This window comes from Paenibacillus rhizolycopersici (assembly GCF_014947195.2).
GTDB classification, from domain to species: Bacteria; Bacillota; Bacilli; order Paenibacillales; family Paenibacillaceae; genus Fontibacillus; species Fontibacillus rhizolycopersici.
This window is the reverse complement of sequence record NZ_JADCNN020000020.1, coordinates 1-57,671: the sequence shown is the minus strand read 5'-3', so window position 1 is coordinate 57,671 and position 57,671 is coordinate 1. Positions and strand designations below refer to the sequence as shown.

54 protein-coding genes and 2 pseudogenes (1 of these 56 running past the window's edge) are annotated in these 57,671 nt (G+C 54.8%); 45 read left to right on the top strand and 11 right to left on the bottom strand.

All coding sequences use genetic code 11. From position 1 onward, the window contains the following. Positions 1-226: the end of a phosphodiester glycosidase family protein gene (locus IM700_RS18235; RefSeq protein WP_193416629.1), read on the top strand. 917 nt of this gene lie to the left of the window's left edge; the window shows 226 of its 1,143 coding nt (coding positions 918-1,143); the start codon falls outside the window, past its left edge; the stop codon is at positions 224-226. Between the two features lie 164 nt (positions 227-390). On the opposite strand, the gene IM700_RS18230 is transcribed toward IM700_RS18235, so the two are convergent. Both IM700_RS18230 and IM700_RS18225 read right to left on the bottom strand, forming a co-directional pair. Further along, positions 391-1,254 carry a DegV family protein gene (locus tag IM700_RS18230; RefSeq protein WP_193416628.1) on the bottom strand — a complete coding sequence of 288 codons (864 nt, stop codon included), beginning with the start codon at positions 1,252-1,254 and terminating at the stop codon, positions 391-393. A gap of 107 nt (positions 1,255-1,361) precedes the next feature. Further along, positions 1,362-2,267, bottom strand: a complete 906-nt coding sequence (locus IM700_RS18225; protein WP_193416627.1) for a helix-turn-helix domain-containing protein — start codon at positions 2,265-2,267, stop codon at positions 1,362-1,364. A 148-nt stretch (positions 2,268-2,415) separates the two neighbouring features. Between IM700_RS18225 and IM700_RS18220 the strand changes: the two genes are divergently transcribed. Then, on the top strand, positions 2,416-3,852 hold the full coding sequence (locus IM700_RS18220) for an MATE family efflux transporter (RefSeq protein ID WP_193416626.1): 1,437 nt from the start codon (positions 2,416-2,418) through the stop codon (positions 3,850-3,852). Positions 3,853-3,927: 75 nt separating this feature from the next. Here IM700_RS18220 and IM700_RS18215 read toward each other — a convergent pair whose 3' ends face one another. Beyond that, on the bottom strand, positions 3,928-5,808 hold the full coding sequence (locus IM700_RS18215) for a sulfatase-like hydrolase/transferase (RefSeq protein WP_193416625.1): 1,881 nt from the start codon (positions 5,806-5,808) through the stop codon (positions 3,928-3,930). Positions 5,809-6,788: 980 nt separating this feature from the next. Here IM700_RS18215 and IM700_RS18210 point away from each other — a divergent pair. After that, a complete protein-coding gene (locus IM700_RS18210; protein WP_193416624.1) occupies positions 6,789-8,774 on the top strand; it encodes an endonuclease MutS2 in 1,986 nt (661 codons plus the stop codon). 459 nt (positions 8,775-9,233) lie between these two features. Here the strand turns inward: IM700_RS18210 and IM700_RS18205 are convergent, their stop codons facing one another. Then, positions 9,234-9,713 carry a GAF domain-containing protein gene (locus tag IM700_RS18205; RefSeq protein ID WP_155607259.1) on the bottom strand — a complete coding sequence of 160 codons (480 nt, stop codon included), beginning with the start codon at positions 9,711-9,713 and terminating at the stop codon, positions 9,234-9,236. Between the two features lie 220 nt (positions 9,714-9,933). Between IM700_RS18205 and IM700_RS18200 the strand changes: the two genes are divergently transcribed. After that, positions 9,934-10,134, top strand: coding sequence for an aspartyl-phosphate phosphatase Spo0E family protein (locus IM700_RS18200; protein WP_155607258.1), 201 nt, complete (start codon positions 9,934-9,936; stop codon positions 10,132-10,134). On the opposite strand, the gene IM700_RS18195 is transcribed toward IM700_RS18200, so the two are convergent. Continuing rightward, a complete protein-coding gene (locus tag IM700_RS18195) occupies positions 10,116-11,069 on the bottom strand; it encodes an alpha/beta hydrolase (RefSeq protein ID WP_193416623.1) in 954 nt (317 codons plus the stop codon). The two genes, IM700_RS18200 and IM700_RS18195, sit on opposite strands and share 19 nt — an antisense overlap. 228 nt (positions 11,070-11,297) lie before the next feature. Here IM700_RS18195 and IM700_RS18190 point away from each other — a divergent pair, with 228 nt between their 5' ends. The 8 genes and pseudogenes from IM700_RS18190 to IM700_RS18160 all read left to right on the top strand — a co-directional run bounded on the left by IM700_RS18190 (position 11,298) and on the right by IM700_RS18160 (position 17,310). After that, positions 11,298-11,870, top strand: a complete 573-nt coding sequence (locus tag IM700_RS18190; RefSeq protein ID WP_193416622.1) for a GNAT family N-acetyltransferase — start codon at positions 11,298-11,300, stop codon at positions 11,868-11,870. A 2-nt stretch (positions 11,871-11,872) separates the two neighbouring features. Next, positions 11,873-12,625 carry an energy-coupling factor transporter transmembrane component T family protein gene (locus tag IM700_RS18185; RefSeq protein WP_193416621.1) on the top strand — a complete coding sequence of 251 codons (753 nt, stop codon included), beginning with the start codon at positions 11,873-11,875 and terminating at the stop codon, positions 12,623-12,625. Positions 12,626-12,787: 162 nt separating this feature from the next. After that, on the top strand, positions 12,788-13,393 hold the full coding sequence (locus IM700_RS18180) for an ECF transporter S component (protein WP_155607254.1): 606 nt from the start codon (positions 12,788-12,790) through the stop codon (positions 13,391-13,393). A 1-nt stretch (position 13,394) separates the two neighbouring features. Then, positions 13,395-13,901 (top strand): annotated as a pseudogene (locus tag IM700_RS23515) (energy-coupling factor ABC transporter ATP-binding protein); the annotation flags it as partial. A 93-nt stretch (positions 13,902-13,994) separates the two neighbouring features. Further along, complete coding sequence (locus IM700_RS23290; RefSeq protein WP_239484037.1) at positions 13,995-14,942, top strand: ABC transporter ATP-binding protein; 948 nt, start codon at positions 13,995-13,997, stop codon at positions 14,940-14,942. Between the two features lie 145 nt (positions 14,943-15,087). Beyond that, positions 15,088-16,614 carry an MDR family MFS transporter gene (locus IM700_RS18170; RefSeq protein ID WP_193416619.1) on the top strand — a complete coding sequence of 509 codons (1,527 nt, stop codon included), beginning with the start codon at positions 15,088-15,090 and terminating at the stop codon, positions 16,612-16,614. A 156-nt stretch (positions 16,615-16,770) separates the two neighbouring features. After that, entirely contained in the window at positions 16,771-17,112 is a 342-nt protein-coding gene (locus tag IM700_RS18165; protein WP_155607252.1) for a hypothetical protein, read from the top strand. Between the two features lie 24 nt (positions 17,113-17,136). Continuing rightward, positions 17,137-17,310, top strand: a complete 174-nt coding sequence (locus tag IM700_RS18160) for a hypothetical protein (protein WP_167521246.1) — start codon at positions 17,137-17,139, stop codon at positions 17,308-17,310. Between the two features lie 296 nt (positions 17,311-17,606). Here IM700_RS18160 and IM700_RS18155 read toward each other — a convergent pair whose 3' ends face one another. Further along, positions 17,607-18,074 carry a MarR family winged helix-turn-helix transcriptional regulator gene (locus IM700_RS18155; protein ID WP_155607251.1) on the bottom strand — a complete coding sequence of 156 codons (468 nt, stop codon included), beginning with the start codon at positions 18,072-18,074 and terminating at the stop codon, positions 17,607-17,609. 269 nt (positions 18,075-18,343) lie between these two features. Here IM700_RS18155 and IM700_RS18150 point away from each other — a divergent pair, with 269 nt between their 5' ends. The 3 genes from IM700_RS18150 (at position 18,344) to IM700_RS18140 (ending at position 21,811) form a co-directional block, all read left to right on the top strand. Beyond that, on the top strand, positions 18,344-19,660 hold the full coding sequence (locus tag IM700_RS18150; RefSeq protein ID WP_239484034.1) for an MFS transporter: 1,317 nt from the start codon (positions 18,344-18,346) through the stop codon (positions 19,658-19,660). A 95-nt stretch (positions 19,661-19,755) separates the two neighbouring features. Then, positions 19,756-20,466, top strand: a complete 711-nt coding sequence (locus IM700_RS18145; protein WP_272491480.1) for an ABC transporter ATP-binding protein — start codon at positions 19,756-19,758, stop codon at positions 20,464-20,466. A gap of 55 nt (positions 20,467-20,521) precedes the next feature. Continuing rightward, positions 20,522-21,811 carry an ABC transporter permease gene (locus IM700_RS18140; RefSeq protein ID WP_193416617.1) on the top strand — a complete coding sequence of 430 codons (1,290 nt, stop codon included), beginning with the start codon at positions 20,522-20,524 and terminating at the stop codon, positions 21,809-21,811. Between the two features lie 162 nt (positions 21,812-21,973). Here the strand turns inward: IM700_RS18140 and IM700_RS18135 are convergent, their stop codons facing one another. Continuing rightward, the gene (locus IM700_RS18135; RefSeq protein WP_239484033.1) at positions 21,974-22,651 is read right to left on the bottom strand and encodes a hypothetical protein; all 678 of its coding nucleotides are present in this window, start codon (positions 22,649-22,651) and stop codon (positions 21,974-21,976) included. Positions 22,652-22,804: 153 nt separating this feature from the next. On the opposite strand from IM700_RS18135, the gene iolD reads away from it, so the two are divergent. The 14 genes from iolD to IM700_RS18065 all read left to right on the top strand — a co-directional run bounded on the left by iolD (position 22,805) and on the right by IM700_RS18065 (position 39,057). Next, a complete protein-coding gene (gene iolD / locus IM700_RS18130; RefSeq protein WP_193416615.1) occupies positions 22,805-24,667 on the top strand; it encodes a 3D-(3,5/4)-trihydroxycyclohexane-1,2-dione acylhydrolase (decyclizing) in 1,863 nt (620 codons plus the stop codon). 25 nt (positions 24,668-24,692) lie between these two features. Beyond that, positions 24,693-25,610: a myo-inosose-2 dehydratase gene (gene iolE, locus IM700_RS18125; protein WP_193416614.1), complete on the top strand. Its 918-nt coding sequence runs from the start codon at positions 24,693-24,695 to the stop codon at positions 25,608-25,610. Further along, positions 25,607-26,623: a 5-dehydro-2-deoxygluconokinase gene (iolC, locus tag IM700_RS18120; protein ID WP_193416613.1), complete on the top strand. Its 1,017-nt coding sequence runs from the start codon at positions 25,607-25,609 to the stop codon at positions 26,621-26,623. Before iolE ends, iolC begins: the two co-directional genes overlap by 4 nt. 42 nt (positions 26,624-26,665) lie before the next feature. Further along, a complete protein-coding gene (locus IM700_RS18115; protein ID WP_193416612.1) occupies positions 26,666-28,114 on the top strand; it encodes a CoA-acylating methylmalonate-semialdehyde dehydrogenase in 1,449 nt (482 codons plus the stop codon). Between the two features lie 27 nt (positions 28,115-28,141). Continuing rightward, complete coding sequence (gene iolG / locus IM700_RS18110) at positions 28,142-29,191, top strand: inositol 2-dehydrogenase (RefSeq protein WP_193416611.1); 1,050 nt, start codon at positions 28,142-28,144, stop codon at positions 29,189-29,191. 4 nt (positions 29,192-29,195) lie between these two features. Then, positions 29,196-30,032 carry a 5-deoxy-glucuronate isomerase gene (gene iolB, locus IM700_RS18105; RefSeq protein WP_193416610.1) on the top strand — a complete coding sequence of 279 codons (837 nt, stop codon included), beginning with the start codon at positions 29,196-29,198 and terminating at the stop codon, positions 30,030-30,032. 90 nt (positions 30,033-30,122) lie between these two features. After that, positions 30,123-31,151, top strand: coding sequence for a LacI family DNA-binding transcriptional regulator (locus IM700_RS18100; protein ID WP_193416609.1), 1,029 nt, complete (start codon positions 30,123-30,125; stop codon positions 31,149-31,151). A 389-nt stretch (positions 31,152-31,540) separates the two neighbouring features. Further along, positions 31,541-33,511, top strand: a complete 1,971-nt coding sequence (locus IM700_RS18095) for an ABC transporter substrate-binding protein (RefSeq protein ID WP_193416608.1) — start codon at positions 31,541-31,543, stop codon at positions 33,509-33,511. Positions 33,512-33,612: 101 nt separating this feature from the next. After that, the gene (locus IM700_RS18090) at positions 33,613-34,611 is read left to right on the top strand and encodes an ABC transporter permease (protein ID WP_193416607.1); all 999 of its coding nucleotides are present in this window, start codon (positions 33,613-33,615) and stop codon (positions 34,609-34,611) included. A 2-nt stretch (positions 34,612-34,613) separates the two neighbouring features. Then, entirely contained in the window at positions 34,614-35,777 is a 1,164-nt protein-coding gene (locus IM700_RS18085) for an ABC transporter permease (protein ID WP_193416606.1), read from the top strand. A gap of 34 nt (positions 35,778-35,811) precedes the next feature. Next, positions 35,812-36,861 (top strand): ABC transporter ATP-binding protein, encoded by a 1,050-nt coding sequence (locus IM700_RS18080; protein ID WP_193416605.1) that lies wholly within the window; start codon positions 35,812-35,814, stop codon positions 36,859-36,861. After that, positions 36,858-37,877: an ABC transporter ATP-binding protein gene (locus IM700_RS18075; RefSeq protein WP_193416604.1), complete on the top strand. Its 1,020-nt coding sequence runs from the start codon at positions 36,858-36,860 to the stop codon at positions 37,875-37,877. The genes IM700_RS18080 and IM700_RS18075 overlap by 4 nt, the downstream gene beginning before the upstream one ends. Further along, a complete protein-coding gene (locus tag IM700_RS18070) occupies positions 37,870-38,454 on the top strand; it encodes an HAD family hydrolase (protein WP_193416603.1) in 585 nt (194 codons plus the stop codon). The genes IM700_RS18075 and IM700_RS18070 overlap by 8 nt, the downstream gene beginning before the upstream one ends. Before the next feature lie 81 nt (positions 38,455-38,535). Continuing rightward, on the top strand, positions 38,536-39,057 hold the full coding sequence (locus IM700_RS18065; RefSeq protein WP_339819900.1) for an MgtC/SapB family protein: 522 nt from the start codon (positions 38,536-38,538) through the stop codon (positions 39,055-39,057). Positions 39,058-39,167: 110 nt separating this feature from the next. Here the strand turns inward: IM700_RS18065 and IM700_RS18060 are convergent, their stop codons facing one another. After that, entirely contained in the window at positions 39,168-40,433 is a 1,266-nt protein-coding gene (locus IM700_RS18060) for a BaiN/RdsA family NAD(P)/FAD-dependent oxidoreductase (RefSeq protein WP_193416602.1), read from the bottom strand. 129 nt (positions 40,434-40,562) lie between these two features. On the opposite strand from IM700_RS18060, the gene IM700_RS18055 reads away from it, so the two are divergent. The 7 genes from IM700_RS18055 to IM700_RS18025 all read left to right on the top strand — a co-directional run bounded on the left by IM700_RS18055 (position 40,563) and on the right by IM700_RS18025 (position 47,737). Further along, positions 40,563-42,260, top strand: coding sequence for an ATP-binding protein (locus tag IM700_RS18055; RefSeq protein WP_193416601.1), 1,698 nt, complete (start codon positions 40,563-40,565; stop codon positions 42,258-42,260). A gap of 144 nt (positions 42,261-42,404) precedes the next feature. Beyond that, positions 42,405-42,839, top strand: coding sequence for a BrxA/BrxB family bacilliredoxin (locus tag IM700_RS18050; RefSeq protein WP_155607246.1), 435 nt, complete (start codon positions 42,405-42,407; stop codon positions 42,837-42,839). A gap of 138 nt (positions 42,840-42,977) precedes the next feature. Continuing rightward, positions 42,978-43,787 carry an ammonia-dependent NAD(+) synthetase gene (gene nadE / locus IM700_RS18045; protein WP_193416600.1) on the top strand — a complete coding sequence of 270 codons (810 nt, stop codon included), beginning with the start codon at positions 42,978-42,980 and terminating at the stop codon, positions 43,785-43,787. A 334-nt stretch (positions 43,788-44,121) separates the two neighbouring features. Further along, the gene (locus IM700_RS18040; protein ID WP_193416599.1) at positions 44,122-44,757 is read left to right on the top strand and encodes a Yip1 family protein; all 636 of its coding nucleotides are present in this window, start codon (positions 44,122-44,124) and stop codon (positions 44,755-44,757) included. Positions 44,758-44,787: 30 nt separating this feature from the next. Beyond that, a complete protein-coding gene (locus IM700_RS18035) occupies positions 44,788-45,855 on the top strand; it encodes an efflux RND transporter periplasmic adaptor subunit (RefSeq protein WP_239484031.1) in 1,068 nt (355 codons plus the stop codon). Continuing rightward, positions 45,852-46,541: an ABC transporter ATP-binding protein gene (locus tag IM700_RS18030; protein WP_193416597.1), complete on the top strand. Its 690-nt coding sequence runs from the start codon at positions 45,852-45,854 to the stop codon at positions 46,539-46,541. The genes IM700_RS18035 and IM700_RS18030 overlap by 4 nt, the downstream gene beginning before the upstream one ends. After that, positions 46,538-47,737 (top strand): ABC transporter permease, encoded by a 1,200-nt coding sequence (locus IM700_RS18025; RefSeq protein WP_155607241.1) that lies wholly within the window; start codon positions 46,538-46,540, stop codon positions 47,735-47,737. The genes IM700_RS18030 and IM700_RS18025 overlap by 4 nt, the downstream gene beginning before the upstream one ends. A 92-nt stretch (positions 47,738-47,829) precedes the next feature. Here IM700_RS18025 and IM700_RS18020 read toward each other — a convergent pair whose 3' ends face one another. Further along, on the bottom strand, positions 47,830-48,735 hold the full coding sequence (locus IM700_RS18020) for an AraC family transcriptional regulator (RefSeq protein WP_155607240.1): 906 nt from the start codon (positions 48,733-48,735) through the stop codon (positions 47,830-47,832). 219 nt (positions 48,736-48,954) lie between these two features. Here IM700_RS18020 and acpS point away from each other — a divergent pair, with 219 nt between their 5' ends. Together acpS and mutY are read left to right on the top strand one after the other, a co-directional pair. After that, positions 48,955-49,362, top strand: coding sequence for a holo-ACP synthase (gene acpS / locus IM700_RS18015; protein ID WP_155607238.1), 408 nt, complete (start codon positions 48,955-48,957; stop codon positions 49,360-49,362). Between the two features lie 12 nt (positions 49,363-49,374). Continuing rightward, positions 49,375-50,559: an A/G-specific adenine glycosylase gene (mutY, locus tag IM700_RS18010; protein WP_193416596.1), complete on the top strand. Its 1,185-nt coding sequence runs from the start codon at positions 49,375-49,377 to the stop codon at positions 50,557-50,559. A gap of 954 nt (positions 50,560-51,513) precedes the next feature. On the opposite strand, the gene IM700_RS18005 is transcribed toward mutY, so the two are convergent. Both IM700_RS18005 and IM700_RS18000 read right to left on the bottom strand, forming a co-directional pair. Next, positions 51,514-51,726 (bottom strand): hypothetical protein, encoded by a 213-nt coding sequence (locus tag IM700_RS18005; RefSeq protein WP_193416595.1) that lies wholly within the window; start codon positions 51,724-51,726, stop codon positions 51,514-51,516. A gap of 35 nt (positions 51,727-51,761) precedes the next feature. Then, on the bottom strand, positions 51,762-52,376 hold the full coding sequence (locus tag IM700_RS18000; protein WP_155607235.1) for a superoxide dismutase: 615 nt from the start codon (positions 52,374-52,376) through the stop codon (positions 51,762-51,764). A 360-nt stretch (positions 52,377-52,736) separates the two neighbouring features. On the opposite strand from IM700_RS18000, the gene IM700_RS17995 reads away from it, so the two are divergent. From IM700_RS17995 to folE, 7 genes and pseudogenes are all read left to right on the top strand, one after another. Further along, the gene (locus tag IM700_RS17995; RefSeq protein WP_155607234.1) at positions 52,737-53,180 is read left to right on the top strand and encodes a GNAT family N-acetyltransferase; all 444 of its coding nucleotides are present in this window, start codon (positions 52,737-52,739) and stop codon (positions 53,178-53,180) included. A 117-nt stretch (positions 53,181-53,297) separates the two neighbouring features. After that, positions 53,298-53,894 (top strand): signal peptidase I, encoded by a 597-nt coding sequence (gene lepB / locus IM700_RS17990; RefSeq protein ID WP_155607233.1) that lies wholly within the window; start codon positions 53,298-53,300, stop codon positions 53,892-53,894. A gap of 24 nt (positions 53,895-53,918) precedes the next feature. Beyond that, positions 53,919-54,359, top strand: coding sequence for a ribonuclease HI (gene rnhA / locus IM700_RS17985; RefSeq protein ID WP_193416594.1), 441 nt, complete (start codon positions 53,919-53,921; stop codon positions 54,357-54,359). A gap of 60 nt (positions 54,360-54,419) precedes the next feature. Beyond that, a pseudogene (gene queG / locus IM700_RS17980) lies at positions 54,420-55,583 on the top strand (tRNA epoxyqueuosine(34) reductase QueG); the annotation flags it as partial. 45 nt (positions 55,584-55,628) lie between these two features. Next, positions 55,629-56,663: an HD-GYP domain-containing protein gene (locus IM700_RS17975; protein ID WP_155607231.1), complete on the top strand. Its 1,035-nt coding sequence runs from the start codon at positions 55,629-55,631 to the stop codon at positions 56,661-56,663. A gap of 96 nt (positions 56,664-56,759) precedes the next feature. After that, positions 56,760-57,002, top strand: a complete 243-nt coding sequence (locus IM700_RS17970) for a YneF family protein (protein WP_155607230.1) — start codon at positions 56,760-56,762, stop codon at positions 57,000-57,002. Positions 57,003-57,046: 44 nt separating this feature from the next. Then, a complete protein-coding gene (gene folE, locus IM700_RS17965) occupies positions 57,047-57,640 on the top strand; it encodes a GTP cyclohydrolase I FolE (RefSeq protein WP_155607229.1) in 594 nt (197 codons plus the stop codon). The last annotated feature ends 31 nt before the right edge of the window (positions 57,641-57,671 follow it).

Genomic DNA, 57,671 nt, shown 5'->3' with positions numbered 1-57,671 from the left:
GCAGATCATGCTCGATCATGGCGCAGTGATCGCCGCCAACCTAGATGGTGGTTCGTCTACCGTATTGGTGAAAGAAGGCGGCAAAATCGCCAACAAGCCTTCGTCCGAATACGGTGAGCGTTATTTGCCGACGGCTTTTCTCGTGTTTGATGATCCATCCAAGGTGAATATCCCGAACATTTGGGAAGGGCTTCGCCCGCAGGATATCGATCCGGGGAAGAAGTGATACAGGTCATATTCTCTTGACTAAGGGATTGGGAATTCGGAAAATATTGAGTACCGCATGATGAAGGAAAGGCCGAGCAGAGGGATACCTATCCCTTCGCCCGGCCTCTTTGATATGAGATACTCCTCCACGGGTTGTATATCTGCTGGCTGTCCAAATTTAGCTTATATGGCGGAATTCGGTTGCCGAAGGTACATGATGGCGACCGTTCGTGGGCCGCAGTGGCAGGAGATGGCACATCCACCTTCAATAATAGATACTTCCTTGACATCCGTCTTTTCAAGGAGGGTATTCCTGATGAAGCCGGCGGCTTTTTCGGCTAGCGTCTGTGCGACGATGATGAGCTCCCGATCAACCTTGTGGACGTTGTCGATGAAGTTATGAAGCATTCGTTCGATTGCTTTCTCGGTTTTGCCGCGGTATTTATCGGCGGAGATGACCAGCCCTTCCTTCACTTTCAACACGGGCCGGATTTTAAGCAAGCTTCCGATCATATACTGAACGCTGGAAGCGCGCCCCCCCTTATGCAAGTAGTCAAGACTGTCCACTAACACCTCAATTTCGACCCGTTCCCGCATTTCCTCCAGCATGCTGACCAATTCGGAAGGGCCGGTCCCCTGCTTGGCGGCGATGGCAGCCTTCAGAACCAACAATGCAATACCGCCGGAAACGTTCAGGGAATCCACGACGTGTATGCGTCCTTCGGGAAATTCAGCTGCGGCGATCAATGCGTTTTGGTAAGAGGAAGAGAGCTTGGATGACATGCTGATATACACGATCGTATGCCCTTGCTCAATCCAAGGTGAGAAAGCGGCGATGAAATCGGCCGGAGCCGGCGCTGCCGTTCTGGGCAAGACTCCATCCTCATCGACCCGTCGATAGATGTCGGCGGTGGTAATCTCTAGTTTATCTTTGTAGGCGGTCTCGCCGAAAACGACATAAAGCGGAACAATGCCGATATCATATGCACGGGCCCAGGTCTCCGGCAGATCCGAGATGCTGTCGGCAAATATTTTCACAAGTGTCAATCCATTTCCCCCATTTGGCTTAAGTAAAAAAGCGGTTTCTTTGAATTATAGAGGAGTCCTGAGCGATAATCAAAAAACCAATCCCCGGGATCACGGAAAAAGGTAGCCTATTCATTGTTCCAAGTGAATCGCTGGCGATATTTCCGCGGGGACATCCCTTCGGTCTTACTGAAGCAGGCGGTGAAATATGCGGCTTGGTTAAAGCCGACTTGTTCGGCAATTCGCTCGATCGTCAGATCCGTTTGAAGGAGCAACAACTTGGCTTGCTCGATGCGAAGGCGCTGCAGATAAACGGCAGGCGAACAGCCGAACACCTTCTGCATGCAACGGGCGATGTACACCGGGTGGAAATTGATGCTCTCTCCAAGCTTTTGCGCGGAAAAGGACTCACAGGAATGCTCGCGTAGATAGGAGGCCGCCTTCTCGGCGCAGGCCGACTGCGGAGGAAGTCCGGCAGGGGCGGACGAGGCGGATAACTCCACGATCACGTCTTGAAAAAGGGCCTGCTGGCGCAGTCGGACGCTGTCCAAATGAAGGTTTCGGTTCAATTCGACCAGTTCGTTCAGCAGGGTGATGATCTTTTGCGGCTGGGCCAGCTTCGTATATTGGGGCAGGGGGACGATATACGACGTAGCGGTAAACGGAGGCAGGGAGATCGAACCGGGGACGTCTTTATCCGTCATGCTGCATCCGCAATGCCGATAGGCTTCGTCCTCAACAACCCTCCAATCGCCCATTAATTGAAAATGCAGCCAATGGTGCAGGGTATCCTCCCGGCAGCCTTCCAGCGCATAGTGATAGCAGTCGGGACGGAGAATCAAGGCGTGTCCGGCCGTCACCTCGTAATCGCGTCCTTCCTCCCCGATGAATAAACGCCCGTGTTCGACGACTAATAGGTCGAAGGCGCCGATATTTTGCCGGCTCGGATGCTTGCCGCCCACCGGAATAACCGCCGAACCGCTGACGATATAGTGAGGGAGTGGGGGCGCGGTAAATTCAATAATAGGAGGCAAAAGGTACCAGCTCCTCTTAAGTTGGAATATTGAAAGATTGAGTTGATTCAATGATACATCAAGATGAGGTTAACATCTATAATGTGTTTCATGTTAACACGATGACAGGGAGTCCATTGGATTCTCCGATATCCAGGAGGTTGTAATAATGAAGAAAATCAAGGGCGGCGAGAAGGATAAATTTTCCCTCTGGCTGCTCGCTTGGCCTATATTTATCGAATTGTTCCTGCAAATCCTGCTGGGCACCGTCGACACGTTGATGGTCAGCCGCATATCCGATAATGCGGTGGCGGTCGTCGGGTTTTCCAACCAGCTGTTTAATGCGCTGACTACGCTGTTTGCTACGGTAGCGAGCGGCGCGGGGATCGTCATCGCCCAGAAGATCGGCTCGGGCCGCGAGGAGGATGCCCGGACCGTCGCTATTATTGCCTTTAAAGTAACGGCTGCGATCGGGATCTTCCTCAGTATCTTGCTGATCGCCGTACCGGGGCCGATCGCCACGATGCTGCAGCTTCCGGATGAACTGCTGCCGCTGGCCAAAGTCTACATTTCCATCGTTGGCGGCGGGATGATATTGACCGCGATGATCTCCATGCTAGGGACGGCGATCCGCAACACCGGGAATACGAAGGGCCCGATGTTTACGGCGATCGGCATGAACGTCATCCATATCTTCATGAACTATTGCTTTATATTCGGAGCCTTCGGATTTCCGCAATGGGGGTTAACCGGGGTAGCCATTTCGACAGTGATTAGCCGTTTGATCGCTACGGTTGTGTTGCTGTTTATTTTCCTGGGTACGTTCCAGCGGCGGATCGGGATAAAGGATATTCCGGTGTTTGACCGCAAGCTATTCAAGGAAGTGCTCGTGATCGGCTGGCCGCTTGGGGTCAACTCGGCGAGTTGGGTGTTCTCGCAGTTGGCGATCTTCTCGTTCCTCGCGGTGCTTGGCTCCACCGAACTGGCCGCCAGGACGTATATGAATACGCTGGAGTCGTTTTGCTTCATGTTAGGTTTCTCGTTGGCAATGGCGGCGCAAATTCAGATTGCCCATCTTTACGGAGCAGGCAAAACGAAGGAAGCGTATCGTGCGGTATACCGGGTGTTGGCCTTCGGACTGCCGCTGGTTATCGTCAACGCGTTTATTCTCGTGTTGTTAGGTCCCAAGCTACTGGGGCTGTTTACGCAAGATACCGATATCTTGGCCTTATGCGCTGCGTTGCTATGGCTGAATCTGCTGCTGCAGCCTGGTAAAATGATTAACATGGCACTTGGCAACTCCTTGAATGCAGTAGGGGACACCCGTTACACAATGGTGATCTCCTTGATTTTCATGTCGGTGGTGGCAACCGGTTGTTCGTATTTATTTGGGGTATCGCTGGGTTGGGGAATCATTGCGATTTATGCCAGCATGATCAGCGACGAATATATCCGCGGCGTGTTTTCATTCTTCCGCTGGAGAGGGCGTAAGCATCTACGCATGAAAGAGCAGGAGTTGCTTCATGAACGCGGATTAAGCCAGGAAGACCAAAGGCAAGCGCTAGAGAAAACAGCAATGGAGGGAGTTGCCACTCCGGCGTTGTAAGGGTGAAGAAAAGAGAGCCGCAGGACATCCCGATTCGGGATGCCTGCGGCTCTGATTTTTTTGCAAATCCTCGTGTCATTCTTTGTTTTCTTTCACCCGGTCGGGCAGCTGTTGCACGTAACTGTCGCTGAGGCGGAGCAGTTCAAGCGCACGATTATATTCGCTTTCCGTCGTCAATGCTTGCTTCACGCCATCTTTCGCCAGCGGGTACTTCGTACCATCGTTGTACCAAACCCCTGGGATAAATAACGCCTGATCGTTCAGGAACGAGCCGGACGGAAGATAATAACGCTGCGGTAATAAGTTGTAAGACGTCTGGTTCAAAATATCCTCACCGAAGTGGATGTGGTTATCGAGATTCACGCCGAGCAGGTTAGCCACCGTTGGCAGGATATCAACCTGGCCGCCGACATTGTTCATAACCGCAGGCGTGTTGACGCCAGGGGCATGAATGAGCAGCGGAATGTTAATCATATCAATATAGCTGTAATCTCGGCCGTAGATCTCTTTCATCAGCTCAAGTCCATGTTTGTCCAGCGAATACATCGGCAAGCCAAGATGATCTCCATAGATCATAACGACGCTGTTGTCCCAAATGCCTCTTTGCTTCAAGTCCTGAATAAATTGGCCCAACGCGTAGTCTGCATAGCTTTGCGCCCGCAGATAATCGCCAACCATATTGTCCTGATAACGCTCCGGCAGCTGGATTTTATCCTTCTCATGCGGCGTCGTGAACGGATGATGCGCCGTCATCGAGATGACTTGGGTATAGAAAGGCTGTCCGGTTTGCTGCATGCGATCCAGCTCTTCGGCTGTTTTCTTGTACAGCACTTCATCTGAAGGTCCAAAGAATACGGTGTCCTCTGTACCAAACCATTTCTGGTCATAATAACGGTTAAAGCCAATAGCTTTGTACAGTTCGCCGCGATTCCAGAAATCAACGACGTTGGTATGGAACGTCGCGGTATCATAACCTTGATCCCGCATGAGTTTCGGCAAGCTCGGCAATTCCTTGTCCGGGTAGTTTTGCGTCGCCGCCTCATTATATGGAATATAGAATGAGGTATTGACGACAAATTCAGCATCGGAGGTGTTACCTTGACCAACCATTTGATAGAAATGGTTGAAGTACGTGTTTTCCTTGACCAGCTTGTTCATGTTCGGCGTCACTTCCTGGCCGTCGATCTTCAGGTCGATTAGGAAGTTCTGGAACGATTCCATCTGGATGATGATCAGGTTCTTGCCTTTGGCAGCACCGAAATACTTCGGTTCGGACGGGGCGGTAATGCCCTTCAACTTATCGATTTTCGCTTGCGAGATCTGGTTTTTATCGACCAGCTCTTCCTTCTTGGTGCTGGAGAAAATCGTGTACGTCTCATAGTTCAGGATGCCCATTTGCTCGGCTTGCTTAATTTCGTTCATGCTGGCCCGGTTCGGCCAAATGTTGAAGATGCACAGCAGCAGAGAGAAGCCGAAGATGCCGGCGATTACGCCAGTGCTGGCTTTTTTTAGATTAAAGAAAGCTTTAAGCTTCTCGGCACGTTTCTTCCGGAACAGCCAGAAGCCGATTACAACGATGTCCAGAAAGATCAACAAATAATAAGGCGCCAGCAGGGAGAACACGCTGTTCTTCACGGCGGTGACCTGATTGACCTGCTGCAGGGCAGTATAATTTACGATTACCCCATAATATTTATGATACATAACGGCTGCGAAGAATATCGCGGTAACGATCAAGTTTACAGTTAGATAAAGGCCAATCTTACGTTTGGAGGAGAACCATTCAATCAGGCAGAACAAAACCCAGATAAACGGGATTTCCTTCAGCAATGGCCCCCAAGCAGGAACTCCATCAAAAATGGCCGTCCAGACGAGATAAATCTTCAAGATCATAATGACGGAGAAAAAGACAAACGGCTTGATGTTGGCGAGCCGGATGCGATTGAATTGTGACACTTCGTTTCCTTCCTTTCCGCAAAAGCTCCTTTAGTTGAATTTAATGCCGAGTTAACAATTTTAACGCCCCATATATAATACATGAAATGATCGTAAGAATAAAATTAATCAATTCACTCAATTAGCAAGATATTCCACTCAAAAAGGGATGAAGTGCGCATAAACTCGGATTCTTGACGAATAGCGCCTCTTTTTGGTAAATTAAAGGTATTCCTTCTTTTTGAATCACTTCGTGATCGAAAGATGACTTTTTGAATTACCTATTTAATGAAAATCAAAAAGTCAGGTTTGGAGCACCGAGAAGGTTGAATGAAGCTAGGGACTGAGTAGCGGAGCGTAGCCGGAGGCTACGAGAGCAACGGAAGGCCCGGGTGAATTCAAGATTCGAAGTCGAAATTACTTCTTGGCCCACTTCGTGATCGAAAGATGACTTTTTGAATTACCTATTTAATGAAAATCAAAAAGTCAGGTTTGGAGCACCGAGAAGGTTGGATGAAGCTAGGGACTGAGTAGCGGAGCGTAGCCGGAGGCTACGGGAGCAACGGAAGGCCCGGGTGAATTCAAGATTCGATGTCGAAATTACTTCTTGGCCCACTTCGTGATCGAAAGATGACTTTTTGAATTATCTCTAAAGAGGAGAGATATTGATGTCGGTGAAGGTTCTTAACTAGTTAACTTCATAGAGACGGTTACACAGGGTACAGGAACGTGCCGCTTAAAGTTGGAGCGCGCCCGTATTTTTCCGTACGCTTGTTACGGTCTATGAATGAGTTAAGAACACACGCGGGACATCTTGCAGCTTCTCCCTAGCTGCCGTCATCATGATTATGATGAAGCCGTGCTGTTTTCAGCACGGCTTTTTTGATTTTCTGATCGGCATCAGCGGGAGAGGTCTAGGCAAAGGATGGCATACGTGCCGTCCTTTGCCTTTTTTGATTTCAAAAAGAAGGAATGACAACCCATTTGAAGGAGGTTCTACCTTGAATACATTTTCGAGTAGTACGTTGGAATATGAGAGCATTAAGCAGGAGTTGCTGGGATACGCGGTATCTTATGCCGGTCGGCATCGAATCGAGGAGCTTACGCCGATGGTGGAAAAACGGGCGATCGAACGGGCGATCGCGGAAACCGCGGAAGCGCTCGCTTTATACGGGAAAGGGGCCAGTGTACCGCTGCCCTCTCTGGAAGGGATTGAGTGGGTCGTCTCTTTGCTAGGCACGGGTTATTTGTTCACCGAACAAGATCTGATGGCGGTGCAGACGTTCCTGCACAGCTGCGGGCAATTGAAGAAATATATGGCCTCTAAAGGCGAAATGGCCTGGCGAATTGGCATTTATGCGACCGACCTACAAGATTTACCCTCGCTGCAGCAGGAGATCCTTCGTTGTATCCGGTTCGGGGTGATCACAGATGAAGCGAGCCGGGAGCTGGAGAAGACGCGCAAGAAAATCGCGGTCGTCAAGGAGCGGATTCAGAAGCGTATTCAGTCCGTCATGGCTCGCCATGCTTCCATTTTGCAAGAGAACATTGTGAGCGTCCGCGGTGGCAGATATGTGATTCCGGTTAAAAAGGATTATTACAAGCAAGTCAACGGGCGTATGCTGGACCAGTCGACCAGCGGGCAGACGGTGTTCATAGAACCGCAGGAGGTTGCGGCGCTGCAGGGAGAGCTGGAGCTGCTTCAAGGAGAGGAAGCCCGGGAGGAGGCCAAAATCTTAGGTTACCTCGCCGGATTGGTCGAACGAGAAGCCGCTGTCCTTGTTCGGAACATCGAGATCACGGGGACGTACGACTTCATATTTGCCAAAGCGAAATATGCGGCAGCGATTGGTGGTGCCCCGGTACAGCTGAGCGAGAGCGGTGACACGGTGATTCGAGGGGCAAAGCATCCGAAGTTGCTGCAAACGATGGTTCCTCTGGATGTAGCGATTGGCGCCGATTACCGGACGCTGATCATCACCGGCCCTAACACCGGCGGGAAGACGGTTGTCCTAAAGACGGTGGGCCTGCTGTCCTTGATGGTGCAATCGGGCCTGCTGGTGCCGGTCTCGTCGGACAGCCGGTTTGCGGTATACCAAGGCATCCGCGCGGTCATCGGGGACGGACAGAACCTGGAGCAGTCGCTCAGCACTTTCTCTGCTCAGATCGGTGCCCTGGTGGAAATCTTACAGGAGGCAAGGCCGTCTACCTTGGTGCTGATCGACGAGTTGGCCGCAGGTACCGACCCGGGGGAAGGGATCGCGTTATCGATCGCGGTATTGGAGGAGTTCGCACGCAAAGGTTCTACAGTGATGGTTACGACGCATTTTAACGAACTTAAGACGTTTGCCTCTCGAGCGGAGGGCTTCGAGAACGCCCGTATGGAATTTGACGCCGAGACGCTGCGCCCGTTGTATCGCTTGACCATCGGGCAATCCGGCCGCAGCTATGCGATCGAAATTGCCCGTAAGCTAGGGATGTCCGGCGGAATCATCGAACGCTCGCAGCATATCGTCAGCCGACAGCAATTCACTGATGGCTCTGGAAGCGGGGGCATGCGGTGGGACGAAATCGTGCCGCCGAAGCGATCCTCAGCGCCAGCCGTGTCAATGCCCCGGGGTCGCCGAGAGACAGGCGGTGATGGGAAGGAGGCGGAAGGAGCCCCCGAAGAAGCTGCCGAAGCGGTGATCCAACCCTCCCGCAAGTTTGAGGTTGGCGACGCTGTCCTGGTGACGTCCATTGGAAAAATCGGCATCGTCGTTGAACCCCCGGATTCTCGAGGAATGGCATGGGTTCAGGTTCAGAAACAGAAAATCATAATCAACCATAAACGGTTGAAGCCATATCTCAAGAGCGAGTCGCTATATCCGGAGGACTACGATCTTGATATCGTCTTTGATTCGAAGGAGAACCGGAAAAAGCGCAAGCTGATGAGCAAACGGCATGTGGAGGGCATGGTTATCGTCACAAAGCCGGGAGAAGATTAATCTCTGGCGGTATTAAGCCGCGGCGCTTGGGATGGCAGGATAAAATAGCGCGAGCATAAAGGGCAGTCTAGCCCCTTATGCTCGCGCTTCTTTTTTATCGAACGTGGGTAAACCTGGTATAAGGAATGTATATGAAAAATCGCGTATAAATGGGGAGAGCTTGCTATCGAACGGAGGATTTGTATGAAAAATCGTATAAAACGGAGAGAGTAAGGCCCTGAAACCGGAATTTTGTATGAAAAATCGAACAGAATAGGAGCAAACGAGGCGAAGGCAGCGGGATATGAATGAAATATCGCATAAAATTGATAGAATGGGAACCCAAAGCGGGAGAGCGACGGCGGGCACTAAGGTAACAGTCAAAAAAAGACCCCTGCGCGGAAAACGCGCAAAGGCCTATAGAACTCGTGGAACGAGCAAATCCCGCAACATACTCCCCACGTTATGTGGGTCTGTCAACTACAACTGCTTGGCGAGCGTCGCCACAAATTGCTCCAGGAATGCCTGATCTTCGGCGTCAAACCGCCCCTTCAGCGGACTGTCGATGTCCAGTACCCCAATGAGTTGGTCTCCCACGACGATCGGTACGACAATCTCGCTATTGGACGCCGCGTCGCAGGCGATGTGTCCCGGAAAGGCGTAGACATCTTCGATCCGCAGCGTTTCTCGGCGTTCCGCACTGGTCCCGCACACGCCTTTGCCGAGCGGGATCCGAATACAGGCCGGTAGGCCTTGGAACGGCCCAAGTACTAACTCCTGGCCGTCGAACAAATAGAAGCCGACCCAGTTGATATCATCTAAGAAAAAGTTCAGCAGCGCGGCGGCGTTGGCTAAATTGGCTACTTGGCTGCTTTCCTCGTAAATGAGCGCTTGAAGCTGTGACAAGACGGCATTCTGCCGCTCTTCGCGGGAGCCGCTGTATTCGCTGGCATGAAACATACGTTATTCCCTCCTTGAAGCTGCAGGCTGACCTAGGCCGCCGGCAGTAATAAAATCTATTATAAATAAGTTTTTTGTCGAGGGATAGCATTCCTGCGGAGGGGGGACTATTTTTTCTTACAAAGTCCGACACCGAGTGCTAATTTTTATCAAATTTGCAAAATATGTTTTTTGGCATCATGAGGTAAAATAGGGACAAGATTAATGAAAAGGTGATTTTATGGTACCTCAAACTCTCCGAGGCGTAAGCCGTACCAATAACAAAATCAGCAATGATCTGAAGGCGACCATTGAGCACCTGCGTCTGGAATTAATGAATGCCGCTACCCAAGACAACTTTAGCAGCGGCACGATTCTGGAATTAAGCCAACGCCTGGATCAGTATATCGTCATGGCTCAAAGTCAGATGCTTGGTAAATAAGCGGTGGATTGTTCATCCGCGCCTAGTGCCTTCTCGATGAAGGTCTGAACCTGATCGGTATACCGTTTCGGATTGATGCCGTAGGCATTGGCGTGGACCGCGCCCTCCACGAGCAGCAGTTCTTTGGGTTCGGGTTTTTGACTGTACATCTCTCGGCTCATATAGGTCGGTACGTAGTTGTCTTCCATGCCATGGATGAACAACACCGGTAACTTGCTGTGTTCGACGGCCTTAATTGGACTAACCTGATGCAGTCGGAAGCCGGCTTTGCGCTGCAGCAGCTTGTCAACCAGCGGCAAGAGCGGCTTGGCCGGCAGCTTGTTCAGCTTGGAAATTTGATGGCGCATGAGCTCCGTCAGGTCCGAATATGGGCAGTCGGCGATGACGAATTTCACATTGGGATGGGCAATGGAGAGATACTCCAGAACCGTTCCGCCCCCTAAGGATTGGCCATGAAGGCCGATCACGCTACTTTCTCCGTAATTCTCAAGGATCCAATGTACCCACGTTTGGACATCGTACTTCTCTTGATAACCATAGGTTGTGTAGCTTCCTTCACTGCCGCCATGCCGGCGTTGATCCACGAGCAGAATGTTAAAGCCCGCCTTTTGAAACATTTCGATATATTGCGTTGAGGCGAGCAACGAGACCGTATAACCGTGAACGATGATCATCCAGCGGTGGCTCTCGGGGAACAACTCCAGCACGTACCCGTTTAACTTCAATCCGTCGCGGGACATTACCTGTACCGCTTGTTTGGGTAACCGCTCGAATTGTTCGCGGGTATATACACCCGTTCGTTCTAAATATTCGTAAATACTCTCATTCGTTTGCAGCCGCATCTGGGTGATCTGGCGAACCGCAAAGCGCGGCACCCCGCTCACAAATGCCAATACGGCAAGCAGCAAAACCAAGATAACGATCGTAAATACCATCTGCGTGGGTTCCTCCTTGCGAGCCTATCCGTAAAGCTCTCTATGTCTATAATAGTATCACCGAAAAGTTGGAAGGAAAATCGCCCCCCTGTAAAATTTGCCCTTCCCCTTTGACGAGTTTATTCCGATATGATTATCTATAAAAGGGTGTTGTAATGGAGAAAGAACAAATCCCTGAACATCACTCAAACATGCAGAAGCGGAAACGGCGAGGGGGAACTGGAAATCGTGTTTAGATGCGGCGGGGACATTCCCGTGCTGGAAAGCGAAAGGCTGCGGCTGCGGCGGATGGAGCGGAACGATGCAGGGGTTTTGTTTCATTATTGGAGTGATTCTGAGGTAATAAAGTACATGAATCTTCCGCCGTTCACCTCGGTAGAGGACACTTGGGAGATGATTAACCTACTTAACGGTTTATCCGAGAGCGAGGACACGCTTCGCTTCGGCATAGAGCTCAAGGAGGAGAAGAAGCTGATCGGCAGCTGCGGATTTAATGTCTGGGAGCTGGCCGGAGCCTATCGCGGCGAGATCGGCTACGACTTGGGCCGGGAGTACTGGGGGCATGGATATATGTCGGAAGCGCTGCGGATGCTGCTCGCCTATGGGTATGAAACGATGGGATTAAACCGTATCGAGGCGCTGGTCGACCCGAGGAACAACGCTTCTCGCAGGCTGCTGAAGGCGTTCGGATTCCTGGAGGAAGGACTGCTTCGGCAGTATCAATGGACGGAGAGCGGCTTTGTTGATCTGCTGATGTATTCCTTGTTAAAGAAAGAGTATTACGCAGGAGGGGGGAGTTAACGATGGAGTATAGCAAAGAGTACGGTGGCCGATTCCTTCACCGTCTTGATCCGCTCAGCAAACTGGTCGCGTTAGCTTGCCTTGCTGCGCTCACCATGCATTGGGACGACCCGCGTCGGCAGATCGTCTTGTTGCTAACGTTGATCGTAGCGGCTAAGCTGGGGGCCGGGATGAGTTGGCACCGGTTATTGCGGCGGTTCGCATGGATCCTCGGCTTTGGCCTGCCGTTATTTGTTGTAACTGCACTAGCCGTACAGCTTCGAGAGGGCAGTACCGAGGGACCTCTGCTGATTTCGGGGGTTGCACTAAGCGACGCCGCAGCGGTGACCCTGCGGATGGTTAGCTTGTTTTTGTCCTCGCTGGCTTATATCGAGTCCACCGATCCCAAGGATTTCGTCGTGATCATGACAACCCGTTTGAAGTTGCCGTACCGGTTTGTGTTTGGAATTTCGATGGCGCTGACGTTTCTGCCATTGTTGGCGGAGGAAGGCAGGCAGGCTGCGGCCGCCCGCAAACTCCGGATGGGCCGGCAACCGCGAGGGATCCAGGAGCGACTGGAACAGCGTCGGGGTCAGTTAGTGACCGTATTCACCGGGGCGATAAGGCGCGTGGAACAAACCGCCGGGGCGATGGATGCCAAGGGGTTTGGCGCGTATCGGGAGCGGACGTTTTTACGGGAGGTGCCGTTTAAAGCCATTGGCATAGGGACGATCATGATAAGTTTGATTTTGACGGCGGGTCTGTGGATGCTGTGAGATAATTTAACCCTTGCAGGCCCGAAGGATCTCGCTTTCTCGCGCTTTAGCGACACAGGGAGATTAACGCAGAGGGGCAACGGTTCAAAAAAAAGGACTTGACGCCGATTGATTGTTAACCTAAATTATGTTTTATGGTTAACAATCGAAAGCGATGAGAGGATGGTTCATGTGAAGGGAGCAAGTTCGGGCAAGGCGTTTCAGCGCTTTACCACACTAGATATCGTGCTGATGGCCATGCTGGCCGCGGCGAATGCCGTGATGACAGTTTTTCTGTCGCCGCTGAATCAAGCGTTGAACGGGTTGGGGGGACCGATCCTCACCTCGACGATCACCGGTTTGTATATGATCTACGGATTGCTGGCGTATTATATTATCCGCAAACCGGGGACGGCCTTGATTACCTACGGTATCGGGGCGGTTGTCCAAGCTTTTATGGGAACGGCGTACGGCATTTTGTCCTGCTTCGTGGCCGCTGCCTGTTATTTGGTGATCGTGGAGGGAGCCTTTGCCCTTGTGCGATATAAAAAATGGAGTTGGCCGATGCTGATGGTGACGGGAGGCGCGATGGTGCCGGTGTGGTTCTTCTTCGCCGCCCAAATGTTCGGTTATACGAAATGGGGAATGGATATCCTGCTGATCGCATTGGTCGTCCGGGTACTGAGCGGGATGGTCTTGTGCGGCTTGCTGGTCAAGCTGCTTGGTGACGCCTTGGCGGGCAGCGGACTTCTTCGCCGCTTCGCGGCAGGCCGCCGGATGGAAGCGTAAGATGTCGCGCCCCGCACTGGAACTGCACAATGTCAGCTACGCGTTCGAGCCGGACGGGGTTCCGGCGGTGCAAGGCGTGACGCTCACCGTGGAACGCGGGGAGTGGGTGGCGCTCGTCGGCGCGAGCGGCAGCGGCAAATCGGCCCTGGCGCAGCTGATCAGCGGTTATCTCCCCCGAACCGGGGGAGGGAACCGCACGGGCCGAGTGCTCGTGGACGGCGTCGATCCCGCGGAAGCGGAGATCGGCGAGGTGGCCCGGCGTATTGGGGTCGTGTTCCAGGACCCCGACGCGCAGCTCGTGCAGGGCCGGGTCGAAGACGAAGTCGCCTTCGGCCCGGAGAACCTGCGCGTCCCCGCCGCCGAGTTGGAACGGCGGGTAACGGATGCGCTGGCGGCGGTGGCGATGACGCCCCGTCGCCTTACGCCCGTGCATGCGCTGTCCGGCGGCGGGCGGCAGCGCACGGCAATTGCGGCGGTGCTGGCGCTGGAGCCGCCGTTGCTCGTGCTCGACGAGGCGGCGGCCAGCCTCGACGCCGCCTCGCGCCGGCGGCTGCTGGCGCTGCTGCGCCGCCTGCACGGCGAAGGCCGGACCATCGTGACGATGTCCGGCCGGATGGACGAGCTCGCGCTGGCTGCGCCGCGGCTCGTCGTGCTGGACGCCGGAACCGTCACGTTGGACGGTCCGGCGGAGCCCCTCCGCCGCGACGCGAGCGCGCGGCTGGAGGAGCTGGGCATGCTGCCGGCCGAACCATCGGCGGCGGCAGCATGCCCAGGCTCCAGCGGCGGCGGCCCTGCGGGGCCCGCCGCCCTCGCCCCCGCCGCCGGGCCCGCATCGGCGGCGACTCACGCGCCCCTGCTCGAGGCGCGAGGGCTCAGCTACGCTTTCGCCCGCGGAACCGAGCTGGTGCTGCGGGATGTCCGCCTGACGCTGTACCCTGGCGACTGGCGGCTGCTGTGCGGGGACAACGGTTCCGGTAAAACCACGTTGTCCCGCTTGCTGATGGGTCTTCTGCCCCCACCTAAAGGTACGGTATTTTGGCAGGGCCGGGACACTGCCCGCCGGACGCTTTACGATAGGGCGTCCGAGATCGGCTACGTGTTTCAGCAGCCGGAGCAGCAATTCGTCGCCTCAACCGTGTGGGACGAGCTGTTCTATAGCCCGCGCGCCGAACTGCGGCTGAGACCGCAGGATCCTGTGCCAAAGGAGCTGCGACAGCGGGCCGAACGCATGTTGGAAGCGATTGGTTTAGCCGGTAAAACCGGCGAATCCCCGTATTGGTTAAGCGGCGGGGAGAAGCGCCTGCTGAGCGCGGCCTCGGTTATGATCTGTCCGAAGCGGCTGTACATTCTTGATGAGCCAACGGCGGGCATCGATTATGGCGGCGTCCGCTTGCTCACGAATTTATGCCGCGAGGCGCTGGGGGAGGGGGCCGCGCTGATCATGATCACCCATGAACCGGAGTTGTTTGAAGGCGAACCCGTCAAACACTGGCGAATGGCGGAAGGGCTGCTTAGGGACGAGGAGCTGAGCTGGAGCAAACGAAGCTGAACTAGCCACACGATAACGATACGGACGGCAATCCAGGAACAGGACCCGGGTTTGCCGTCCGGCTTTCTTTTTTTCGGGCATTCTACTATAATGAATGGTTATGAAATCATTGTACGGATGGTAGAGAAAGGAAGTATCGTTCAACATGAAAGCACCCAAACTGAAACGTAACTATATCTTGACCGGTTTGCTATTATCCACGTTTTTAGCTGCGATTGAAGGCACCGTCATTGGCCCGGCGGGCCCCCGTATCGTCGGCGACCTCGGCGGAGCCCGGCTGCTCGGTTGGGTATTTACCGCCTATCTGCTGACGATGTCCGTCACAACGCCGATTTTCGGCAAAATCAGTGACCTGTACGGCCGTAAGCCGGTGTTTGTCATCAGCTCGCTGCTGTTCTTGGCCGGCTCCATATTATCCGGTACGGCCCAAAGCATGGGGCAACTGATCGGGTTCCGCGCCCTACAAGGGATCGGGGCCGGCGGTCTCGTTCCGGTCACGTTTACGATCATCGGCGACATTTACTCCATCGAGGAACGCTCCAAAATCCAGGGCTGGATCAGCTCCGTTTGGGGCATTTCCTCCTTGATTGGTCCGCTTCTGGGGGGATATGTCGTGGATTCGCTGAATTGGCGCTGGGCCTTCTACTTTAATGTGCCGTTTGGCTTGCTGTCGCTTTACTTCATCATCGTTTATCTGCATGAGCGGATCGAGAAACGCAAGGTTAAGGTGGACTATCTGGGGGCGGTAACCTTTACGATAGGTGTATCCGCCTTACTGATCGGACTGGCGACGGGCGGGCAGCAGTTGGCCTGGACTTCGCCGTGGCTGATCGGGATCTTTGCTGTGGCGGCTTGTTTCCTGGTGTTGTTCTTCGTTGCGGAACAACGGGCGGAGGAACCGCTCGTGCCGTTGAAGTTGTTCCGGATTGGCGACATCGCTTTCTCGAATTTGACCAGCCTTTTAGCCAGCGCACTGCTGATCGGCTTAACGTCATACCTCCCCCTTTGGATTCAAGGGGTGCATGGCCAAAACGCGACGATTTCCGGGCTGGCGCTGGCCCCAATGTCCATCGGCTGGATGCTGGGCTCCGTCTTGGGCAGCCGTTGGCTGATTTCCCGGGGCTCTCGCTACACTTCGCTGATCGGCATGATTATCATTGCCTTGGGTGCGGCGGGATTGGCCATGATCACCGAAGGAATGCCGATTTGGCCGTTATTAATCTTTAACGCATTGTACGGAATCGGGTTTGGTTTCTCGTTCACCGTATTTACCATCATCGCCCAGTCCTCTGTTGGATACAGCCTCCGCGGCGCCTCCACGGCGCTGAATTCGTTCGTCAAATCGATCGGGCAGACGATTGGTGTCGCCGCCTTCGGCACCTTAATTAATCTGCGGATCGCGGCCCAGACGAAAAATGGTACAGCAGCGGGCGTCCCGATTTCACAGGACGATATCGACCAACTGCTGTCTCCAGAAAAAGTCCATTTACTAGCCCCCGAACTTTGGGGAGAGCTGAAGCAGGTTCTAGCGCAAAGCTTGCATACGTTGTTTATCGTGATGGCGGTCATCGCGATTGCCGGCATCCTGTGCGCTTTCGGGCTGCGTAACCGGGCCCCGGGGCAAGAGGACGACGAAGCCACGGCAAGCAAGCCCGCCGTGGACAGAGCTTAGCTTAGCGCTTGTCCCATTCGCCTGAACTTCCCGGCGCAGCCTGCGCCTTCCCCAAGCTGCCGATTCCTGTTGAAACAGGGCGGCAGCTTGTTTTTCGTATCCCGGTATAAAAAAGCCCGCCTCTTCGCACCTTAACGGGAAAGGGGAGGTGTAACTATGAACAAAGAAATGAATATGGACCAGCACACGCTGGTGGATGCCTGGCAGAAGCAGTTGCCGGAATATCTGAATCCGGGAGACTCTGCGCAGGTGCAGGCTGATGGGGCCAACCCCCAGGGGCTGCGAATTCATATCAATGCGGCGGGACATCAGTTTTTTTCCTTTGATTTTCAATGCTCTTATATGGACCCGCGCGAGATTCGCGTTGAGCTGGTCGATGTGGAGCGGGACGGGCAGACCATAGCGGAGGACAGCGTGCAGATCCAGGAATTGACCGGGGATTACGTCCGTCATATCCATGAATGCGCGCAAGCATTGTCGCCAATGACGAACCCTTAAGGAGAGAAAGCGAGGACAAACGCGATGGCACGAAGCAAATCGGGTATCGACAAAAATTTGACTAACGTGGTTGAGGATTTGGACCGGACCCCGGTGAATGCGCATCAGGCTCAGCAGATGCAGCAAAAGGTAAATGACCGCCGGCACCGGGACATCAACAATCGCGATCACAACAAGGATATGGATCCAAGCCATTAGTATAGGGAGTTAGGCTTCCGTCCTTAACGTGATTTTTTAACCTTATTGAGGCGGGGGTGGCGATTCAAGCTTCAAATAAAGTGATGGTTTCACCTTATTTGGGCATAGGTCGGCGAATCACACTCTTTTTTACCTGGATAACGTGAAAAAATCACCTTATTTTGCCTGGATCTAGGGAGATCGGCGAAATAAGGTGATTACATCACTCTATTCTATTTGAAATTGCTCCCGGATCTTCACAAAAGGGCTGTTGCCAAGTTCATCGTTACGATGACCTCGGCTACAGCCTTTTTGTCTTATTTGCGCAACAGGGGAGCGAGCTTCTCGGCTTCGCGGCCCATTTTCTTCAGCAGTTCGATCATAATTTGCTTCTCTTCGTCGTTCAACCCGCTAAGCGCATGGTCGATGCGATCGGAAAATTCCGGATACAGCTGATCCATCAACTCTTTGCCTTTCGGCGTCAACTCGGCATAAATCACGCGCCGGTCACGCGGACAGGGCGTCCGGTGAAGCAAGCCTGCTGCCTCAAGCTTGTCGATCACGTAAGTCACGTTGCCGCTTTGGAGCAGCAGCTTGGCCCCAATTTGCTGAATCGGCTGTGAGCCTTTGTAATAAAGAACCTCCAGGACGGCGAAAGCCGTCGGGTTAAACCCCTGGATTTTGCTCCCCGTGACCGCGTGTTCGTTGACGCTCTTAAATGATTTGGCAAAAACCCGGTACAAATGCAGCGACAAGTCCGTTCCGCGTTCTTCGGTTGTCATCATGTGCATCCCGCCCTTACTTTATATTTGTGAATCTTTTTACATGGTCGAATTATTGTAATCTTAAAACACTTCAGAATTAAAAAAAATATAATTTATCACAATTTGCGCTTTTTTTAATGGAAATAAATGTTTATCGTTGCGCCTTGCGACCTCTGTAAATTTCAGCCTGCGGCACAGGGGACGAATCCGTCCCCAGACGGATGGATTGCCCCTTCGGATTCATTAAGATAACTTCATAATCGTTTGGAGTAGGGGATGAGGGAAGAATGATGGGATTCGGGAATAAGACGAAAAGCCGTGAAAAGTCCGGACTGTTGCAAAATCGCGCCTATTTAGCGCTGATGTCGGCGCAACTGGTATCCAATATCGGCGATTGGCTGTATTTACTCGCGTTACTGACGATGGTTGGCCTGAAGTGGCAAGCCACGCCTTGGGAAATTACGATGGTTTCTCTTTTTATGGTGCTGCCTGTTCTCGTGGGAGGGCCGTTGGCCGGGATGCTTGCGGACCGAATCGAACGCAAGAAGCTGATGGTCTTCTCGGATCTCGTGCGGTTTGTGGTCCTGCTGGGCTTCGTATTCGTGACGGCAATCTGGCAGGTGTACGTCCTGTTGATTGCCAAAGGGATTCTGGACGTGATCTTCTCCCCGGCGAAGAACGGCAAAATCAAGGAAATCGTGCCGCATGAGCAGCTGGATCAGGCCGTTTCCTACAGCGCAATCATCGAGCAGGGCACCAAGATTATCGGGCCAGCCCTAGGCGGCATGCTGACCGCGGCCTTTAGCGTCACGGTGTGCTTTGTTGTCGATGCGGGAACCTTTCTCGTTTCGGCGCTGTTGTTAAGCAAGGTTCCGGGTAAACTGCGGGAGGCTGCGGAGCAGTTGAAGTCGATGGAGGGAGAAGCGGGGGAACCGGTTTCCGCCAAAAACAAGCAAAGTTTTTGGACGGAAATGGCGGCCGGCGCCAAAATTATCGGAGGGATTCCATTGCTCGCCTTCGGAACCCTGATCCTGTGTGCCACCTTGCTCGTCCTGCAAATCGCCGACTCGCAAGCGGTTGTCCTGTTTCGGGAGATTCCGGGGGTGTCCGATGACCTGCTTGGCTGGTGCATTACGTTTAGCGGGGTAGGAACCCTGACGGCAGCCTGGTTTACGCAGCGGCTTCGCATCGCCCCTTTGTTCAAAATGGGTTTCGGCGGGGCTATGCTAGGGTTGGTGTTTGCGGCAGCAGGTTTCATCGTAAGCCGCTTGTCCCATACCGACGGGGTGACCGCACTGATGCTGACGTTGTTTGCATTTGCCGGACTGGGTGCCGGCATGACCTTTATTCCGTTTCAGGTCATGTTGCAACAGCGGACCCCCGAGGCTGTGACTGGCCGGGTGTTTGGAACGGTATCCAGCTTAACTTCCACCGCAACGTTGATCGGACCGCTGTTTGGAGGTTCGCTGGTCACCGCCTTTGGGCCGGAGCCGGCCTTCATTTTGTCGGGATGCCTGATGGCCGCCATTGGTTTCCTGTTGCTGACGATTGCCCCGGCGATCATGAAGCGGGACCGCGTGGCAGTCGAACCGGCCATCGGGGCGTAACGTCGGCAGGTTTGCCCGGTCGCGCCGCGGACATGTACAAGAGCGCATGATGAACTATAATGGAAGAAATGACTCATAGATTCGAGGAGATTCTTTTGGAACAAGCTCAAGCATGGTTGGAAGTGAACATTGATCAAGCGGGGTATGAGACGGGGAATGCCGCCATCAAAAATATCTCGCTCGCTGTCAAGCCCGGTGTGCTCACCGGGCTCATTGGGCCAAACGGGGCGGGGAAGAGTACGACGCTGAAGGCAATCCTTGGCTTACTTCCGTTTGCAGACGCCACGGTGGAATTTCACGGCAAGGCGAATCATTATGCCTATATTCCGGAGCAACCGGTTTTTTATGATACGCTGACGTTATGGGAGCATTTGGGGCTGGCCGCCGCCGTATACGGAATGGACGAGCCCGAATTCGTGCGGGAGGCTGGGGCGCTTCTGGAGAAGTTCCGCATGACCGAATCGCGGGACCTGCTGCCGGGTGGTTTCTCGAAGGGGATGCGGCAGAAAATGATGCTGATGATCGGGTTCCTCGGCCGTCCGGATGTATATATCGTCGATGAGCCGTTCATCGGACTAGACCCGCGGGCGACCAAGGATTTTCTCGGCTTATTAGAGGAGGAGCGGCGCCGCGGCGCCGGTGTGCTGATGTCCACGCACGTGTTGGACACGGCAGAACGAATTTGCGACGAGTTGATCCTCATTTCGGAGGGCCGGGTCAGGGCGAGTGGTTCACTGGACGACATTCGGACGGCGGCGAACATGCCGAGCGCTTCCTTATTCGATTGTTTCGACGCCTTAACTTGAGGTCGATGTCGGTATACGGCAGAGAGCGGAGAGAGGGGCTGGAGTATTGAAGAGCATGACACGGATGACGGCTCGGCGTTTATTCGCCCGGCGCTGGCGCGATCGGTTCCGGGAGAAGTTGGGCGTTCTAAAGTTTACGTTTGATTGGATCATTCTTTTATATCTCGGCATTCCCGGCTTGCTGCTGGGCGGCCGGGCGTATTATGGGTTGTGGCGGGAAGGACTTCCGGCTTGGCTGGCTCACTTGCCCTATCCGTTTATCCCGATCTTGTTGCTGCTACTCCTGTATAGCAGCGGAGGGATTTCCTTCTATATTGAAGCGGCTGACGTGCTGTTCCTACGGCAGCGCCCGCGGTGGATCACGGAATTAATGCTGCGCGGGTTGGCTGCCAGCTCCGCCGTTCAGGCCATCATGCTGGCAACCGTCATCGCCGTGCTTAGCCCGCTGTTGGTTCGCGTTTACGGAATGGGTTGGGCGGACATTGCCGGGTTATATGCGGTAGCGTATGCCGCAAAAATCGTGCAGATGCTGATTCAGCAACTGCTTGGCGTATTAACCACAGGCTGGCGCCATCTCCTGCTGCGTTCGCTGGCGTATTCGGCGCTGGCGGCGGGGTTCGGGGCCTGGGCCGCTTGGGCTGCTGCGGCGGGCACCGGGCGGCCGGCCGGATTGGCGGCCGGAGTTGCCCTGCCGGTGCTTGCGCTGCTTGCCGGCGCGCTCGGATGGCTCCGCTTCCGCCTGCGGGGCCGCTTTGACGCCGAAGTGCGCGAGGAGGAGCGGCAGCGCACAATGCTGACCGCGCTGCTCCTCGCTTCGGCCGTCGAGCGGCCGAAAGCGCCCCGGCCCGGCGGCTCCAAACCTTGGCTGTTCCGCCGCCTGCGCCGCTTGACGCGCTCGCGGAAGCCGGAGGCCCGCATCGCCGAGGCGCTTGTCAAAGCTTTCTTTCGCGGGAGCGAATGGAAGCTGTACGCCCAGATGACGCTGGCCGGGCTGGCTGCCGTCGTGCTGCCGCCGTATCCCGCCGTGAATCTAATCGTTTATGCCGCAATGCTTCTACTGCTGATGTATTGGCTGGGCGGCCACCGGAGGGCCTTTTTTGATCGTGAGCTCATGTCGATCCTCCCGTTGGAGGAATCGCTTGCCTATCGCAGCGCGGCCCCGGCAATGACGCTGCTGCTGCTTCCGGCAGTCGTCGTACTGACAGCGGCGCTTGGCGCCAAGCTGTTTCCGCCGCTTTGGGGCCTACCGACAGGCGCGGTCTGTGGCGTGCTGACGGCTCGGTGGTTAGGCGGCTTGTCCCGCGGATTTGGGCAGACTTTCGGACGCCGTCCGCGGTCCGGTTAAACCGGGGAAGAGACAGGCGACGATAAATTTTTTTGTTCTATTTGGGTGAATCAAAACATAAAATAGTTTGTTAAGCGCTTCACTCAATAAATCGAATTTGTTGCCCAAGTCAACCAACCCCGGTATCGTGAATCGATGCCGGGGTTGATTCGGTTTGTCGGCTCACTCTCCCGCGAGCGACGCCAGCAATGCGTTCAGCCGGATCGGAATCTCCCGGCGCAGCTGTTCCCAAGACACGAATAACGACGGGTCCCACGCGTGAAGCGCATATTCGAACGAGGGCTGAAAGCGGTACTGCTGCAGGCATCGCCTGGCAAGCAGATCCGAGTCCGGACGCGTTCGGAGCTCGCCGCGGAACATGGCCGGCTCCAGCAAGCCGTCGTTGCCCGCGTCCTCCATGCAGCACGAAGACGCTGTCGGCATGAGTCGAAAGAACTCGGCAATCGGCGACATGGCATGCTTGCCCGGCTGGGAGAACAGCTGGACGCGTCCGTCGGAGGACAAATTGCTGCGGTCCCGCAACAGCCCAATCAGTCGATGCCCGTGGGAGCTGCATTCACAGTGGACGATGTCCCCGTCCGGTCCAACGAAGATCCAGACATGCTCCAGCTCATACAGATGTTGAATGTCATAGTCCCAATAGATCGCGTACTCGATCGCCATCATCGTTTGTGAGCCGTCGACTTCCACGACCCGGTCGAAGGAAGGGGACGGGGCGGTCGCCTCGAAGACGGTGACCCCAACGCGATCCGGCTTGAAAGGTTCCAATACATCGAAATAAAGGTCGGGTGCATAACGCAGGGCCGCTTCCCAATGTGCGGCTTCCAGGGAATGACTCAAATTTATCATCCTCCCAAATAAAAAATGATTGCGTTTACTTAAAAATTGTAGTAAAAAGTGAATTAAGCGCTTTACATAATTACTATAGGGCAAATTTTAAATAATTGAAAGCGTTATATTTTTAAGCGATTAATGAATGGGTGGGAGGACGAAATGCAGACGATCCGGCTTACAATGGCACAAGCGTTGCTGAGGTTTCTGGACAGTCAATACGTTTCCGTCGACGGTGTTGAGATGAAGTTCGTTGCCGGTGTTATGGGTATATTCGGCCATGGCAATGTAACCGGCATCGGCGAGGCGCTGGAGCGCAGCCCCGGAAGCCTCGCGTTCGTACAAGGCAAGAACGAGCAAGGTATGGCTCACGCGGCGATCGCGTTTGCGAAGCAATCGCGCCGCCGGCGCATCTACGCGTGCACGACGTCGATTGGTCCTGGCGCGCTGAACATGGTGACCGCAGCCGGGACGGCGACGGTCAACCGCATTCCGCTGCTGCTGCTGCCCGGCGACAACTTCGCTTCCCGGCAGCCCGACCCCGTGCTGCAGCAATTGGAGGTGGGACATGATTACACGATCGCGGCGACGGATTGCTTCAAGCCGGTCAGCAAGTATTGGGATCGCATCGTTCGTCCCGAGCAGGTGATGACTGCGGCGCTGAACGCGATGCGCGTGCTCACGGACCCGGCGGACACGGGGACGGTAACCCTTGCGCTTCCGCAGGACGTGCAGGCGGAAGCTTATGATTACCCGGCGGCGTTTTTTGACAAGAGGGTGCATGTGATCGAACGCCAATGTCCGTCTACTAATGCTCTCCGCCGGGCGGCGGAAGTCATCGCATCCAAGTGCCGGCCGATCATCGTCGCGGGCGGCGGCGTGCGTTATTCCGGGGCAGAGGCGGAGCTGTCGGCCTTCGCGGAGCGCTTTGGCATTCCGGTGGCGGTGACCCAGGCGGGCAAAGGCGTCTTGCCCTGGAATCACCCGCTTAACGTCGGCGGTGTGGGGGTAACCGGCGGACTGGCCGCGAATCGGCTCGCGCATCAGGCCGATCTTGTTATTGGGGTCGGTACGAGGTATTCCGACTTCACGACCGCGTCCAAGTCGGCGTACCGAGAAGACGCGTTATTTGTGAATGTGAACGTCAGTCGGTTGGACGGCGCCAAGCTGGACGGTATCCCGCTAGCAGGAGACGCGAAGGCGACGTTGCCGGCGCTTGCGGAATTATTGGTGGAGACGGGGTACACTCCGGCTTACGGCGAAACGGAGCTTGAAGTGCACAAGTCTGAATGGGATCGTGAGGTCGACCGTCTGTATGAACTGGAGCATGAGGCCGGGTTCGCACAGACGCGCGCGCTCGGGGTGATCAACGAGACGATTGGCGATGGCGCGGTCATTGTATGCGCGTCGGGCAGTCTGCCCGGTGACTTGCAGCGGCTGTGGCGGGTGTCCCAATCGGATGCCTACCATCTGGAATATGGCTTCTCCTGTATGGGTTATGAAGTGAGCGGCGCCTTCGGGGTCTCGCTTGCGGATCCGCAGCGGGACGTCTATGCCCTGGTCGGGGACGGCAGCTATTTGATGCTTCATTCCGAGCTGCTTACCAGCTTGCAGGAGGGGCGGAAAATCACAGTGCTGCTGTTTGATAACCACGGCTTCCAGTGCATTCACAACTTACAAAGCGAACATGGAAGCGACGGATTCGGCAACGAATTCCGTTATCGGGAGGGCGGCACGGGCCGCTACACGGGCGCACCGCTTCCGATCGATTATGCGGCGCATGCCCGTAGTCTCGGAGCTGCTTCTTATAAAGCGTCGAACGCGGAAGAGCTTCGTGAGGCGCTCCGCCTGGCACAGGCGGAGACGCGAACGACACTGATTGAGGTCGCGGTGTTGCCCGGCACGAATACGGGGGGCTACGAGTCCTGGTGGAACGTCGGTGTTCCCGCCGTCTCGACGGGCGAGCGGGTCGTTAAGGCTAGCGAAGCAATGAGCGAACGCATTCAACAGGCTAGAGCTTATTAACGGAGACGCAACGGGAGGGATCGCGATGGCAGGCTTTTCATTTCGCTTAGGCGTACATCCAATTAATTGGGTTGGAGAAGACGTCAAGGAGCATGGAAACGACACCACGTACGAGCAAATCTTGGATGATATACAGGCGCTTGGCTTGACGGGGACGGAGATGGGGAGAAAGTATCCGACCGAGACCGGCGTGCTGAAGCAAGAATTATCCGGACGCGGAATCCGGCTTGTCTCGCAATGGAAGTCGGTGCTGTTCTCCGATCCGGTCTACCGCGAGCAGGAATTGGAGGCGTACCGGGAGCACGCAAAGTTTCTAAAGGAAATGGATGCCGAAGTCATCAGCACTTGCGAAGTGGGCGGCTCCCTGCACTTCGATCCGCGTCGCACTCCGAATGAGCGGATCATCATTCCGCTGGACGATGCGGGATGGGAGAGCTTGGCCGAAGGGCTTAACACGGCCGGCCAAATTGCACGCGACTACGGGCTGAAGCTGACGTACCACCACCACGGCGGTACTGTCGTCGAACGGCCCGAAGAGATCGACAAGCTGATGGAGCTGACCGATCCGGAATCCGTGTGGCTGCTGTTCGATACCGGTCACGCGTTGTACGGTGGGGCTGACCCTCTGACGCTGCTCCGCAAGCATTACGACCGTGTTGCCTACGTTCATCTGAAGGACGTGCGCGCCGACAGGCTGCGCCAGGCGAAGGAAGCGGGCTCCGACTTCGTCACCTGTATTCGTGAGGGGGTATTCACCGTCCCGGGCGATGGCTGCATTGACTTTCGGCCCATCCTCGCCGAACTGGTCGGCCGCGGCTACAACGGCTGGGCCATGCTCGAGGGTGAGCAGGATCCGGCGGAACATCCGCCGCGTGAATACGCTGCCCGGGCGCTTGCCTATCTGCATTCGCTGAATCCGGTTCAAGGAGGGGATCTGGCATGACAACATTGGTTTCGCTGTTCCCGGAGAATCGGAGGTTCGACCTCACTGCGCTCGGGCGGCTGTGTATTGACTTGAACGCAAACGAAATCAACCGCCCGATGGAGCAGACGATGACGTTCACCAAGTATGTCGGGGGCTCGCCTGCGAATATTTCGATCGGCATGAGCCGGCTTGGTCGGCGCGTCGCATTCATCGGCAAGTTGGCCGATGATCAGATGGGCCGGTTCATTCGTTCGTACCTGCGGGATAACGGGATCGACGACAGCGCTGTCTCGACAGACCGCACCGGCGCGGTAACCGGGCTTGCGTTCACCGAAATCAAGAGTCCTACCGATTGCAGCATCCTGATGTATCGGGATAACGTTGCCGATTTGAAGCTTAGTCCGACGGAGGTTGACGAGTTGCTGATCTCGGACAGCAGAGTGCTGCTGATCTCGGGTACGGCGCTTGCCGCAACTCCGTCGCGGGAGGCGGTGTTCGTTGCGCTGGAGTATGCCCACGCTCACGGGACTCCGGTAGCCTTCGATATCGACTATCGGCCTTATACTTGGCGTTCGCCGGAGGAGACGGCGGTGTACGGCCATCTTGTCGCCGAGAAAAGCGACATCCTTATCGGCACCCGCGAGGAATTCGACAGCCTGGAGCGATTTGAACGTGATTCGGACCGCAGTGACCGGTACACCGCAGCCAAGTGGTTCGAGCGCGGTGCAAAGCTCGTCGTCATCAAGCATGGCAAGGAGGGCTCCATCGCCTATACGAAGGATGGTCTGGAGCATCGCGCTCCGTCGTATCCAGCGAACGTCATTAAGACGTTTGGGGCGGGCGATGCCTATGCTTCCGGCTTCATCCATGGCCTGATGTCCGGCTGGGACGTTGCCCGGAGCATGTCTTTTGGCGGGGCGGCGGCGAGTATGGTCATCTCGAGTCACAGCTGTTCGGACGCGATGCCAACCGCCGCGGCGGTTGAGGATTACATCCGGCGCTGCGAGCGCGGGGAAATTACAGCCGGTTGACGCGAAGTGTGCCGGCCTATAGAAACGGGGAGAACATGGGCTATGAACTCAACGCTTAAGAACTGGATCGGCGGACAATGGATTGCGTCCGCATCCAGCCAGACGGAGGATGTCTACAACCCGGCAACGGGAGAATCGCTGGCGAAGGTACCGTTATCCACGCCGGCGGATGTTGATGTGGCGGTTACCGCCGCGGCGGAGGCTTACGCGGCCTGGAGCCAGACGCCCGTCCCGCGACGCGCGCGAGTGCTGTTCAGGTATCAGCAGCTACTCGTAGAGCATTGGGATGAATTGGCCCGACTTATTACGCTGGAGAACGGCAAAAGCTTCGGCGAAGCCCATGGTGAGGTGCTGCGCGGCATCGAGTGCGTGGAATTCGCCGCAGGCGCGCCTACGCTCATGATGGGGAAACAGCTGCCGGACATCGCTTCCAACCTTGAATCCGGCATGTACCGCTATCCGCTGGGGGCCGTTGGCGGCATTACGCCATTTAATTTCCCGATGATGGTACCTTGCTGGATGTTCCCGCTAGCCATCGCGTGCGGCAATACCTTCGTGCTCAAGCCGTCCGAGCGGACGCCGCTGCTGGCGAACCGACTGGCTGAGCTGTTTCATGAGGCCGGCTTACCGTCAGGCGTACTGAACGTCGTACACGGCGCGCATGATGTCGTGAACGGTTTGCTGCGGCATCCCGGCGTCAAGGCGATCTCGTTCGTCGGATCGCAGCCGGTCGCCGAATACGTGTACACGACCGGCGCGGCAAATGGCAAACGCGTTCAGGCATTGGCCGGGGCCAAGAACCATTCGATCGTCATGCCGGACGCGGATCTGGACCTTGCGGTCAAGGAAATCGTGAGCGCGGCGTTCGGCTCGGCGGGTGAGCGCTGCATGGCTTGTGCCGTTGTCATCGCCGTTGGCAAGATCGCGGATGACCTCGTCGCCAGGCTGTCCGCCGCCGCAGATAAGATAACGATCGGCAACGGTCTCGACGAAGGCGTGTTCCTTGGCCCGGTCATCCGGCAGACGCACAAGGAACGGACGATCCGCTATATCGAAAGCGGCGTCGCCGAAGGAGCAGTGCTCGTCAGAGACGGTCGCGGCGTTGATGCGGCCAGCGAAGATGGCTACTTCCTCGGCCCAACGATCTTCGATCGGGTGAACGGCGAGATGGCGATCGGCCGGGAGGAGATATTCGCGCCGGTCTTGTCGGTTATGCGGGCCGAGACGCTCCAGGAAGCGGTCGAGATCGCCAATCGCTCGGAGTTCGCAAACGGCGCTTGCTTGTTCACGAGCAGCGGCGCCAGCGTTCGTAAGTTCCGGGAGACGATCGACGCCGGAATGCTTGGAATCAATTTGGGCGTTCCTGCTCCGATGGCATTTTTCCCGTTCTCCGGTTACAAGAATTCATTCTACGGCGACCTGCATGCGAACGGCACAGACGGGGTCGAATTTTATACGCGCAAAAAAATGGTGACCGCTCGCTGGTCGTGACCAGGCTGAAGCAGGGGGAGAGACTACATGGACAAAATAAGGATTGGCGTCATCGGTGTCGGGAGAATCGGCAAAATCCACGTCGATAATCTGAGAAAGCTGCAGCAAGCGGAGGTCGTCGCAATCAGCGATTTGTACGCGAATGCCGAATTGGTGGAATGGGCGCAGGAGAGGGATATTCCGATCGTAACGGCCGACAGCAACGCGATTATTCATCATCCCGATATCGATGCGATCTTTATCTGCTCGTCCACAGACAGCCATGTTCCGCTCATCGAGAGCGCCGCGAGAAGCGGCAAGCATATTTTTTGCGAGAAGCCGATCAGCATGGATATCCGGCAGACGGAGGAAGCGCTGGAGGAAGTGCGCCGCGCCGGCGTGAAGCTGCAGGTTGGCTTCAATCGTCGCTTTGACCACAATTTCCGCCGAGTTCGGGAGCATGTCGAGTCGGGAGCGATCGGCGATGTACACCTCATTAAAATTACGTCCCGCGACCCGAGTCCGCCTCCGGAATCCTATATCGCGGTATCCGGCGGTATCTTCATGGATATGATGATCCATGACTTTGATATGGCGCGTTATTTGTCCGGCAGCGAGGTAGAGGAAGTGTTCGCATACGGCGGCGTGCTCGTCGACCCTGTATTTGCGAAATACGAGGATGTCGATACGGCCGTCGTGACGCTGCGCTTCGCAAATGGTGCGCTTGGCGTCATCGATTGCAGTCGTCAAGCGGCGTACGGCTACGACCAGCGCGTGGAAGCGTTCGGCAACCTTGGAGCGGCCAGCGCTGACAACGATCACGCAAATACGGTGGCACTCAGCACGTCGGAAGGCGTGCATGGCGACAAGCCGTTGCACTTCTTCCTGGAGCGTTATAACGAGGCCTACGTGCTGGAGACGCAGCAATTTGTAGACAGTGTGCTAAGTGGCAATTCGGTTCCGGTTAACGGGGAGGACGGCTGGCAAGCGGAGCGGATCGCTCGGGCGGCGAAGCTGTCGCTCCGGGAGCGCCGAATTGTCAAGCTGTCGGAGCTGGACATCGCCGGATCCATCCATGCCGGATGCGAAGGGAGATGAGGGAATGTCGAACTTGATCGTTCGTCCCGACACGGGAGTGTCGGGGGAACACCCCTTGTTATCGGTTACGCCAGAGTCTGCCGGTTGGAGTTATGTCGGGTTTGACGTACATCGGCTGAATCCTGGGGAGAGAATCGAAAGGGATACGGAGGAACGCGAGTACTGCCTCGTCATATTGGAAGGGAAGGTAAATGTATCTACCGCGGAGTCCACGTGGGAGGCGATCGGCGAGCGAATGAGCGTATTCGAACGCATTCCTCCGCATGCAGTTTACGTGCCGGGCGGCAATCGGTACCAAGTCGAGGCTTTGACCGAAACGGAGCTGGCGATCTGCCATGCGCCGGATCGGAACGGCGGCCATCCGGCGCGCTGGATTGGGCCGGAGGATATCCGCGTCGAAGTCAGGGGAGAAGGCGCGACGAGACGTGATATTCACCATATTTTGCCCGAACAGCAATCCGCGGACAGCCTGCTTGTCGTCGAGGTGTTTACACCTCCGGGACATTGGTCCAGCTATCCCCCGCACAAGCACGACCAAGACGCCCTGCCGGATGAATCGCTTCTGGAGGAGACGTATTATTACCGGGTGAATCCGCCGCAGGGGTTTGCCGTTCAACGCGTATACACGGACGACGGCTCGCTCGACTCGACGCTTGCGGTGAAGAACGGCGAGACGGTGCTCGTGCCAAAGGGGTATCATCCGGTATCTGCGCCTCCGGGGTATGAGGTCTACTATCTTAACGTCATGGCCGGCCCTGTTCGCGTTTGGAGGATTCACAACGATCCGGACCACGCATGGACGCTTGATCCGCTGCGCACGCGTGAGGACAGACAAGAATGAACATTTGCAAAGGGAAAGAAATCATCGGATAATAGCACAATAGAGCGGCAACGCTCGTACGAATTCATCCGATTATGAACGAGGTTGGGTATGAAAGCGACAACGATTTACGACGTAGCCAAGGAAGCGGGAGTGTCCATTGCGACCGTCTCCAACGTCATTAACGGCAAAGGCAACGTAGGCAAGAAGAAGCGAGAAGAAATATTTAAGGTGATGAACCGTCTCCAATACAAGCCAAGCGTCATCGCTTCCGCCTTGATGGGGAAGAAGACGTATACGCTGGGGCTTCTGATTCCCGATGTGTCGAATCCGTTCTTCTCCGAAATTGCCCGGGCCGTGGAGGACATGGCCCATGAGGAAGGATACAGCGTGATCGTGTGCAGCACGGATAATAATGATGAACGCATCGAGAAGTATATCAAGCTACTGGAGCAGAAAAGCGTCGACGGCGTTCTGATTGGCACCGGTGTGGAAAACGCGAACATCATCGCTCAACTGTCCGAGAATTCCGTTCCGATCGTCATGATCGCCCGGGAGACGCCGGACATCGCCGTGCATAGCGTGCTGACGGATGACTTCAAAGGCGGCTCGTTGGCTGCCGGACATCTGCTGCAGCTGGGGCACGAGAACATAGCGATCTTGTCCGAGAACGCCAAATTTAGCAGCAGTAAAGAGCGTGTGAGAGGGTTTCGGTTTGCCTTGTTCGAGGCGGGCAAAACGCTGGACGATGAACGGATCGTCGCCTGCCGTTCCACGATCAAGGACGGCAAACGAGCGGCAGAGTTATTGCTTGGCGGGCCGAATCCGCCAACGGCGATCTTCTGCTGCAATGACATGCTGGCGATCGGGGCGTTGCAGGCGGCCAGGGAATGCGGCGTTCGCGTTCCTGAGAAGTTGTCGATCATCGGCTTTGACAACACGATTTTATCAACCGTCACGAACCCGTCGCTGACAACGATCGCCCAGCCGACGGATGAAATGGCTAAGCTTGCCTTCGGCTTGCTCCTCTCTTCGCCGGACGGGGTGACAGACGCCATCAGACAACGGATCGTGATGCAACCCAAGCTCGTCGTCCGGGAATCCACAGGTCCATCACTGCACGAAGCCGCCGGCCGTTAAGGCCGGCCTAGGGCATCGTGCCCAACCTACATCATCGCAATCTCCACACACCAACGCATTTCGTTCTATCCATCGTAATTCCCACACACCATCTAGTCGAACCCATCATAATCTCCGCATGAAATGCATCTTGCCAGACATCATTGCCTTTTCCAAACACCGACGCAGTGCGCATCACTTCATTTAGAATCGAATGAATTTTGCTTAAACCATAATGTAAAGCGCTTACATTAAACGAGGTGAGCAAAGATCCCAATCCAACGGCCCGGATAAGGACCTATTTGAAGCTACTCCTAACAGCTGGGGAGGTGAGGCCGGAGCGCGCGAAGTGTTAAAGTGACAGCAAGAAGGAGCAGGACAGGACGTTAAATCATTAATGGAGGGGTTATATGAAAAAGTCCGGAATGTTGTGGGCACTTCTTTTAACGATAGCTGTCATATTCGCGGGATGCGATGAGAATAACGCGGCGGCGCCCGACACTGCGAAGTCTAACGATTCCCAGAAGGCCGAAGAATCGAAGCCCGTGGCTAGCGGTGTCAGTGCGAACAGTAAGGAAGCTCCCGCGCTCGCTAAACTCGTGGAGGAGGGGAAGCTGCCAAAGCTGGAAGAGCGGATGCCGGCAGCAGGGGACGTTATGGTCGAGCAGGTCGCCCAGGAAATCGGCCAATACGGCGGAGACTGGACGATGGCTTGGACGGGACCTGGCGACAAATGGGCCGTCGGACAGCCGACGGAGGAAGCCTTGTTCCGCTTCAACGCGGACGGTACTGGGGTTGAGCCAAACGTTGCCAAGAGCTACGAGGTGAATGAGGACTCCACGGTGTTCACGATCCATCTGCGTAAAGGCATGAAATGGTCGGACGGCGTGCCGTTTACGGCCGACGACGTGTTGTTTTATTGGGAGCACATGCTGACCAAGGAAACGTTCGGCAAGAAGATCTATGACGCCTACTATTCGGTTGATCCGATAACGGGTGAGAAAGCGCTGGCCGAAGTGAAGAAGGTTGACGACTATACGTTCACCGTTACGCACAAGTATCCGAGCGTGCAATTCCTCGAGCGGGTCGCGATTGATAATAAGTGGTTCTTCGCGCCGGCACACTTCCACAAGACAATTCTTCCAGAGTTCGTCGGCGAGGCGAAAACAGCTGAAATTGCCAAGGAATGGGGGTATGAGGATACGAAAGCGTTTCTCGTTGATACCGGTTACTACTACTGGCTGCACCCACAAATTCCAACGCTGCGCGCCTGGGTTGCAAGCACAGATCCGAATAGCGACCAGTTCGTGATGCAGCGCAATCCGTACTACTGGAAAACCGACTCCGAAGGCCATCAACTGCCTTACTTGGATCGCATTGTCGTGACGAAAGTTCAAGATCCGAGCCAAATTCTGCTCGGTACGCTGGCTGGCAACTATAATTTGGCGACTTACGGCGCGAAAGACTTTACGATTCTGAAGGAAAACGAGAAGAAGGGGGACTTCCGCGTCCTGCCGTGGACGCAGCCAAGCTGGACGAGTGCGGGTATCCAGCTGAACCAGACCACGAAAGATCCGAAGCTGCGCCAGCTGTTCCAGGATATCCGCTTCCGCGAGGCGCTCTCGATCGGGGTTGATCGCAACGAGATAACCGAAATCGTGACCAACGGCATCGCCGACCCGGTTCAGGCTTCTGTTCCGGAAGGCGTGTTCGGCTACCAGGAGGGATGGGCACAGAAGTGGGCCGAGTTCGACCCGGACCGCGCGAACCAGTTGCTGGATGAAATTGGCTTGAAACGCGGCAAGGATGGCTTCCGCACGTTCCCGGACGGATCGGATCTTACCTTGACTGATATTGAATCGAGTACGAACGCAGACTCCTTCTTGGAGCTGTTGAAGAAGTATTTCGAAGATATGGGATTGAAGTTTAACGTCAAGGTCGTCGAGTCCGGCGCGTTTACGGATATGAAGTACGCGAATGAAGTCCCCATTAACACCGAAGCGATTTCCGTGGCGAACGTTGCATTCCGTCCGGATACGCTCGTACCGCTGCGCGTTATCACGCCATGGTTCGGACATTACGGTTTGTATACGGAGTCGGGCGGCAAAGAGGGCGTGAAGCCGGAAGGCGATGTCGCCAAAATCCTTGAGCTCTGGTCACAACTGAAAGCCAGCAACTCCAAGGATGAGATCAACCGCATAGCCGGCGAGATCTATAAAGTTCATATGGATAATCAATGGGTGATCGGCTACGCCGGTCCGACGCCGACGCTGGTTGTGGCCAGCAATAAGATGCGGAATGTTCCCGAGAAGGCCGTGTGGGCGGACGAATTCCGTTCCTTAGGTCACGGGCATCCGGCGCAGTTTTATCTGAAGCAGTAACTCGGTAACACAGGGAGGCGGCGGCGGGGAATCCAAGTTTCACGTTGCCGCGTCTCCATGCCGGGAACGCGCGAAATCGCATTGGAGGGGACAGATCACAGATGCTTCAATATATTCTCAAGCGCATTTTATTGGCCATTCCCGTCGTCATCCTGATCTCGTTTATCGTCTTCTATATTATCCAACTGCCTCCCGGGGACTACGTGTCCACCTATGCGGCGCAAATGGCGGCCGCGGGCGACAACATGACGGCGGAGGAAATGGATGAGATGAGAGATAACCTGGGGCTAAGCGGTCCGGTATACGAGCAATATGCGGTCTGGATCAAAAAAATCGTACTGCACGGCGATTTCGGCTTTTCGTTTAGCTACAACAAACCGGTTCTAGATGTTGTCAAGCAGTATATGGGCCTTACGCTCGTCGTCTCGTTCGTTACGTTGTTTTTTCATTATATCGTTGCGATCCCTATCGGTATCTATACCGCCGTGAAGCAGTATTCCGCAGGGGACTATTTCTTCTCGGGAATCAGCTTTATCGGCATGGCGACACCGAACTTCCTGCTGGCTATAATTCTGATGTTCTTCTCCTACAAATGGTTTGGGGACCCGTTGCTGGGACTGTTCTCGCCCGAATATGTCAATGCGCCGTGGTCTATGGATAAAGTCGTCGATTTGATGAAGCACTTAATCATCCCGGTCATCGTTATCGGGATTGCCCATACCGCGGATCTGATCCGCGTCATGAGAGGCCAGATGCTCGACGAACTGAATAAGCCGAATATCGTAACCGCCCGCGCGAAGGGCGTATCGAATCTGAAAATTCTGTTCAAATATCCGACACGCGCTGCCTTAAACCCGATCGTAAGTACGCTCGGCTGGTCGCTGTCTTCCATTTTTACGGGTTCGACCATTACCGCGATCGTACTGAATCTTCCGATCCAAGGGCCGGTTATGTACAATGCCCTGCTGGGCCAAGACATGTACTTAGCCGGATCATGGCTGCTGTTTATGGCGTTGCTCACCGTGCTGGGAACGTTGATCTCGGATATTTTGTTGGCTTGGCTTGATCCAAAAATCCGTACAGAGTTCAGAGGTAACTAACGATGAACACATCGACGATATTTAAGAAGAAAGTTCCGACAACCGCCAAAGTCCCAAGGCCGGGCAAGCAGGACGACAAATCGGACCTGAACTACAGCTCGCAATGGAAGCTGATGTACTTGCGGTTCAAGAGGCACAAGCTGGCACGGGTCAGCCTGGTTATTCTCGGGATCCTGTATATTGTCGCGCTGCTGGCCCAATTCATCGCGCCGTATAGCCTGCAAAGCTATGACAGTAAATACGTTAACGCGCCGCCGACACTGCCGCGCTTCGTTGACGCCGAGGGGAAATTCCATCTTCGTCCCTTTGTCTATGAATTAAAATCCGAGCGTGATCCCGAGACGATGCGCAAAATATTCGTCAATAACGAGGAGAAGAGATATCCGCTGCAATTGTTTGTCAAAGGAGAGGAATATAAATTTCTCGGCTTGTTCCGCACCGACGTCCACCTGCTGGGGGTCGAGCAGCCGGGCCGGATTTTCATGCTCGGAACGGACGGTATGGGCCGGGATTTATTCTCCCGCATTGTGCTTGGCAGTCAAATCTCGCTGTCGATCCCGCTGGTCGGGGTAGGCATCAGCTTCGTAATCGGCCTCATTCTCGGCGGAATCTCCGGCTACTTCGGTGGCTGGATTGATTCGCTTATCCAACGGATCATCGAGATTATCCGCTCGTTCCCGACGCTTCCGTTGTGGATGGCGTTATCGGCAGCGATACCGCCGCGCATTCCGGTCGTCACGATGTATCTCTACATCGTGATCATCTTCGCGCTGATCGGTTGGACCGATCTGGCGCGTGTCGTCCGAGGCAAGTTCATCTCGTTGAAAAATGAAGACTACGTCGTCGCAGCCAAAATCGCCGGGGTCAGCGATACGAAAATTATTATTAAGCATCTGCTGCCGGGCTTCATCAGCTACCTTGTCGTTGCGACGACGCTGGCGATTCCCGGCATGATTCTCTCCGAAACGGCGATGAGCTTCCTGGGCCTTGGCATCCGTTCCCCTGCCACAAGTTGGGGCGTGTTGCTGCAGGAAGCCCAGCAGATTGAGAACGTCGCCCTGTATCCGTGGAAGCTGTTCCCGCTTGGCATCGTCATTCTGACCGTGCTGACCTACAACTTCCTGGGCGACGGGATGCGCGATGCCGCCGATCCGTATAAGAAATGATTCAACGATACTTTGAAGCGAGCGAGGGGACCGTATGACGACGCAACCATTAGCAACCGAGCAGCCTCTGCTCTCGGTCCGAAATCTGAAGATCCGTATCCAGCTGGACAACGGCATCATGAATGCTGTGGATGGGGTCGATTTTGACATACGTAAAGGGAAGACGCTGGGGCTCGTTGGTGAGTCCGGCTGCGGCAAAAGCTTAACCAGCCGATCACTCCTCCACCTCAATCCGAAGGAGTGCGAGACGTCGGGCTCGATTGTTTATCGCCCTTCCGACGGCAAGGGGGCGAAGGAGATGGACATGGACATTCTCTCCTTAGAACCCAACGGGAAGGCGATCCGCTCCATTCGCGGCCGGAGAATCTCCATGATCTTTCAGGAGCCGATGACGGCGTTCTCTCCGATGTATACGATCGGCAACCAGATCGTGGAGGCCATTCGCATCCACCGAACGAAGGACAAGAAGGAAGCCAAAAACATTGCGCTCGAGATGTTATCCAAGGTCGGCATTTCGGACGAGGAGAAGCGGTATGATCAATATCCGCATGAGTTCTCCGGGGGGATGCGGCAGCGCGCGATGATATCGATGGCGTTGTCATGTAATCCCGAGCTTTTAATCGCCGACGAGCCGACAACAGCGTTAGATGTGACGATTCAGGCGCAGGTGCTTGAACTGATGCGCGCGCTTCAGCAGGAGTTCGGCATGTCGATTCTGCTGGTTACGCACGATCTTGGCATTATCGCGCAGATGTGTGACGAGGTTGCGGTCATGTACCTGGGCAAAATCGTTGAGCAGGCGCCGGTGAAGGAATTGTTCCGCAATCCGAAACATCCTTACACCAAAGGCCTGATGAGATCGATGCCGCGGCTTGGAGGCGGCAAGGATAAGCGGCTGGAGTCCATCGAAGGCTCGGTGCCGATGGCGATCGACATGCCGCCGATGTGCGGCTTCTATGAACGCTGTAAGGACCGCATCGAAGGGGTGTGTAATGCGTCTGCCGTTCCGATGACCTCGATTTCCGAGGATCATACCGTCAGATGCTTCCTGTATTCGGAGTCGGAAGGAGGCGAATCGCCATGACGAACGCCATGCTCGACGTCGTCGAGTTGAACAAGGAATTTCAGGTGAAGCCGAAGTCGGCGAAGTTATTCGCTAAGCCAACGAAGGTCCAGGTGTTAAGCGATATTTCGTTCGAGTTGTACGAAGGAGAGACGCTAAGTATCGTTGGGGAATCCGGCTGCGGCAAGACGACGCTTGGCCGTTGTCTGGTCAAAGGCATCCCCGCCACCACAGGGCAAGTCATCTATCGCACCGAGGAGGATGAACAAGTTGACTTTCTGAAGTTGAAGGGAAAAGAGGCTAAGCGGCTGCGCAGAGATATTCAGATGATTTTCCAGGACCCTTACTCGTCTCTTAGCCCGCGCATGAGCGTATTCGATATTATTTCGGAGCCGCTCGTCGCCAACTTCAAGCTGAGCCGGGCGGAGGTCGAAGAGAAAGTGAAGGATATCGCGGAAAAAGCCGGCCTCAACGTCAGTTATCTGCGCCGTTATCCACATGCGTTCTCCGGCGGCCAGCGGCAGCGGATCGCGATCGCCCGCGCCCTGATCATGAAGCCGCGGTTGATCGTCTGCGATGAGGCGGTGTCCGCGTTGGACGTGTCCATTCAAGCGCAGATTATTAATCTGCTCAAAGATTTGCAGGAGCAGTTTAAGATCACATATCTATTTATTTCTCACGACTTGTCTATTGTGCAGAACATTTCAGACCGCGTCGCCGTCATGCATTTAGGACGTATTGTCGAGCTGGCGCCAACGAAGGCGTTGTTCGCAGGTCCAAAGCATCCGTACACGGAGGCGCTCATGTCAGCCGTGCCGCAGCCCGATCCGGAAGCGGACCATAGCCGTATCATTCTGGAAGGCGAGGTGCCGAACCCGGCCCATCCGCCGAGCGGCTGCCACTTCCATCCGCGTTGTGCCTACCGCACCGAGAAATGTGCGCAGCAATCGCCGGAGTTGCGGGAAATCGCAGACGGCCATTCCGTGGCCTGCCATTATGCGGAACAATTAAACTTAAGAGGTGTACGCCATGATTGAACGTGCCCCAGCCAATCCGAATCCGAGAAAGTTGATTATCTTCCTGGATTGCGGAGATACGATTATTGATGAAAGCACCGAGACAAGGGACGAGGAGGGCATCGTGCTTGACGGCCGTGTCATTCCCGGCGCGGACGTGTTGGTAAAGACGTTGGCGGAGCGGGGATTCCGGCTGGCGATAGTGGCCGACGGCGCAGCGCAATCGTTCAAAAACCTGTTGATCCGAAACGGTCTTTATGAATGCTTCGAGACGCTCATCTACTCCGAGAACATCCGTGCAACGAAGCCGAACCCGCGGATGTTCAAGGCGGCCATGGGCGCCATGGAACTGGATGAAACCGACATTACCAGAATGATTATGGTTGGCAACAACCTGAGCCGCGACGCCAAGGGAGCGAATGCGCTTGGCATCAACAGTGTGTTCCTGAGCTGGACGCCGCGGTATCCGAAGACGCCGGCAGACGATTCGGAGATCCCGCGGTATACGATTGGAACCCCGCTGGAGCTGATCGAGTTAGCGGAAAGGTTGGATGCGAACCTGTCCGAGAAAGGGAATGACGGCGAAGGGAGAGAGTGACGTAGCGCTTATGACCCAAGTTGACAACACTGCGGTGCGGCTGGCGGGCGAACCGAAGGGCTTGCCGATTGGAGGAGGGCGATGATGCGCGGGACGGAGATGCAGATGCTGGCGTTCTTTTCCGCGTATGAAATCTATTTCCGAGTGTTGATCAGCGCTCTGCTCGGACTCGTGATCGGCTTCGACCGCACGCATAAGAACAAGCCGGCGGGCGTAAAGACGTATACGTTCGTCACGCTCGCATCGGCGCTTATCACGATTGTTTCGATCGAAAGCGCCGTGCGATACGGTCATTTGCACGACCGAACGATGATGGACCCGATGCGACTTACGGCGCAAATCGTCAGCGGACTTGGCTTTCTCGGGGCAGGCCTCATTATGAAAGCCGGATTCGAGGTAAAGGGACTGACGTCCGCGGCGATGATCCTATTTGCAGGGGGCGTGGGCATCGGCGTTGGAGCCGGCTTCTACGGTATCGTGTTATTCACATTGGTGATCGCCTTTGTATTTGTACGCTTCGGCAGCTGGATCGAGCGACGGGAGCACGATCGACTAGAGGCGGACAAGTGCGACATGGATGATCATACGGATCATTCGGCTTGATAGACATCGCTAGAGAACGGGAGGAATAACCTTGGCGGCATTCGCCGCCCTGCAACGGGACGAAGCGAGCTCGAGCTCCGCGGCGTCCCTTTTGTCGTTCCGCTCGGTGGTCATCCAGCAGTTAGCGCTGCGCTGCTGCCCGCGGTGTAACCCGTTGAGAAGGCAGCAGTAATGTTATACCCGCCGGTATAACCGTGGATATCCAGAATTTCGCCGCAGAAATACAGTCCCTGCATCAGCTTTGATTGCATCGTTTTGGGATCGATTTCCTTTAAATTCACCCCGCCGCCCGTTACGAATGCTTCTTCAATGGATAACGTGCCATACACCCGAATCGGGAAACGTTTCATGAACTGGGCGAGTTGCAGCCACCTTTGCTTCGGAATGTGATCGTACGTCAGGTGGGGATCTAATTCAGCTTTCTGAAGGAGGAGTGGAATTACTTTTTCAGGCAAATAAGCTTTTAATGCGTTCTTGATCGACTTTTTAGATTCTTGTTCGGTAAGCTTCAGGGTTTCATGATAGATTTCATCCAGGCTCTTATCCGGGGCGAAATCGACGGATACTTCCACATTGCCCGTCCCAAACTGCTTCAAAGCTTTGACGACGAACTGACTGCACCGTAAAGCAATCGGTCCTGAAATCCCGAAGTGTGTGAACAGCATGTCACCTTGATGCTCGATCAACCTTTTCCCCTTGGGACTCCATACGGAAAGGGAAACGTTTCTCAAGGAGAGCCCCTGCAATTCCTTGCTTTGAATGAAGGGCTCGTTAGAGGTCAATGGAACTTCTGTTGGGAAGAGTTCCGTTATCGAGTGTCCGGCGCGTTCGGCCCAAGCATATCCGTCACCCGTTGAACCTGTATGAGGTACGGATCTTCCCCCAACAGCGACAATCACCGCCGAGCTCTCTAACACTTCCCCTGTTTTCAGCCTGACGCCGACGGTTCGACCATTATCATAGAGCACTTCCTCTACGGGGCTGTTTACTCTGATTTCGACACCTTGGGAGCGCACTTTGCTGATCAGTGCATCTACCACGGTCTTGGCTTTATCAGAAACAGGGAACATGCGCCCGTTGTCCTCTTCTTTCAGCTTGATCCCTAAATCTTCAAAGAACGCCACAATGTCTTGATTGCTGAAGGTGGTTAGAGCGCTGTAAAGGAAACGCCCATTGCCGGGAATAAACTTGATCAGTTCATCGAGCTCTTTCGCGTTGGTGACATTACATCTTCCGCCGCCAGATATGCCCAATTTTCGCCCCAGCTTGTCTCCTTTGTCCACAAGAAGCACTTTGGCACCTTGCTTGCTTGCGGCAATGGCAGCCATCAGCCCGGAGGGGCCGCCGCCGATGACGATTACGTCTACATTTTTCATGTTCGTATCCTCTCTATTTGTACTTTCTTACTATTTTCTAAACTATGCATTATTGTAAAACTTTGTCGGCTATGATTTAATCGAAACTAGAGTTGTATTCTTGTATTCTTCCGCCTGAGGAGGGAGAACGTGGATGCTGTAAAAGAGATCCTGCTTCAAGTGTTGATTGCCAGCTTGCCGGCCTTTCTGTTTCCATTGACGTTTGAGAAACGGAATTGCTACTGGCAGCACAACAACCGTACTGCCAAGGGGCAACCCTTCGCCATAGGCTTAACGTATACCTGCTTGTGCAGCACGCTGCTCTGCGATATCTTCGCCTCGCGGATAGAGGACGTTATTCCGCTGAATTTTGGAATTTTACCCCTGTTTGCCCTGATGCTGTATGGCAGGTTTCGGGACGGGGTCGCATTGGCTCTGATGCAGATCATACTCTATCCACTGTTTGCAGTAAATTACACCCTTGTTGGGTTTATCATGGAGACGGGATTACTCTTGTATCCCTTTGTTCTACTCACTTCCCGCTATTTCAAAAGGACCGGCCGACAGGGTAAAGTGGCTATTCTTTCCCTCTTCTTTATGGGTGGGGAGACGATGATCGCGTTGTCTCCATTTTTGGCCGGAAACATGTCGTTTAATTCCGATCTTGGCGCGTTATCCAATTGGCTCGTCAATGTGCTGGTGACGATGCTGGTCGGTAGCTTGTTCGTTTACATGATTGAAAGCACGATGGAGAAGGAAAAGCTCCGCGGCCAAGTGATGCAGCTGTCGCGCGAATACTTCCGGGAAGCGGAGAAGCTGCAGCAGATGATGGACGCCGCACCGCTGGGCATCGTGTTGCTGGATCAACAAGGCAATATTATATCGATAAACGACACGTTTCTCCAGTTATACCGGACGTACCGCGAGGAGTCGGAGGAGCTGCGACGCGAGGATTTGCTGCTGCGCAAGCTGAATGACGTGCTCAGCGGCGTCCCGATCGAGTCAATCGCCTCCAGGGTCGAGCAGTCGCTTGAAGGCCAAATCAAGATGACCGATTTGATCAAAGCGAACGATCATATTTATTTTACCAGTACTTCGCCGATTCAAAAAAGCCATTCCAAAGAAGTCATCGGCGCGGTGGCCATCGTTCAGGATATCACCGAATTGGAAACGCTTCGAATGGAGCTGAACCATGTGGAACGACTTAGCCTGGTCGGTCAAATGGCCGCCGGCATAACTCACGAAATCCGCAATCCAATGGCAGTGGTCCGGGGATTCCTGCAGCTAATGCGGGAGAAGAGCCCTCCGACGTTGGACCATTACTACCGGATTGTGATGGAGGAACTGGACCGGGCGAACGGCATCATCAATGACTTTCTTTCCCTTGCGCAGAATCGTCCGGTCGAAAGCGAGAAATGCCACCTCCACGACATCATCAAGGAATTGACGCCGCTGCTCTGGGCGGACGCAAACCTTCGCGGGCAAACGATCGAAGTCAAATTGGATGATTCCCTGCCGCCCTTGCTGCTGAACGCCAAGGAGATCAAGCAGCTGATCTTGAACTTATCGCGCAACGCGATGGAAGCGATGGAAGAGAAGGGACAACTGACGCTCGAGACCAAGGTGGCCGATCAAGGCGCGCTGTTGCTTGTCAGCGATACGGGACCGGGGATTCCTCCCGGGCAGCGGGAGAAACTGTTCGAGCCCTTTTTCACCACGAAAGCGAAGGGCACAGGACTCGGGCTGGCTTTATGTCTCAGTATCATTGAACGCCACGGTGGCAAAATCAGCGTTGATTCGGCGGAAGGGCAAGGCACGACGTTTACGGTATTCTTCCCGCTCTTGTAAGCCCGAATGGGTTGTGGGGAGCGATAGGGGAGAGTTGCTTTCCTTCCTTATGAATGTATAATAAAATTAATCTGGCTAGGAGCGACGCATGGCGCGGCGCTTGGGTAACAAGCCATTTCATTATTGCATAAGGAGTGATAGGTAATGTCGATGTCATTTGACCAATATATGCGAGACATGGTGCAACCGATGAGAGACGAATTGACCGTGCTGGGCGTTCAAGAGCTGCGCTTGCCGGACGAAGTCGAGGAGAAGTTGCCAAACGCGAAGGGAACGACACTGGTCGTTGTTAATTCCGTTTGCGGTTGCGCGGCGGGGCAATGCCGTCCTGGCGTTGCGAAGGCGCTGCAGCACGATCTGACGCCGGATCACTTGTTCACCGTATTCGCCGGACAAGACAAGGAAGCAACGGCAAAAGCACGCGAATATTTCGCGCCGTATCCGCCTTCTTCGCCTTCGATCGCTTTGATGAAGGACGGAGAGCTTGTCCATTTCATCGAGCGCCACCAAATTGAAGATCGTTCGGCTGAGGAAATCGCCGCCGATCTGACCAGCGCGTTCGACCGGTTCTGCCGGTAAGCAGATCCTGGCGGCGGCCGAACCGCCAGCCGCTTTCGCCCCGCCATCCGGTTTGTCCGGATGGGCCCGGGGCGTTTTTAGATTTGGGGAATGCGACTTACATAGGGTGTAATATTAAGGATGTGGAGGGATTTAAGAATGAGCTTGCAACAGGAAATCATTAAACGGTTGGGCGTAAAGCCTGTCATCGACGTGGAGGAGGAAATTCGCCGTCGCGTTGACTTCTTGAAGGAGCATGTCAAAGCTGCGCGCACGACCGGCCTCTTAATTGCCATTAGCGGCGGGATCGACAGCGCCGTGGCGACCGGCTTATGCAAAAGGGCGACAGACGAGCTGACGCAGGAAACCGGCCAACCGTATATGACGTTGGGCGTATTCCAGCCCTACGGGGAGCAGGAGGATATCGATCACAGCTACGAGGTGGCCAAGGCGTTTGGACTTGAACATACGGCGGAGACGAACATTGAGGAAGCCGTAGACGAAATGGCCCTCGAAGTCGAGCACAGTTTTAGAAAAATCGGCAAATCCCGTCACCTGAGCCCGCAAGGCAAAGGCAACATCAAGGCGCGGACGCGGATGGTTATGCAGTATGCGCTGGCATTCGAGCTTAACCTGCTTGTCGTTGGCACCGACCATGCTTCCGAGGCGATTACCGGCTTTTACACCAAATGGGGCGACGGGGCCGTTGACATCACGCCGCTTAGCTCGCTGAACAAACGTCAGGTTCGCCAGCTTGCCGCCCGCCTCGGCGTGCCGCAAAGCGTCATTGATAAGGCGCCAACCGCCGGCCTTTGGGAAGGGCAAACGGACGAGAAAGAGCTCGGAATCAGCTACGATGACAACAGCGATTATCTCGAAGGCAAGCCGGTGGATCCGGCGGTCCAAGAGCGGCTGGAGTCGTTCTATCGGAAGACGGAGCACAAGCGCAGCCCGATCCCGGGTATCTGAATACAAGAGGCGCCGGCAGAAGAAGGCCGGAGGCCAAACATCGGTATCACCACTACGCGAGCCTGGGCGCTATGCCCGGAGGCTCGCGTTTTTTTGTCTTGTGGACTTGGACTTAAGTCCAGGACAAATCCCGGACCGCGGCCTGTGGCGTTGTTAGGAGAAAACGCTATAATGCAGGGAGACATTACGAAGCGGCATGCGTGGACTCGCGGATGGAACGGCCTATGAATCTCTTTACGACTTTGTCCGTATATATAACATGATCCATGTTATAGTCTTTATTTGGAAGTGGTATAGGATGGAGTTAAGTTGGGAGATTTGAGGAGGGGTTTCATTGAAAAACGTATTCACGATTTTTACGGCACCGGAAGAAACGTTTAAACGGGTGCGGGAGAGTAAGACGACTTGGTTGTTCGCGCTTGCGGTGCTGCTGGTTGTCTCCGTTGTGGTGATCTACATGCAGATGCCGACGCTGGAGAAGGAGTTTCAACGGCAGTTCCAGAACCAACAAATCGACGCAGGCATGCAACAAACGTTTATGGCCACGGCGAAAACGACCGCTTACATCATGGGCGCGATCATGCCGGTGATCATGTTGTTCGTGACAGGTCTGCTGCTGATGCTGCTGAATCTGGTGGTTCGCGGGGAAGGCAAATACATGCAGTTTGTATCCATCGCTGCATTTGCAGCCCTGCCGGGCATCGTAGGCAGCTTGATTACGGGGATAATGGTCATGACGATGGACGTTCAATCGGCTACGGACGTTTCGCTTAGCTTAGGGGCCTTTGTCGCCGATAAGTCCAGCCAGACGTATCGCTTACTGTCCTTGATCAATCCGTTCTCCATTTGGAGCCTTGTGTTGTACATTATCGGCTCCTCGGTAATTATGAACCGGCCGCGCAAAACGGTGGCCACCTGGATTATTGCAGCTTGGGTTGTCATTTCGCTGGGCTCTCTGCTGCTGAGTTAAGTCCGCAATTATACATAAATAGGATAGGTGATGGACTTGTTCAAGAAGAAATGGTTTTGGGGTGCCGTCGTAGGATTGGCCGTCGTCGCGTTGGTGATCACCAATATGGTGGGGCTCAATCGGGCGGCCGAGGTGAAGACCGCAGAAGTAACGATGGGGAAGATCGTCGAGCAGATCTTTACGAATGGCAAGCTGGAGCCAGGACAGACGACGGCAGTATATGCGCCGGCTAGCGGCGTAGTGGGAGCTTTGAAGGTCAAGCAGGGCGATACGGTCAAGAAGGGACAGATTCTATTAACGCTTAGTATGGAACAGGTCAAGGACCAGCTAGAGAAGGAGCAAATTAATCTGCAATTGACCGAAGCAGAGCGGCTGGCGGCTAAGAAGCAGCATTTTGAAAGCTTCAAGCAGGCGTTTACCGAAAACCCCGACCAGGAGCCGAAGGAGCTGGACCTCACTGCCTATGATTTACGTATCCGATCCAGTCAGTTAACGATCGAATCCCTGGAGAAGCAGCTCGCAAACCAGCAGGTGCTGGCTCCTGCGGACGGCGTGGTTACCTCTCTAACAGCGAACGCAGGACAAATGCTTGCCGAAGGCGGAGAAATCGCGAAGATTGCCGATGTGAGCAGTCTGAAGGTAACGGCATACCTGAACGAGTTGGATGCAGGGAAAGCGGCGCAAGGGATGAAGACCGTCGTTACCGGCGAGGCCTTCACGGACAGTTATGACGGCACGATCTCTTACCTGGCTCCAACGGCAGGGCTGTCCGATCCGACATCCAAGGATACATCGGTGGAAATGAAGGTCAGCCTGGATCAGGCATCGCCGGAGCTTCGTCCAGGTTATAACGTGACGGTCGAAATGGAGATTCCCGACAAGGAACGGTTGCTCGCGCCGATCGACGCGGTTCAGTACGACGGTGAGCAGGCGTACGTCTTTAAGGTCCAGGACGGGGTTGCCGTTAAGGCACTTGTCACAACGGGCAAGGAAGGCGAAGAACAAATCGAGCTGCTCACAGGGGTGACCGCGGGTGACCTCGTGGTTGTCGAAGGCGGCGACAAACTGCAGGACGGCGCTAAGGTGAAGGTTCGATGATTACGCTGGAAGGAATCACCAAAGTATATAAAAACGGTCCTCTCGAGGTGCAGGCCTTGATGCCGCTCGACTTGAATATCGAAAAAGGCGAGTTCGTAGCGATCATGGGCTCGTCGGGCTCCGGCAAGTCGACGCTGATGAACATAATCGGCTGCCTCGATATCCCGACCGCCGGTAGCTATGAGCTGGATGGAGATCCGGTGCAGTCCCTGAGCGAGGAGGAACTGTCCCGGGTGCGAAACCGTAAAATCGGTTTTGTCTTCCAAAGCTTTAATCTGCTGGGCCGACAAACCGTCTTGCAGAACGTCACGCTGCCGATGATGTATGCCGGCATTTCCCGGGAGAAGCGCAACGAACGGGCGCTCGAGCTGCTGGGCAGGGTTGGACTAGCCGAACGGGTCAAGCATCGTCCAAATGAGCTTTCCGGGGGGCAGAAGCAGCGGGTCGCAATCGCCCGGGCACTAACGATGAACGCGCCAATCTTATTGGCCGACGAGCCAACAGGAAACTTGGATACGAAATCGTCCTATGAAATCATGGAGTTGTTCAAAGAAATTCATGCCGATGGCACGACGATTGTGCTCGTTACCCACGAGCCGGATATCGCCGAGAATGCCGACCGAATCATTACGTTTGGGGACGGCCGGATCTTAAGCGACAAGCGTAAAGGAAGTGTTAGCCTATGAGCATTTGGGAGAGTATCCTCGTTGCCCTGGACAATCTCCGAATGAATAAGCTGCGTTCCTTCCTGACGATGATCGGCATCGTCTTTGGCGTCGCCGCGGTGGTTACGGTCGTGTCCATCGGGCAAGCCGGCCAAAGCTCGATTATGTCCGAAATGTCGAATTACGAAGATGGATATTTCCTGATTTATCCGAACTATAACAACGGAGAACCCGATGACAATACCTATTTCCGGCAGCGGGAATTAGCTGAAATCCGTAAGCTTCCGGGGGTGCGTTACGTTTCTGCGTCGTCGTCCTACGGCATGACGAGCAAATTTAAGAAGGACGATTTGCAATTCAGCGTGACCGGGACGACTTCGGAATCGCCGAAGCTGCAAAAAATCGATATGGTGGCAGGGCGCTTTTTCAATTCTCAGGAGGAACGGGCGCGTCAAAAAACCATTGTGGTCGAGGCCAAATATGCAGATAAAGTATTTGGGTCTGCGCAAGGGGCAATCGGCCGGAAGATCCAGTTATCCGGGGGACTGTTCCGGATCGTTGGGGTGTATAAGGTGCAGGAGAGCCTCATGAGCGGGATGGGCGGAGAGCGTTATTCCGCTTACGCACCCATTACCGCCATGCCTACGGACGGGGAAGGGCCAAGTGACCGGCTAGGCATGATCGAAGTCCTTCCCACTTCGCCGGAGAGAATGGACGAAACGGTGGAGTCGATCAAATCCTGGTTGGCGGATCGGAAGAACGTGAGCAAGGACGCATATGTCTCGGAATCGGCAAAAGATGCCGAGCAAATGATCAAAAGCACGTTCTCCATCCTGCAGACGATTATCGGCTCCATCGCCGGCATTTCCCTGTTGGTCGGGGGGATCGGGGTCATGAACATCATGCTGGTCTCCGTGACGGAGCGGACTCGGGAAATCGGGATCCGTAAAGCGATCGGCGCAACGCCAGGGACCATCATGCTTCAGTTCATGATTGAAGCGGTGATTCTCTCGTTCTTTGGCGGGACGCTCGGTGCGTTGCTCGGTTTATTAGCGGCCTGGGTGTTTGCATTGATTTCGGGTTGGCCGTTTGTCGTCTCGGTTTGGGCGATTTTGCTGGCTTTCGGATTTTCGGCCGCGGTGGGTATTTTCTTCGGGTTGTATCCGGCGAACAAAGCGTCGAAGCTGCATCCGATCGAATCGCTGCGGTACGAGTAGCCCTATTTATAAAGTGAAACAACCCGTTCCTCCGTACGGAGGAACGGGTTGTTTTGTTTGTGGGGCTGCTGGGCCTGACAGATAAGCCAGGATTAGGCTTTCGCGCCAGCCGGTTGAACTGGAATGTAAATGTCGATCTGTTTGTCTTCCTTCGGCCAGCAGCGTTCGTCGTACCATTCGAAATCGGGTGCAGCCACTTGCTCATAGCCGGACGACGGGAACCAGTTGGTGAAGATCTCGTCCCAGGTTTGCTGGATGGATGAGGTGAAGTCAGCTTCGCCGGCTGGCGGAGTGGTGAAGATGGCATAGGTGGCCGGCGGGATTCGAAACTCGGTTAGGCCTTCTTGAACCTCAGCCGTTTCGTCGACCTCAAAGCCGATGATATAACGGAACGTGCCGTCTTCGTCCACGGTGGTGCAGACGCCCAACTCGACGTTGGGGTGAAGCTTACCGGGCACGCGAGAGGCCCATTGTTCGCGCATGTACTTTTGCCAGAAAGCCGGGATGTCTTTGTGATTTTCCCCTTCTACGGTAGACGTTTGCAGCGAAAATCCCAGGATACGCATGGACGGAACTTGCTCGATACGGTATTGCATGTCATAATCTCCCCAATCGTAAGAAATTTGGGCAACGAAGTCTCGAAGCGGGTTGGCCCTAGGCACCAGGTAAGGCGGGCAGCCGCGGCGGCGGCATTCCGTCGGCAAGATCCCGTACATTTTCCGGAAGGCTCGGGTGAAAGCTTCGTGGGAGCTGAAGCCGCAATGCAGCGCAATATCGAGTACCTTCATGTCGGAATGGGCCAGGAGCTCGGCCGCTTGGGATAGTCTTCGCTTTCGGACGTAAGAGGTCATCGTATCCCCAACGAAGTAGAGGAACGTGCGATGGAAATGGTATTCGGAGTAAAACATCGCCTTGGCCACCTCGGCTAACGTAAGCTCCTCGCCTAGCCGCGCTTCGATATATTCGATGCTTTGTTGAATGATGCGGATTTGGTTCATAACTTCCTCCAGACCGGTCTATGCCTATAGTATAGCTGATAGATGGATGCTCTTCTTGATCAATCTTGCGGTTGGTGAGAAAGGGATCATTTCCGTTCTCACCAAGACTCGCACCGCTGCGGGTTCCCTGATACAATGGGGGAAGCGGCCGTCTACGGACTAGTCCCGGACGAGACGCCAGGATAGAAGGAAGAAGATAGAAGGAAGAAGGGCTGCCTTTTGATTTTCGGAATCGGACATGACATCGTCGAAATTCATCGCATGGAGCGCTTGTTGAACAAGGCGATCGGCGAACGGTTTCGGCGGCGGATCTTGACCGCAGCGGAGCTGGAGTTGCCGGGTCAATCGGCTCGTCCAGCGGAGTTTTTGGCGGGGCGGTTCGCGGCCAAGGAAGCGGTCAGCAAGGCGTTTGGCTGCGGGATCGGCCAGGTGCTCAGCTTTACCGACATGGAGATCTTGCCCGATGCGAACGGGAAGCCGTCGGTTTCATTGACTCCGGAGGCATGGGAACGGCTGGGGTTAACTGGAGCGAATCGTCCGGAGGACGACGGATACGCCATACATCTTAGCATTACGCATGAGCGGCAGCTGGCTTCGGCTTTTGCTGTGGTGGAACGCGTGAAATAGAAGGAGAGCAACATGCGGGGAAACAGGGAAACACGGATATTTTTCAGTACGGAGCTGCTCGGCTGGTACGAGCAATCCAAGCGGGACCTGCCTTGGCGCAGGCACCGCGATCCTTATTATATTTGGGTGTCGGAGATTATGCTGCAGCAGACGCGCGTGGATACGGTTATTCCGTATTTTCAACGGTTTATTGAGCGCTTCCCGACGATTGCTGATTTGGCGGAGGCGCCGGAGGAAGACGTGCTGAAGTGCTGGGAAGGGCTTGGTTATTATTCGCGGGCCCGCAATCTGCAAGCGGCGGCCAAACAGGTCATGGAGCGGCACGGCGGGATCGTGCCGAATACCAAGGCGGAGGTGTCCGCCTTGAAGGGAGTTGGCCCGTATACAACCGGGGCCATCCTGAGCATCGCATTTAACCGCCAGGAGCCGGCGGTGGACGGGAACGTCATGCGGGTGCTGTCACGCTACTTCCTGATTGAGGAAGACGTGGCGAAGGTCGGGACACGCACCCTCATGGAGGAACTGGCCGCGGAGCTGATCCCGGAAGGGCGGGCCTCCGACTTCAATCAGGCCTTGATGGAGCTGGGCGCGCTCGTCTGCACGCCCAAGTCGCCGCAATGCCTGGTTTGCCCGGTGATGGCCCGCTGCGCCGGCCGGCTTGAGGGCGCAGAGGAGCGCCTGCCGGTCAAGAGCAAGGCGAAGCCGCCGCGACCGGAGTACCGGCTCGCCGCCCTCGTCGAAGGCGGCGGGGCATTGTCCGGCCGCGTGCTCGTGCGCCGGCGGCCGGACACGGGGCTGCTCGCACGGATGTGGGAGCTGCCCCATATCCCCGCCGACGCCGTGCCGGGCGAAGGCGCCGGCTTGCCCGACGGCCCGGCGATGGACCGGCTGGCGGCGGTTCTGGCCGCCGCCGGGGTGCCCGCCCGGCCGGGCGGGGCGCTGCTGAACGCGGAGCACACGTTCAGCCACATCCATTGGAATCTCCGCGTCTTTCGCTTTGACGCGGAGATTCCAATGCGGGCGCTGGCCGGCGGGGGCGTCAGCCCCGCGGCCGTGGCCGAGACCGCCGCGGCGTATGACGCGGCGGGCGGCGAAGACACAACCTCCGAGTACCGGTGGATCACTCGGGAGGACATGGACAACCTGGCGTTCCCGAACGTTTTCCTGCGCATTCTGAACGGATATTTTGGCTCGTAGTGGAGTGAAGTCGGCAGGAAGCGTGACTGTATATGAGATGTGGTCGGACAGGAAGCCGAGGAGTGTAGTGTAAGGCAATTCAACGGCGACTGGTTGGTGCCAGGCACGATGGTGGATCGGTGCGAGGTACAGTCATAGAACGTTGAACGTTGGATGGATCGATAAAGGATCTGGGACAGCAACTTGTAACAAGGGCGAGTGACTCATTAGAGGTTGTGTAGCAGGTGCAGCAGCAATGTAGCGTTATAAAGTGTTCTTATGTTCAGCATCGGAGCATTTGGGACATTAATCAGCCAGATAGCGGTAAAATTTACCGCTATTTCACTGATAGCACCTGTTTAGTGCAAAATAGCGGTAAATTGTACCCTTATTTCGGGCATCAGCGCCATCTGGAGCTGTAATCCGGCCCAATAAGGCCATAATTTACCGCTATTTGCGTGCGAAGCGCATCCCCGGGTAACGATAGCGGTACTTTTTACCGCTATTCAGCCGTGACAGTATAGAGTCGGCTTCTTGTCTCGTAGAGTGGTGAATGATGGTGGGGAGCGATAAAAGGATCTAGGACAGCAGCTAGTAACAGGGGCGAGTGACTCATTAGAGGTTGTGTAGCTCGTGTGGTAGCAATATAACGTTATAATATCACCTTATTTGGCCCACCCCACCAATTTTGGGTGCAAATAGCGTTAAAAAGTGTTCTTATATTCAGCATCAGAGCTCATTTGGGACATATTTTGGCTGAATAGCGCTAAAGTTTACCGCTATTTCACCGGAACCATTTGTATAGAGCCCAATAGCGGTAAATCGTACCCTTATTTCGGGCATCAGCGCCATTTGGAGCCGTAATCCGGCCGAATAAGGCCATAATTTACCGCTATCCGGCCGCAACAGCAAAAAGGGAAGGCGTCTACACGCCTTCCCTTTTTGCTGCTCTCGGAGCCCTTGCGCAGTTGCTCATTACATCATGCGGTTCTCCACGGATTTCATATGGTTTTGCGTATCCGGTTCGCGGTGCTCCTCGCCCTCGACTTTACCGAGGTCGGGGGTTGCCCCGCCGCCGGTCACGTTGTGGGCGAAGTTCGTGAATTGCTGCTTATGCGCGTCCTCGGCGTGTTTGGTGGCGAGGAGCTCCTCCGGGTCATTTGTCAATTTACGCTTTTGCTTTGCCATAGATGTTCCCTCCTTCGTAAGTAATCAACGCGGCTTTATTTCTTCGCAGCTTCGTAAAGCCGGTTCACTTCGTCCCAGTTAATAATGTTCCAGAACGCCGCGATGTAATCCGGCCGTTTGTTTTGGTACTTCAAGTAATATGCGTGTTCCCAAACGTCGAGGCCGAGAATCGGCGTCAAGCCTTCAGAGAGCGGGTTGTCTTGGTTTGGCGTGCTGGTGACGGAGAGCTTGCCGTCTTTGCCAACGACAAGCCAGGCCCAGCCGCTGCCGAAACGGGTCGTCGCGGCTTTGGTGAAATCTTCTTTGAACTTATCGTAACCGCCGAGATCGCTGTCGATCGCGGAGGCAACAGCACCGGTTGGCGCACCTCCGCCGCCGGGGCCGATGACCTTCCAGAACAAGCTGTGATTGGCATGTCCACCTCCGTTATTGCGCACGGCCGTACGGATATTTTCTGGAACGGCGTCCAGGTTGGAGATAAGCTCCTCCACGCTTTTGCCCTGCAGGTCAGGCGCACTTTCCAGAGCTGCGTTCAGGTTGGTTACATAGGTATTATGGTGCCGGTCATGGTGGATATTCATCGTTTGTTCATCAATATGAGGTTCCAATGCGTTTGCCGGATAGGGCAACGCAGGCAATTCATGTGCCATGTTCGATCTTACCTCCCGTTTGAATTGGATCAAGTCTCGTCATCCTTGTGTAAAAAGTTAGCAGGAAAGCCCCTTCCGTATTACACCTGCATAACAATCCTATTATTGGTAATGCATAAAAATATATGCATAACTGTGAGTCGGTTAAGGACATTTTGCGAAAGTTCATAATTGTAAACGCTTAATATAAAGCGCTTTCAGAAGAAAAATGATGTATTTGGGGGATATCTATGGTTTAATGGACAAGGAAAGAGTTTTTTCCTCGTTTTTTGTCTGGAATCAAATATTCGGTTGATGTAAAACAGGGGGGTTCTTTTTTTACATCGGCCTATCTTGCGTGAAGAAAAGGGAGATCATAGCATGCGTATTCGTTCCTTTCAGTTGAGTGATGTAAATCAAGTGATGGAGCTATTGCAGGTGGCCTTATCGGAAGATTGCTACGAAGATACCAAGTGCGCGTTTGCCAGACAACTTTCCTGGGATTCCGAACTGATTATGGTTGCGGAAGTCGAGGAAGAGATCAAAGGGGTATTGATCGGGACGATCGATCAGAATACGGGATGCATTTATCGCATGGCCGTGCACCCTGAGTACCGTCGGCGCGGCGTCGGCCGCAGCCTCGTTTCCGCGATGGAACAACGATTCCAGCAGCGGAATGTCCGTCGGATTATGGTCGCCGGAGACGAACACAATAAAGCGATCATGCCGTTGTATGAAGCGATGGGCTATGGAGCCAGCAAGTTTTTGGAAGCATTCCAGAAGCTTGGCATCGCGGCAGCTCGGACATTGACGGGATCCAATTGATGAAAAACGTCCCGAAGCAAATTCGGGAAATGTTGAAGCATATCTTCCATCCATTGCAAATGGGTGAAGGATATGCTTTTCTATTATATAGATTGTTTAAATTTGATGAGGTGTAAGATGGAACCGGTCATGGATTCGGAAAGCAAGGCACAAGCGGACCTCGAGGGATCCGCCGGCAAGCCGCAGAGTCGCTGGGCTGCGGAAATATGGGAAATGTTGAAGACGATCGTCATCGCCTTCGTGATCATGATGCTGTTAAACGTATTCGTGTTTAATTTGTCGATGGTGAAGGGGCAGTCGATGCAACCTACCTTGGAGGAGCAGGAGCGGCTGTTCGTGGACAAGATGGTGTACCGGTTTGGCCATCCGAAACGCGGCGAAGTCGTTGTGCTGAAGGATCCCAGCGTCGATGCCGATCGGAAACCGTTTCTGGTTAAGCGAGTCGTGGCGGTACCGGGTGATTCGGTCGAGGTACGGGACGGCCAATTGATTATAAATGGGGAGTCCCAGAACGAACCGTACACCGACTCGGCGATCGAAGACGGTGACATGTCGGAGGTTCAACTCGGCGCGGGGGATTATTTTGTGATGGGCGATAACCGCCATGCCGGACGGAGCAAAGACAGCCGTTACTTTGGCACCGTGAAAGAGAAATGGATCGTTGGCCGTGCTGAATTCGTTTTTTGGCCGATTGCCAAGATCCGTGATTTATAAGCCGTTTGTTTGGGAGGATGAATCGTGAAGGAAGTTATGATATATACGGACGGGGCCTGCTCCGGGAATCCGGGTCCAGGGGGATGGGGCGCAGTGCTGCTGTTTAACGGGCATCGCAAAGACCTGTCCGGCGGCGAGAAAATGACGACGAACAACCGTATGGAGATTCAAGCGGTCATTTCAGCGCTCAGCCATTTGAAGGAGCCTTGCCAGGTGAAGGTCTACAGCGACTCCGCCTACGTGGTCAACTGTTTTCAACAGAATTGGATCCGCGGGTGGCTTAAGAACGGATGGAAGAACAGCAAAAACCAGCCTGTCGAGAATCGCGACCTTTGGGAAGAACTTTGGCGGCTCATGGGCATCCACAAGGTGGAATACGTGAAAGTGAAGGGGCATAGCGACAACGAGCTGAACAATCATTGCGACCTGTTGGCTCGGGAAGCGATTAAGCGGTTGTCCTCTTGAAAAATAATGCTTTGTTACCATAACAGCAACATGAACAGCAAGGAGGGGGAAGAGATGCCGATGACGGAAACTGGCTTTGCCCGTTTACCGGCTGGGGATAGCCGCTGGGCCGAGCTGAAGCGGGAGATCCAGGAAGCGGCGGCGGAGCTCGGCATCGACGATGTCGGATTTGCCAGCGCTGATCCGTTTGTGTCGCTGAAAGCGATTCTGGAGGACCGGCGCGACAAAGGTTACGAATCCGGCTTTGAAGAGCCGGATCTAAATAAACGGGTGTATCCGGAATTGTCGCTTACGCAGCCGGCTTCGCTGATTTCGATCGCGGTAGCGTATCCGTCGAAGATGGAGAATCCTCCGAAGTCGGCGCCTGGCGAGCGGCGGGGCATCCTGGCTCGTTCCGCCTGGGGACAGGACTATCATCAGGTGCTCCGCGAAGCGATGGAGAAGCTTGAGGGCTTTATCCGCGAACGCGTACCCGAAGCGCGAATCGAAAGCATGGTTGACACCGGGGCATTGGTAGATCGAGCGGTGGCGGAGCGGGCAGGGATTGGCTTCAAGGGCAAAAACTGCGCGATCATTTCCCCGAAGTGGGGCTCGTGGATTTACCTCGGCGAGTTGATCACGAACGTGCCGTTTCCTCCGGACTCGCCGGTAACGGAGGACTGTGGCGACTGCACCAAGTGCATCGACGCGTGCCCGACGGGAGCGTTAGTTGGCCCCGGCGAACTGAACGCACAGCGTTGCATTTCTTTTTTGACGCAGACCAAAGGGTTTGTAGATGAAGAATTTATGGTTAAAATCGGCAATCGTCTGTACGGCTGCGATACGTGCCAAGTCGTCTGCCCGAAGAACAAAGGCAAGTCATGGAACCATCGGCCGGAGCTGGCGCCGGACCCGGAGAAGGTCAAACCGCTGCTGCTGCCGCTGCTAGACTTAAGCAATCGCGAATTTAAGGAACGTTTCGGTGACAGCGCCGCAGCCTGGAGAGGCAAGAAACCGATCCAACGCAATGCAGTTATTGCGCTAGGTAACTTCAAAGATCCGACTTCCGTGCCGAAATTAATAGATATACTGCTTCATGATCCACGTCCAGAGCTAAGGGGAACCGCAGCTTGGGCATTAAGCCAAATCGGGGGCATGGAGGCCGGAGAAGCGATCGGCCGGGCGCTTGACGCCGAGCAGGAGGAAGAAGTGCGGGTTCGGCTTCGGACCGCCGAGCAGAAGCTGCAGGCTTCCATCGGGGATTGATATCCGGCAAGGGGGATAACATAGATGCGTTTCATCAATATCGAGGATATCGAACCGGGGCAACATCTGGGGAAAACCGTGTATTCGGCTAACGGGACCGTGTTATTGTCGTCAGGGGTTCAGCTTACGGTGTTCATGATCAACACGCTGAAGCGGATCGGCGTAACGATGTTATATATTAAGGATCCGGATTACGAGGATATCGAAATCGAAGACGTGCTCAGCGAATCGACCAAACAGGCGGTGTTCCGGGAGATGTCCGAAACGCTGCAGGCGATCCGCTCCGGGAAGGACTGGAGCACGCGCAAAATCAGCAACAGCGTCGACTCTCTGCTGACCGACGTGTTGAATAGCAAGGAAGTGTTGTTGCAGCTTACCGATATTCGGACGGCGGATAATGCCGCCTATCTTCACGCGGTTAACGTCAGCCTGATTTCGTCCATGATTGGACTTAACCTGGGGTTGGGATATTCCCAACTCAAGGATTTGGCCATCGGCGCGATGCTGCACGATATCGGCAAATCGTTGGAACTGCCAGAGGGAGCCGATCCAGAGGACCCCAAAAACCACCATACGTGGCGGGGATACGAGTTGCTGCGTCATAAACGCGAATTTAATCTGCTAATCGCCCATACGGCGCTGCAACATCATGAGCGTCCGGACGGTAACGGCATACCGCGGAAGCTCGCGGGAGAGGAAATCCATCTGTTCCCGAGGATCGTCGCGGTCGCCAATATGTACGACAACCTGATCAGCGGCGGAAGTAAGGATGGGCGGGTTTTGTTACCGCATGAGGCCTGCGAGCATATGATGGCCTGCTCCGAACAGGAGCTGGATCACGAGGTGCTTGTAGAATTTACGCGCATCATCTCCGTTTATCCGAACGGAACCTCGGTCCGGCTCGGAACGAAGGAGACCGGCGTGGTTGTAAGGCAGCACCGGGGATTGCCGGGCCGACCGGTCATTCGGATCGTGCGGGGAACCGGCGACGAGTTGGACGTGAACGAAGTCGACCTGGCGACGGAAACCACGTTGTTTATCGAGGCGGTTTTGGCCTGAATCCTTGAATCGCGGCAGGCTGGATGCTATGATATTTGGAGTGCGCCGGCCTTTATAGCAGGGGCTGCACGATTATAATCCAGGGGTGGCTGAAGCATGGATATCGTTATTCCAATCATTACTTTAATCGTCGGGCTGGTCGGCGGCTTCGCGATCGGGGTATTTTACCTCCGCAGACAGCTAACGAAGATGCAGAGCGATCCGGAGATGCTGCAAAAGATGGCGAAGCAAATGGGGTATAACCTGAACAGTAAACAGATGCAACGCGCGCAGCAGATGATGAAAAATCAAGGCGGACAAGCGCCGGTACCGGGCCGTCCGACAAAGAAGAAAAAATAATGAAACGTTTCACATATTTCATGTGAAGGGAGGAGGCGCTGAAGATGGCTGGATTGAAAGATTATGTAAACAAGCAGGTAGGCGACAATCGGGAGCAAATTGAACATCATGTTCGGGAAATCCTGAAATTGATCGGGGAAGACGTGGAACGTGAAGGACTACTCGAAACCCCGGCCCGGGTGACCCGGATGTATGAGGAGATTTTTGCCGGATATGAAGTGGATCCCCGTGACGTACTGGGCGTGACCTTCGAGGAGAATCACGAGGAACTCGTCATTGTCAAAGATATCGTCTACTACAGTCAATGCGAGCATCATATGGCGCCTTTCTTCGGTAAAGCCCATATCGGCTATATTCCGAGCGGCCGGATCGCCGGGCTCAGCAAACTGGCCCGTCTGGTTGAAGCGGTGACTCGCCGCTTGCAGGTGCAGGAGCGGATTACTTCGCAGATTGCTGACATCATGGACGAGGTACTGCAGCCGAAAGGCGTGATGGTTGTCGTCGAAGGCGAGCATCTATGCATGTGCGCCCGCGGCGTCAAGAAGCCGGGCAGCAAGACCGTAACCTCAGCCGTACGCGGAAGTTTCCGCAAGGATGCAGCCGCTCGGGCGGAGTTTTTGTCGCTCATCAAAAATTAGTTTTTCATAAAAGACCTTTGGTTTCGAGGAT

Excerpts from the sequence above, each read along its gene's own strand:
- IM700_RS18220 (WP_193416626.1), top strand. The coding sequence starts at position 2,416 with ATGAAGAAAATCAAGGGCGGCGAGAAGGATAAATTTTCCCTCTGGCTG.
- IM700_RS18205 (WP_155607259.1), bottom strand. The coding sequence starts at position 9,713 with ATGTTTCATGCCAGCGAATACAGCGGCTCCCGCGAAGAGCGGCAGAAT.
- IM700_RS18200 (WP_155607258.1), top strand. The coding sequence starts at position 9,934 with ATGGTACCTCAAACTCTCCGAGGCGTAAGCCGTACCAATAACAAAATC.
- IM700_RS18195 (WP_193416623.1), bottom strand. The coding sequence starts at position 11,069 with ATGGTATTTACGATCGTTATCTTGGTTTTGCTGCTTGCCGTATTGGCA.
- IM700_RS18185 (WP_193416621.1), top strand. The coding sequence starts at position 11,873 with ATGGAGTATAGCAAAGAGTACGGTGGCCGATTCCTTCACCGTCTTGAT.
- IM700_RS18180 (WP_155607254.1), top strand. The coding sequence starts at position 12,788 with ATGGTTCATGTGAAGGGAGCAAGTTCGGGCAAGGCGTTTCAGCGCTTT.
- IM700_RS23290 (WP_239484037.1), top strand. The coding sequence starts at position 13,995 with ATGTCCGGCCGGATGGACGAGCTCGCGCTGGCTGCGCCGCGGCTCGTC.
- IM700_RS18170 (WP_193416619.1), top strand. The coding sequence starts at position 15,088 with ATGAAAGCACCCAAACTGAAACGTAACTATATCTTGACCGGTTTGCTA.
- IM700_RS18165 (WP_155607252.1), top strand. The coding sequence starts at position 16,771 with ATGAACAAAGAAATGAATATGGACCAGCACACGCTGGTGGATGCCTGG.
- IM700_RS18160 (WP_167521246.1), top strand. The coding sequence starts at position 17,137 with ATGGCACGAAGCAAATCGGGTATCGACAAAAATTTGACTAACGTGGTT.
- IM700_RS18155 (WP_155607251.1), bottom strand. The coding sequence starts at position 18,074 with ATGATGACAACCGAAGAACGCGGAACGGACTTGTCGCTGCATTTGTAC.
- IM700_RS18150 (WP_239484034.1), top strand. The coding sequence starts at position 18,344 with ATGGGATTCGGGAATAAGACGAAAAGCCGTGAAAAGTCCGGACTGTTG.
- IM700_RS18140 (WP_193416617.1), top strand. The coding sequence starts at position 20,522 with ATGACACGGATGACGGCTCGGCGTTTATTCGCCCGGCGCTGGCGCGAT.
- iolD (WP_193416615.1), top strand. The coding sequence starts at position 22,805 with ATGCAGACGATCCGGCTTACAATGGCACAAGCGTTGCTGAGGTTTCTG.
- iolE (WP_193416614.1), top strand. The coding sequence starts at position 24,693 with ATGGCAGGCTTTTCATTTCGCTTAGGCGTACATCCAATTAATTGGGTT.
- iolC (WP_193416613.1), top strand. The coding sequence starts at position 25,607 with ATGACAACATTGGTTTCGCTGTTCCCGGAGAATCGGAGGTTCGACCTC.
- IM700_RS18115 (WP_193416612.1), top strand. The coding sequence starts at position 26,666 with ATGAACTCAACGCTTAAGAACTGGATCGGCGGACAATGGATTGCGTCC.
- iolG (WP_193416611.1), top strand. The coding sequence starts at position 28,142 with ATGGACAAAATAAGGATTGGCGTCATCGGTGTCGGGAGAATCGGCAAA.
- iolB (WP_193416610.1), top strand. The coding sequence starts at position 29,196 with ATGTCGAACTTGATCGTTCGTCCCGACACGGGAGTGTCGGGGGAACAC.
- IM700_RS18100 (WP_193416609.1), top strand. The coding sequence starts at position 30,123 with ATGAAAGCGACAACGATTTACGACGTAGCCAAGGAAGCGGGAGTGTCC.
- IM700_RS18095 (WP_193416608.1), top strand. The coding sequence starts at position 31,541 with ATGAAAAAGTCCGGAATGTTGTGGGCACTTCTTTTAACGATAGCTGTC.
- IM700_RS18090 (WP_193416607.1), top strand. The coding sequence starts at position 33,613 with ATGCTTCAATATATTCTCAAGCGCATTTTATTGGCCATTCCCGTCGTC.
- IM700_RS18085 (WP_193416606.1), top strand. The coding sequence starts at position 34,614 with ATGAACACATCGACGATATTTAAGAAGAAAGTTCCGACAACCGCCAAA.
- IM700_RS18080 (WP_193416605.1), top strand. The coding sequence starts at position 35,812 with ATGACGACGCAACCATTAGCAACCGAGCAGCCTCTGCTCTCGGTCCGA.
- IM700_RS18075 (WP_193416604.1), top strand. The coding sequence starts at position 36,858 with ATGACGAACGCCATGCTCGACGTCGTCGAGTTGAACAAGGAATTTCAG.
- IM700_RS18070 (WP_193416603.1), top strand. The coding sequence starts at position 37,870 with ATGATTGAACGTGCCCCAGCCAATCCGAATCCGAGAAAGTTGATTATC.
- IM700_RS18065 (WP_339819900.1), top strand. The coding sequence starts at position 38,536 with ATGATGCGCGGGACGGAGATGCAGATGCTGGCGTTCTTTTCCGCGTAT.
- IM700_RS18060 (WP_193416602.1), bottom strand. The coding sequence starts at position 40,433 with ATGAAAAATGTAGACGTAATCGTCATCGGCGGCGGCCCCTCCGGGCTG.
- IM700_RS18050 (WP_155607246.1), top strand. The coding sequence starts at position 42,405 with ATGTCGATGTCATTTGACCAATATATGCGAGACATGGTGCAACCGATG.
- nadE (WP_193416600.1), top strand. The coding sequence starts at position 42,978 with ATGAGCTTGCAACAGGAAATCATTAAACGGTTGGGCGTAAAGCCTGTC.
- IM700_RS18035 (WP_239484031.1), top strand. The coding sequence starts at position 44,788 with ATGGACTTGTTCAAGAAGAAATGGTTTTGGGGTGCCGTCGTAGGATTG.
- IM700_RS18030 (WP_193416597.1), top strand. The coding sequence starts at position 45,852 with ATGATTACGCTGGAAGGAATCACCAAAGTATATAAAAACGGTCCTCTC.
- IM700_RS18025 (WP_155607241.1), top strand. The coding sequence starts at position 46,538 with ATGAGCATTTGGGAGAGTATCCTCGTTGCCCTGGACAATCTCCGAATG.
- IM700_RS18020 (WP_155607240.1), bottom strand. The coding sequence starts at position 48,735 with ATGAACCAAATCCGCATCATTCAACAAAGCATCGAATATATCGAAGCG.
- mutY (WP_193416596.1), top strand. The coding sequence starts at position 49,375 with ATGCGGGGAAACAGGGAAACACGGATATTTTTCAGTACGGAGCTGCTC.
- IM700_RS18005 (WP_193416595.1), bottom strand. The coding sequence starts at position 51,726 with ATGGCAAAGCAAAAGCGTAAATTGACAAATGACCCGGAGGAGCTCCTC.
- IM700_RS18000 (WP_155607235.1), bottom strand. The coding sequence starts at position 52,376 with ATGGCACATGAATTGCCTGCGTTGCCCTATCCGGCAAACGCATTGGAA.
- IM700_RS17995 (WP_155607234.1), top strand. The coding sequence starts at position 52,737 with ATGCGTATTCGTTCCTTTCAGTTGAGTGATGTAAATCAAGTGATGGAG.
- lepB (WP_155607233.1), top strand. The coding sequence starts at position 53,298 with ATGGAACCGGTCATGGATTCGGAAAGCAAGGCACAAGCGGACCTCGAG.
- IM700_RS17975 (WP_155607231.1), top strand. The coding sequence starts at position 55,629 with ATGCGTTTCATCAATATCGAGGATATCGAACCGGGGCAACATCTGGGG.
- IM700_RS17970 (WP_155607230.1), top strand. The coding sequence starts at position 56,760 with ATGGATATCGTTATTCCAATCATTACTTTAATCGTCGGGCTGGTCGGC.
- folE (WP_155607229.1), top strand. The coding sequence starts at position 57,047 with ATGGCTGGATTGAAAGATTATGTAAACAAGCAGGTAGGCGACAATCGG.